Annotated in this window: 56 protein-coding genes and 4 tRNA genes (1 of these 60 running past the window's edge); 43 read left to right on the top strand and 17 right to left on the bottom strand. The window is 65.2% G+C overall.

Annotated features, from left to right (window positions below):
• Both ccmA and DT603_RS07120 read right to left on the bottom strand, forming a co-directional pair.
• Positions 1-501 carry the 5' portion of a heme ABC exporter ATP-binding protein CcmA gene (ccmA, locus tag DT603_RS07125; RefSeq protein WP_162349185.1) on the bottom strand. Its footprint begins 147 nt before the window's first position, so the window shows 501 of its 648 coding nt (coding positions 1-501); it begins with the start codon at positions 499-501; its stop codon lies beyond the left edge, outside the window.
• Between the two features lie 43 nt (positions 502-544).
• Positions 545-1,021 (bottom strand): DUF3293 domain-containing protein, encoded by a 477-nt coding sequence (locus DT603_RS07120; protein WP_162349184.1) that lies wholly within the window; start codon positions 1,019-1,021, stop codon positions 545-547.
• A gap of 66 nt (positions 1,022-1,087) precedes the next feature.
• On the opposite strand from DT603_RS07120, the gene DT603_RS07115 reads away from it, so the two are divergent.
• From DT603_RS07115 to DT603_RS07105, 3 genes are all read left to right on the top strand, one after another.
• Entirely contained in the window at positions 1,088-2,236 is a 1,149-nt protein-coding gene (locus tag DT603_RS07115) for a pyridoxal phosphate-dependent aminotransferase (RefSeq protein ID WP_162349183.1), read from the top strand.
• 94 nt (positions 2,237-2,330) lie between these two features.
• Complete coding sequence (locus DT603_RS07110) at positions 2,331-3,128, top strand: amidohydrolase (RefSeq protein WP_162349182.1); 798 nt, start codon at positions 2,331-2,333, stop codon at positions 3,126-3,128.
• Between the two features lie 24 nt (positions 3,129-3,152).
• Positions 3,153-3,710, top strand: coding sequence for a DUF488 domain-containing protein (locus DT603_RS07105; RefSeq protein WP_162349181.1), 558 nt, complete (start codon positions 3,153-3,155; stop codon positions 3,708-3,710).
• A gap of 11 nt (positions 3,711-3,721) precedes the next feature.
• On the opposite strand, the gene DT603_RS07100 is transcribed toward DT603_RS07105, so the two are convergent.
• Genes DT603_RS07100 through DT603_RS07090 form a run of 3 tightly spaced genes read right to left on the bottom strand, consistent with a single transcriptional unit; the run spans position 3,722 to position 6,883 of the window.
• Positions 3,722-4,099, bottom strand: a complete 378-nt coding sequence (locus tag DT603_RS07100) for a hypothetical protein (RefSeq protein WP_162349180.1) — start codon at positions 4,097-4,099, stop codon at positions 3,722-3,724.
• Positions 4,100-4,147: 48 nt separating this feature from the next.
• Entirely contained in the window at positions 4,148-6,040 is a 1,893-nt protein-coding gene (locus DT603_RS07095) for an ABC transporter ATP-binding protein (RefSeq protein ID WP_162349179.1), read from the bottom strand.
• Between the two features lie 48 nt (positions 6,041-6,088).
• Positions 6,089-6,883: a dimethylarginine dimethylaminohydrolase family protein gene (locus DT603_RS07090; RefSeq protein WP_246191665.1), complete on the bottom strand. Its 795-nt coding sequence runs from the start codon at positions 6,881-6,883 to the stop codon at positions 6,089-6,091.
• A 146-nt stretch (positions 6,884-7,029) separates the two neighbouring features.
• On the opposite strand from DT603_RS07090, the gene DT603_RS07085 reads away from it, so the two are divergent.
• Entirely contained in the window at positions 7,030-8,553 is a 1,524-nt protein-coding gene (locus DT603_RS07085) for a FumA C-terminus/TtdB family hydratase beta subunit (protein ID WP_162349177.1), read from the top strand.
• Positions 8,550-9,188, top strand: a complete 639-nt coding sequence (locus tag DT603_RS07080) for a glutathione S-transferase family protein (protein ID WP_162349176.1) — start codon at positions 8,550-8,552, stop codon at positions 9,186-9,188. The genes DT603_RS07085 and DT603_RS07080 overlap by 4 nt, the downstream gene beginning before the upstream one ends.
• Positions 9,189-9,308: 120 nt before the next feature.
• Here DT603_RS07080 and DT603_RS07075 read toward each other — a convergent pair whose 3' ends face one another.
• The 3 genes from DT603_RS07075 to DT603_RS07065 all read right to left on the bottom strand — a co-directional run bounded on the left by DT603_RS07075 (position 9,309) and on the right by DT603_RS07065 (position 12,323).
• A complete protein-coding gene (locus DT603_RS07075) occupies positions 9,309-10,469 on the bottom strand; it encodes a phospholipase A (RefSeq protein WP_162349175.1) in 1,161 nt (386 codons plus the stop codon).
• A 5-nt stretch (positions 10,470-10,474) separates the two neighbouring features.
• Positions 10,475-11,740: a phospholipase D-like domain-containing protein gene (locus tag DT603_RS07070; protein ID WP_162349404.1), complete on the bottom strand. Its 1,266-nt coding sequence runs from the start codon at positions 11,738-11,740 to the stop codon at positions 10,475-10,477.
• A 97-nt stretch (positions 11,741-11,837) separates the two neighbouring features.
• Positions 11,838-12,323: a DUF456 domain-containing protein gene (locus tag DT603_RS07065; RefSeq protein WP_162349174.1), complete on the bottom strand. Its 486-nt coding sequence runs from the start codon at positions 12,321-12,323 to the stop codon at positions 11,838-11,840.
• A 228-nt stretch (positions 12,324-12,551) separates the two neighbouring features.
• On the opposite strand from DT603_RS07065, the gene DT603_RS07060 reads away from it, so the two are divergent.
• Positions 12,552-12,761: a cold-shock protein gene (locus DT603_RS07060; protein WP_093280354.1), complete on the top strand. Its 210-nt coding sequence runs from the start codon at positions 12,552-12,554 to the stop codon at positions 12,759-12,761.
• 105 nt (positions 12,762-12,866) lie between these two features.
• On the opposite strand, the gene DT603_RS07055 is transcribed toward DT603_RS07060, so the two are convergent.
• Complete coding sequence (locus DT603_RS07055; RefSeq protein WP_162349173.1) at positions 12,867-13,337, bottom strand: glycine zipper 2TM domain-containing protein; 471 nt, start codon at positions 13,335-13,337, stop codon at positions 12,867-12,869.
• A 155-nt stretch (positions 13,338-13,492) separates the two neighbouring features.
• The gene (locus tag DT603_RS07050; RefSeq protein WP_162349172.1) at positions 13,493-13,936 is read right to left on the bottom strand and encodes a cytochrome c; all 444 of its coding nucleotides are present in this window, start codon (positions 13,934-13,936) and stop codon (positions 13,493-13,495) included.
• Positions 13,937-14,013: 77 nt separating this feature from the next.
• On the opposite strand from DT603_RS07050, the gene DT603_RS07045 reads away from it, so the two are divergent.
• Positions 14,014-14,820, top strand: coding sequence for a tRNA threonylcarbamoyladenosine dehydratase (locus DT603_RS07045; RefSeq protein ID WP_162349171.1), 807 nt, complete (start codon positions 14,014-14,016; stop codon positions 14,818-14,820).
• On the opposite strand, the gene DT603_RS07040 is transcribed toward DT603_RS07045, so the two are convergent.
• Positions 14,821-15,609 carry a TatD family hydrolase gene (locus tag DT603_RS07040; RefSeq protein ID WP_343037731.1) on the bottom strand — a complete coding sequence of 263 codons (789 nt, stop codon included), beginning with the start codon at positions 15,607-15,609 and terminating at the stop codon, positions 14,821-14,823.
• A gap of 7 nt (positions 15,610-15,616) precedes the next feature.
• Positions 15,617-15,841, bottom strand: a complete 225-nt coding sequence (locus DT603_RS07035) for a DUF6116 family protein (RefSeq protein WP_162349169.1) — start codon at positions 15,839-15,841, stop codon at positions 15,617-15,619.
• 167 nt (positions 15,842-16,008) lie between these two features.
• Here DT603_RS07035 and DT603_RS07030 point away from each other — a divergent pair, with 167 nt between their 5' ends.
• From DT603_RS07030 to DT603_RS07005, 6 genes are all read left to right on the top strand, one after another.
• A complete protein-coding gene (locus DT603_RS07030; protein ID WP_162349168.1) occupies positions 16,009-16,830 on the top strand; it encodes a glycine zipper 2TM domain-containing protein in 822 nt (273 codons plus the stop codon).
• 131 nt (positions 16,831-16,961) lie between these two features.
• Complete coding sequence (locus tag DT603_RS07025) at positions 16,962-18,125, top strand: acyl-CoA dehydrogenase family protein (RefSeq protein WP_162349167.1); 1,164 nt, start codon at positions 16,962-16,964, stop codon at positions 18,123-18,125.
• A 38-nt stretch (positions 18,126-18,163) separates the two neighbouring features.
• A complete protein-coding gene (locus DT603_RS07020) occupies positions 18,164-18,721 on the top strand; it encodes a GNAT family N-acetyltransferase (RefSeq protein WP_162349166.1) in 558 nt (185 codons plus the stop codon).
• Positions 18,718-19,377, top strand: coding sequence for a glutathione S-transferase family protein (locus DT603_RS07015; RefSeq protein ID WP_162349165.1), 660 nt, complete (start codon positions 18,718-18,720; stop codon positions 19,375-19,377). Before DT603_RS07020 ends, DT603_RS07015 begins: the two co-directional genes overlap by 4 nt.
• Before the next feature lie 13 nt (positions 19,378-19,390).
• Positions 19,391-21,676 (top strand): thiamine pyrophosphate-dependent enzyme, encoded by a 2,286-nt coding sequence (locus DT603_RS07010; RefSeq protein WP_162349164.1) that lies wholly within the window; start codon positions 19,391-19,393, stop codon positions 21,674-21,676.
• An 81-nt stretch (positions 21,677-21,757) separates the two neighbouring features.
• Complete coding sequence (locus DT603_RS07005) at positions 21,758-22,315, top strand: NADPH-dependent FMN reductase (RefSeq protein WP_162349163.1); 558 nt, start codon at positions 21,758-21,760, stop codon at positions 22,313-22,315.
• 98 nt (positions 22,316-22,413) lie between these two features.
• Here the strand turns inward: DT603_RS07005 and ygfZ are convergent, their stop codons facing one another.
• Positions 22,414-23,280 carry a CAF17-like 4Fe-4S cluster assembly/insertion protein YgfZ gene (gene ygfZ, locus DT603_RS16290; protein ID WP_162349162.1) on the bottom strand — a complete coding sequence of 289 codons (867 nt, stop codon included), beginning with the start codon at positions 23,278-23,280 and terminating at the stop codon, positions 22,414-22,416.
• A 289-nt stretch (positions 23,281-23,569) separates the two neighbouring features.
• Here ygfZ and sdhC point away from each other — a divergent pair, with 289 nt between their 5' ends.
• From sdhC to DT603_RS06885, 22 genes are all read left to right on the top strand, one after another.
• Positions 23,570-23,965 carry a succinate dehydrogenase, cytochrome b556 subunit gene (gene sdhC / locus DT603_RS06990; RefSeq protein WP_162349160.1) on the top strand — a complete coding sequence of 132 codons (396 nt, stop codon included), beginning with the start codon at positions 23,570-23,572 and terminating at the stop codon, positions 23,963-23,965.
• Positions 23,962-24,348: a succinate dehydrogenase, hydrophobic membrane anchor protein gene (sdhD, locus tag DT603_RS06985; RefSeq protein ID WP_343037730.1), complete on the top strand. Its 387-nt coding sequence runs from the start codon at positions 23,962-23,964 to the stop codon at positions 24,346-24,348. Before sdhC ends, sdhD begins: the two co-directional genes overlap by 4 nt.
• Before the next feature lie 2 nt (positions 24,349-24,350).
• The gene (gene sdhA / locus DT603_RS06980) at positions 24,351-26,144 is read left to right on the top strand and encodes a succinate dehydrogenase flavoprotein subunit (RefSeq protein WP_162349159.1); all 1,794 of its coding nucleotides are present in this window, start codon (positions 24,351-24,353) and stop codon (positions 26,142-26,144) included.
• A 114-nt stretch (positions 26,145-26,258) separates the two neighbouring features.
• A complete protein-coding gene (locus tag DT603_RS06975; protein ID WP_162349158.1) occupies positions 26,259-27,041 on the top strand; it encodes a succinate dehydrogenase iron-sulfur subunit in 783 nt (260 codons plus the stop codon).
• A gap of 68 nt (positions 27,042-27,109) precedes the next feature.
• A complete protein-coding gene (locus tag DT603_RS06970) occupies positions 27,110-28,096 on the top strand; it encodes an SRPBCC family protein (RefSeq protein WP_211368343.1) in 987 nt (328 codons plus the stop codon).
• Positions 28,093-28,347, top strand: coding sequence for an FAD assembly factor SdhE (locus DT603_RS06965; RefSeq protein ID WP_162349157.1), 255 nt, complete (start codon positions 28,093-28,095; stop codon positions 28,345-28,347). The genes DT603_RS06970 and DT603_RS06965 overlap by 4 nt, the downstream gene beginning before the upstream one ends.
• Before the next feature lie 37 nt (positions 28,348-28,384).
• A complete protein-coding gene (locus DT603_RS06960) occupies positions 28,385-28,750 on the top strand; it encodes a hypothetical protein (protein WP_425500942.1) in 366 nt (121 codons plus the stop codon).
• Positions 28,751-28,756: 6 nt separating this feature from the next.
• Positions 28,757-30,001, top strand: a complete 1,245-nt coding sequence (locus DT603_RS06955; RefSeq protein ID WP_162349155.1) for a lipoprotein-releasing ABC transporter permease subunit — start codon at positions 28,757-28,759, stop codon at positions 29,999-30,001.
• Positions 29,994-30,728 (top strand): lipoprotein-releasing ABC transporter ATP-binding protein LolD, encoded by a 735-nt coding sequence (gene lolD / locus DT603_RS06950; protein ID WP_162349154.1) that lies wholly within the window; start codon positions 29,994-29,996, stop codon positions 30,726-30,728. The genes DT603_RS06955 and lolD overlap by 8 nt, the downstream gene beginning before the upstream one ends.
• Positions 30,729-30,893: 165 nt before the next feature.
• Positions 30,894-33,248, top strand: a complete 2,355-nt coding sequence (locus tag DT603_RS06945; protein ID WP_425500941.1) for a DNA internalization-related competence protein ComEC/Rec2 — start codon at positions 30,894-30,896, stop codon at positions 33,246-33,248.
• A 2-nt stretch (positions 33,249-33,250) separates the two neighbouring features.
• A complete protein-coding gene (locus tag DT603_RS06940) occupies positions 33,251-33,916 on the top strand; it encodes a MotA/TolQ/ExbB proton channel family protein (protein ID WP_162349152.1) in 666 nt (221 codons plus the stop codon).
• Positions 33,917-33,923: 7 nt separating this feature from the next.
• Positions 33,924-34,346 carry an ExbD/TolR family protein gene (locus tag DT603_RS06935; RefSeq protein WP_162349151.1) on the top strand — a complete coding sequence of 141 codons (423 nt, stop codon included), beginning with the start codon at positions 33,924-33,926 and terminating at the stop codon, positions 34,344-34,346.
• Positions 34,343-36,088, top strand: a complete 1,746-nt coding sequence (gene msbA / locus DT603_RS06930) for a lipid A export permease/ATP-binding protein MsbA (RefSeq protein ID WP_162349150.1) — start codon at positions 34,343-34,345, stop codon at positions 36,086-36,088. The genes DT603_RS06935 and msbA overlap by 4 nt, the downstream gene beginning before the upstream one ends.
• Positions 36,085-37,083, top strand: a complete 999-nt coding sequence (gene lpxK / locus DT603_RS06925) for a tetraacyldisaccharide 4'-kinase (RefSeq protein ID WP_162349149.1) — start codon at positions 36,085-36,087, stop codon at positions 37,081-37,083. Before msbA ends, lpxK begins: the two co-directional genes overlap by 4 nt.
• Complete coding sequence (kdsB, locus tag DT603_RS06920; protein ID WP_162349148.1) at positions 37,080-37,859, top strand: 3-deoxy-manno-octulosonate cytidylyltransferase; 780 nt, start codon at positions 37,080-37,082, stop codon at positions 37,857-37,859. Before lpxK ends, kdsB begins: the two co-directional genes overlap by 4 nt.
• On the top strand, positions 37,856-38,320 hold the full coding sequence (locus DT603_RS06915; protein WP_162349147.1) for a low molecular weight protein-tyrosine-phosphatase: 465 nt from the start codon (positions 37,856-37,858) through the stop codon (positions 38,318-38,320). The genes kdsB and DT603_RS06915 overlap by 4 nt, the downstream gene beginning before the upstream one ends.
• Before the next feature lie 24 nt (positions 38,321-38,344).
• Complete coding sequence (locus DT603_RS06910) at positions 38,345-39,769, top strand: hypothetical protein (protein ID WP_162349146.1); 1,425 nt, start codon at positions 38,345-38,347, stop codon at positions 39,767-39,769.
• A gap of 11 nt (positions 39,770-39,780) precedes the next feature.
• A complete protein-coding gene (gene uvrC, locus DT603_RS06905) occupies positions 39,781-41,628 on the top strand; it encodes an excinuclease ABC subunit UvrC (RefSeq protein ID WP_162349401.1) in 1,848 nt (615 codons plus the stop codon).
• Between the two features lie 6 nt (positions 41,629-41,634).
• Positions 41,635-42,288, top strand: coding sequence for a CDP-diacylglycerol--glycerol-3-phosphate 3-phosphatidyltransferase (gene pgsA / locus DT603_RS06900; RefSeq protein ID WP_162349145.1), 654 nt, complete (start codon positions 41,635-41,637; stop codon positions 42,286-42,288).
• Positions 42,279-42,354 (top strand) — tRNA-Gly (locus DT603_RS06895). The genes pgsA and DT603_RS06895 overlap by 10 nt, the downstream gene beginning before the upstream one ends.
• 92 nt (positions 42,355-42,446) lie before the next feature.
• Positions 42,447-42,520, top strand: a tRNA-Cys gene (locus DT603_RS06890).
• Positions 42,521-42,628: 108 nt separating this feature from the next.
• Positions 42,629-42,715, top strand: a tRNA-Leu gene (locus DT603_RS06885).
• A gap of 576 nt (positions 42,716-43,291) precedes the next feature.
• Here the strand turns inward: DT603_RS06885 and DT603_RS06880 are convergent.
• From DT603_RS06880 to DT603_RS06870, 3 genes are read right to left on the bottom strand one after another with little or no spacing between them, the layout of a single operon-like run.
• A complete protein-coding gene (locus DT603_RS06880) occupies positions 43,292-44,956 on the bottom strand; it encodes an ATP-binding protein (RefSeq protein ID WP_162349144.1) in 1,665 nt (554 codons plus the stop codon).
• Positions 44,949-46,466, bottom strand: a complete 1,518-nt coding sequence (locus DT603_RS06875) for an ATPase domain-containing protein (RefSeq protein WP_162349143.1) — start codon at positions 46,464-46,466, stop codon at positions 44,949-44,951. Before DT603_RS06875 ends, DT603_RS06880 begins: the two co-directional genes overlap by 8 nt.
• Positions 46,463-46,855 carry a response regulator gene (locus tag DT603_RS06870; protein WP_162349142.1) on the bottom strand — a complete coding sequence of 131 codons (393 nt, stop codon included), beginning with the start codon at positions 46,853-46,855 and terminating at the stop codon, positions 46,463-46,465. The genes DT603_RS06875 and DT603_RS06870 overlap by 4 nt, the downstream gene beginning before the upstream one ends.
• A gap of 250 nt (positions 46,856-47,105) precedes the next feature.
• Between DT603_RS06870 and DT603_RS06865 the strand changes: the two genes are divergently transcribed.
• Complete coding sequence (locus DT603_RS06865; RefSeq protein ID WP_162349141.1) at positions 47,106-48,731, top strand: FMN-binding glutamate synthase family protein; 1,626 nt, start codon at positions 47,106-47,108, stop codon at positions 48,729-48,731.
• 205 nt (positions 48,732-48,936) lie between these two features.
• A tRNA-Val gene (locus DT603_RS06860) sits at positions 48,937-49,011 on the top strand.
• 646 nt (positions 49,012-49,657) lie between these two features.
• Here the strand turns inward: DT603_RS06860 and DT603_RS06855 are convergent.
• Positions 49,658-49,927 (bottom strand): hypothetical protein, encoded by a 270-nt coding sequence (locus DT603_RS06855; protein ID WP_162349140.1) that lies wholly within the window; start codon positions 49,925-49,927, stop codon positions 49,658-49,660.
• A 719-nt stretch (positions 49,928-50,646) separates the two neighbouring features.
• On the opposite strand from DT603_RS06855, the gene DT603_RS06850 reads away from it, so the two are divergent.
• The 6 genes from DT603_RS06850 to DT603_RS06825 all read left to right on the top strand — a co-directional run bounded on the left by DT603_RS06850 (position 50,647) and on the right by DT603_RS06825 (position 55,060).
• On the top strand, positions 50,647-50,907 hold the full coding sequence (locus DT603_RS06850; RefSeq protein ID WP_162349139.1) for a hypothetical protein: 261 nt from the start codon (positions 50,647-50,649) through the stop codon (positions 50,905-50,907).
• 365 nt (positions 50,908-51,272) lie between these two features.
• Positions 51,273-52,115, top strand: a complete 843-nt coding sequence (locus DT603_RS06845; protein WP_162349138.1) for a universal stress protein — start codon at positions 51,273-51,275, stop codon at positions 52,113-52,115.
• A gap of 189 nt (positions 52,116-52,304) precedes the next feature.
• Positions 52,305-52,727 (top strand): hypothetical protein, encoded by a 423-nt coding sequence (locus tag DT603_RS06840; RefSeq protein WP_162349137.1) that lies wholly within the window; start codon positions 52,305-52,307, stop codon positions 52,725-52,727.
• A gap of 246 nt (positions 52,728-52,973) precedes the next feature.
• Entirely contained in the window at positions 52,974-54,125 is a 1,152-nt protein-coding gene (locus tag DT603_RS06835) for a PAS domain-containing sensor histidine kinase (protein ID WP_162349136.1), read from the top strand.
• A gap of 2 nt (positions 54,126-54,127) precedes the next feature.
• Entirely contained in the window at positions 54,128-54,472 is a 345-nt protein-coding gene (locus DT603_RS06830; protein ID WP_162349135.1) for a response regulator, read from the top strand.
• A 213-nt stretch (positions 54,473-54,685) separates the two neighbouring features.
• Complete coding sequence (locus DT603_RS06825) at positions 54,686-55,060, top strand: iron chaperone (RefSeq protein ID WP_162349134.1); 375 nt, start codon at positions 54,686-54,688, stop codon at positions 55,058-55,060.
• Positions 55,061-55,499: the final 439 nt, after the last annotated feature.

Below are 55,499 nucleotides of genomic sequence, written 5' to 3'. Positions count from 1 at the left end.
GGCGTAGGGCTCGTCCAGCAACCACAACGGCGCAGGGGAAAGCCACAGCCGGGCCAGCGACAGGCGCTTCTTCTGTCCGGCCGAAAGCTGGCGGGCCAGCGTGTCCTCATGGCCGGACAGGCCGACCATGCCCATGGCATCACCCGGCAACTGGCGTGCGCGGCGTCCATGCAGGCCGCACAGGAACTCGAGGTTCTCCAGCGCGCCCAGGTCCGCCTTCAGTGCAGGAAGATGACCCAGGTAGGCGATGGCGCGTGCGCGCAGGTCGGGCCTGGCCTTGCGCCCGTCGATTTCCACCTCGCCCGCATCAGCCCTCAGCAGGCCCGCCAGCACCCGCAGCAGGGTGGTCTTGCCCGCACCGTTGCCACCCTGGACCAGCAAGGCCTCGCCGGCGGCCACCACGAAGTCGAGTGGGCCGAAGACTGGCTCGTCATTGCGCGTGAAAGCCAGGCCGCGCGCGGACAACAGCGGCAGCTGGCTGGATTCGGGGGGAAGACTCATTGGCAGCCATTGTAAACCGGCGGCCCCATCCACCCCAGACCGATCAGCCTGCCCAGTCGATATGCGGATCGTCGCCGATGCCATCTGGCCGGGGCCAAAACATGCGTAAACGCACTGGTTCGCCGTGTTTCCAGCACAGGATGGCGGCCTGGCCGAACTCCGCTGCCCAGGCATCTGCAGTCGGAAGCGGCGCGTCCAGCACCAGCCAGCCGTGTTCCACGGCTCCACCCTGCGCGTTGCTGCCCAGTGCCCTGTGTCGTGCCAGCCCACTGGCACGCAGGCGTTTCTGCAAGGCCTCGTCCGCCGCCATGTTTTCGGCCAGCGTGGCGGTCTGGGGCGCAGGGTTCCAGGCCGTGATGAAGAGATAGAGGTCGGCGCCCAGCTGCCTCTCTATGTCGTCGGCAGGCTGGCCTACCGAGAACAGCCACTCGCGGTGGCCGATGGTCACGAAATAATGGGCGGCGCTGTAAGCGGCGACCAGTTGCGCCGCCGACGGGTGTTGCGTGCCAGGCCGGTCCATTCCGCATCATCGCCGTTCTGCTTCATTGCGTACACTCCGGTTTCCCCATGTTCGACGGAAAGCTTGATGCACCTCGAGACCAAATTGCCCAAGGTGGGCACCACCATCTTCACCGTGATGTCCCAGCTCGCCGCCGAACACGGCGCAGTCAACCTGGGGCAGGGCTTTCCAGACTTCCCGGTGCCTCCACGCCTGGTCGACGAACTCGACGCCGCCATGCGCGCCGGCCACAACCAGTACGCACCGATGACCGGCGTGCCCGCGCTGCGCCAGGCCATCGCCGAAAAGGCCTTGCGTTGCTATGGCGCCCAGGTCAATGCCGACACCGAGATCACCGTAACCAGCGGCGCGACCGAGGCCATCTTCGACGCCATCCATGCGGTGGTGCGCGCGGGTGAGGAAGTGATCGTGCTGGACCCTGCCTACGACTGCTATGAGCCGGCGATCGACCTGGCCGGGGCGACGGCGGTCCACGTTGCACTGGATCCGCAGACCTTCGCGGTGGACTGGCAGAAAGTGCGCGATGCGATCACCCCGCGCACCCGCATGCTGATGATCAACAGCCCGCACAATCCGTCCGGGGCGATGCTGGGCGAAGACGACCTGCGGGAACTGGCCGCGATCCTCCAGGGCACCGATATCTTCCTGCTGTCGGACGAGGTCTACGAACATATAGTCTTCGACGGCCGTCGCCACGAATCGATACTGCGGTACCCCGAGCTGGCGGCGCGCGCCTTCGTCATTTCCAGTTTCGGCAAGACCTACCACTGCACCGGCTGGAAGATAGGCTACGCGATCGCGCCGCCGGCATTGAGCGCGGAATTCCGCAAGGTGCACCAGTACAACACCTTCACCAGCTTCTCCCCGGCGCAATATGCATTCGCGGCGATGATCCGCGACGAGCCGGAACACTACGAGCAGCTTGGCGCCTTCTACCAGGCCAAGCGCGACCGCTTCCGCGAACAGCTGCTGGCGACGAAACTCAAGCCGTTGCCGGTGCCGGGAGGCTATTTCCAGCTGGTCGATTATTCGGCGGTCAGCGACCTGCCCGATACCGAATTCGTGAAGTGGCTGACCATCGAGCATGGCGTGACCGCGATTCCATTGTCTCCTTTCTATGAAACGCCGCCGCCGGGCCAGCGCCTGGCGCGGCTGTGCTTCGCCAAGAACGATGCAACGATGGACGCGGCAGTGGCGCGTCTCCTGAAGCTTTGATTGGTTAACCTCATTCCCGCGAAGGCGGGACCCCGCGACTCGCGCCCTGCTGGACGCCAATGCCAGCGCGATAAGAACCCATGGAGGTGGAACGATGCAGGACCTGAGAATCTCGCTGGTGCAAGGCGCCACCCGCTGGCACGACCCGGCCGGAAACCGCGAATACTACGGCGACCTGATCGGGCCACTGGCGCACGCTACCGACCTGGTGATCCTGCCGGAGACCTTCACCAGTGGTTTCAGCAACGAGGTCATAGACCAGGCCGAGACCATGGAGGGTCCGACCGTGGCCTGGATCCGCGAGCAGGCGGTCCGTCTGGATGCAGCGGTGACCGGCAGCGTGCAATTGCGGACTGACGAAGGGGTGTTCAATCGGCTGCTGTGGGCGACACCAGATGGCGAGCTCCAGTACTACGACAAGCGCCACCTGTTCCGTTACGCGGGCGAGCACAAACGCTATGCCGCCGGCGACCGGCGCCTGACCGTGGAATGGAAAGGCTGGCGCATCAATCCGCTGGTCTGCTACGACCTGCGGTTTCCGGTGTATTCGCGCAACCGATACAACGTGGAACGCGAGAACGCGCTGGACTTCGACCTGCAGCTGTTCGTGGCCAACTGGCCTGCGGCACGCGCCTACCCGTGGAAAACCCTTTTGCGCGCACGTGCCATCGAGAACCTGTGCTACGTCGCCGCGGTCAATCGTGTCGGCGTGGATGGAAACGGCCTGGAATATTCCGGCGACAGCGCGCTGATCGATTTCCTGGGCCAGCCGCTGGTCGAGACCACGGGCGACGAAGGCGTGGTCAGCAGCGTGGCCTCATGGGCGGCCCTGGCCGCCCACCGCGAGCGCTTCCCGGCGATGCTGGATGGCGATTCCTTCTCGCTGGCCTGATCCCGGCTTGCCTACGCTACGGGCATGAGCGAGTCGAAGACCGGCACTTTTTGGACCATCGGTCATTCCATCCGGCCGTGGGATGAGTTCATCGGCATGCTGGCAGCCGCTTCGATACAGTCGCTCGTCGACGTGCGCCGCTTCGCGGGTTCCAGGCGCAATCCGCAATTCAGCGGCGAAACCATGGGCGCCGCGCTGGCCAGGGAGGGGGTCGAATATGTGCCGATGGCCGACCTGGGCGGCCGCCGCCCCACCAGCGTGGACTCCATCAACCTTGCCTGGCGCAACGCCGGTTTCCGGGGCTATGCGGACTACATGGCGACGGCTCCCTGGCACGCCGCCCGGAACCGGCTGGCCGAACAGGCGTCGCACTACCGCACGGCCGTGATGTGCGCCGAAGCCATGTGGTGGCAATGCCATCGCAGCCTGATCTCGGATGATTTCAAGGCCAGCGGCTGGGAAGTGATCCATCTGCTGTCGCCGGGTCGGGAGCAGGAACATCCCTATACCTCCGCAGCGCGTGTCGTCGACGGTTGCCTGGATTACACGCTGCCCGCCGATCCCCAGCCCTCGCTGTTCTGACGCCTCGCAGTTTATTTAGTGAAGGAAACTTCTATCGACGCGTAGAAAGGCGCACGAGGCGGCACCGATAGCCAGCGCGCCGCGGCATGCTTGCGCAGGCAGATCGCCAGCGGGGAATTGCCCTGCAGCCAGGTACGCACCACCTTGCCCTGCGCATCCAGTTCCATGACCACGACCAGGGCCGACAGGTCGGGAACCGGGGTGGAGCAGGCCGCGGTGCCTGAGGCCAGCAGCGCGGCCTGGGAAGCGCGCAGCTCGGATCGTTGCTGTGGCGACAGCGAGGCTTCATCCGCATCCGCCAACGACTTGGCTTCGGCGTACTCCAGCACAGTAGCCGCCGGAGCAGGGCCAGCCAGCAGCGCGAGTGTGACCAGTGCAAGCAGCTTCATCTGCGTTCCTTGGGATGGCCCAGCCAGTGGCTGGGCGATAGTGGTCAATCAACGGTAGCCGGCGGCCTGCAGTTCGAACAGCTCGGCATAACGTCCGCCCTCGGCCAGCAGCTCATCGTGGGTGCCGCTGGCTTCCAGCTGGCCCTGCTCCAGCACCAGGATGCGGTCGGCCATGCGCACGCTGGAGAAGCGGTGCGAGATCAGCACGGCGGTGCGGTCGTCGGACAGTTCCTTGAAACGCTGGAACACCTCGAACTCGGACCGCGCATCCAGTGCCGCGGTGGGCTCGTCCAGGATCATCACCTGCGCATCGCGCATGTAGGCGCGGGCGATGGCGATTTTCTGCCACTGGCCGCCAGACAGGTCCACGCCGGTCTTGAAGCGGCGGCCGATCAGCTGGTCGTAACCGTTGGGCAGGGTGGCGATGACTTCATCGGCCATCGCGCGCCGGGCGGCATCGCGGATGCGTCCGGCGTCGTCCATGTGGTCGATCTGGCCGACGCCGATGTTCTCGCCGGCGGTGAGGTGGTAGCGCACGAAATCCTGGAAGATCACGCCGATGTTGGCGCGCAGCTCATCGATGTCGTACTCGCGCAGGTCGATGCCATCGAGCAGGATGCGGCCTTCGTCCGGGTCGTACAGGCGTGCCAGCAGCTTCACCAGGGTGGTCTTGCCGGCGCCGTTCTCACCCACCAGTGCCAGCACCTCGCCAGCACGCAGCTCGAAGCTCAGGTGGCGTACCGCCCAGCGTTCGGCATCGGGATAGCGGAAGCCCACGTCCTCGAACACGAAGCCGCGCATGATGGGCTTGGGAATGGCGACCGGGTTTTCCGGCGAAGTGATTTCCGGCTCGATCTCGAAGAATGAGAACAGATCGTCCAGGTACAGCGCCTGGCTGGCGACCTGGGAAAAGCCGACCAGCAGGCCCTCCAGCAACTGGCGCAGGCGGCGGAAGCTGCCGGCCAGGAAGGTCAGGTCGCCGATGGTGAAGTCGCCGCGCACCGTGCGCCAGGCGATATAGCCATAGGCGATGTAGTAGCCCAGCGTACCCAGCGCGGCGAACAACGCGCCCCAGATCGCGCGTTTCCTGGCCAGCGAGCGATTGGCCTTGAAGAACTTGTCTGCCAGGGTGCGGTAGCGCGCGATCAGGAAATGGTGGAGGTTGAATATCTTCACCTCCTTGGCGCTTTCCACGCTGGCACCGGTCTGCTTGACGTACTCGAGCTGGCGGCGCTCGGGCGTCCAGGCGAAGTTCAGCGAGTAGCCCATGGCATTGAAGTGGGCTTCGCCGATGAAGGCCGGAATCAGGGCCACGGCCAGCAGCACCATCAGCCAGGGCGCGTAGACCATCAGGCCGGCGGCGAAGCTGACCACGGTGATGGCGTCCTGCACCTGCCCGAACAGCGTGCTCATCAGGTTCATTCGGCCCATGGTCTGGCGGCGCGCGCGATCCAGCTTGTCCTGCAGGTCGGGGTCTTCGAAGTCCTCCAGGTCCAGCGTCGCTGCGTGTTCCATAAGGCGGATGCTGGTGGCGTTGGTGAACAGCTCCGACAGCAGCGAGTCGGCATAGCTCACCATCCGCCCCAGCAGGTCGGACAGGATGGCCAGGGCGAATTCCATGCCCAGCAGCCACAGCAGATGGTCGAGCTGGCCGCTGCGCCAGGCATCGCCCAGCGTGTCGAATCCCAGGCCCAGGCCGACCAGGCGCAGGGCTTCGTCGATGATCAGCTTGCCGATATACAAGGTGATGATGGGCAGCACGGCGCGGATCAGCCGCAAGCCCATGCTGGCCATCGTCAGCCAGGGACTGGTGGCCCAGATCTGCCTGAGGAAAGGCGGCAGGTTGCGCATCGCATCGAAGCGGTCGCGCAGGCTGGGACCGGATTTGGCGCCGCGCCTGGGCGACGCCGGAGTTGGGGATGCGGGGGCGGATTCAGCCATGCCGGCATTGTGACTTGGCTTCGGTGATTGGAGAAATCACGGGGCCGCTCAGGATTCGTCCAGCCTGAGGGTCAGGCACTTGGCCGATCCGCCGGCCTTGAGGAATTCACCGAGTGGTGTTTCGATGACCTCGAACCCGGCCGCGCGCAGGGTTGCCTGCAATGACGCGCTGGCCTGGTTCACGACCAAGCTGCGGCCCACGTTCACCGCGTTGCAGGCGAAGGCGAGCGCGTCCTGCTCCGAAAGCGCGATGCGCCTGGACTCGGGCACCCGCGCGGTGATCGCGCCGATGCCGTCGGTGTCGAAAGCGGGCGGATAGTAGAGCAGCCAGCCCCCTGCAAGCGGGCAGAAGCAGGTGTCCAGGTGATAGAAGCGTGGATCGACCAGGCGCAGGGCGACGGTTTCGATGTCGAACAGGGCCGCCAGCCCGGCCTCCACGCCCGGATCGCTGCGCGGACCATGGCCCAGCCACAGGCGGGGAGAGCCCCGGTCCAGCAGGGCGTCACCCGCACCTTCGAAATGCATGCCGTCTGGGAGTTTGCGGACGGTAAAGCCGTAGTGCGTGGCCCATTCGGTGAAAAGCGGCTCTTCGCCACGGCGTTGCGCATGGCGAAAGCAGCTGGGGACGAACACATCGCCGATCACCAGGCCTGCGTTGGCGGTAAAGGGCATGTCAGGCAAGCCGTCACCCGGCTGGATCAATTCAATCCCGGCCAGCCGGGCCAGTCCGGCATGCAGGGCATTCCATTGAGTCGCCGCCGTCGCCGCATCGGTCGAGGCCAGGTTGCCTTCCATCCAGGGATTGATCACGTATTCCACCCCGAAGTGGGTAGGCGGACACATCAGCAAACGGGGGCCGGGCGGCATGAAGATCGCCTTCGCGAGACGGTGGCCTTGACGTTGCAGGATTCGGCACGGCAGCGCAATGCCGGCCAAAGCCGGCGGCTTGGCCTAAAATGAGCGCTTCGCCCGCTACCCCCATGGCAGCCGTGACCACGATCAAGCAGGAAGACTTCATCCAGAGCGTCGCCGATGCGCTGCAATACATCAGCTACTACCATCCGGTCGACTACATCCGCAGCCTGTCCGCTGCTTATGAGCGCGAGGAGTCGGAGGCCGCCCGCGATGCCATCGCGCAGATCCTGATCAATTCGCGCATGTGCGCCGAGGGCCACCGGCCGATCTGCCAGGACACCGGCATCGTCACCGTCTTCCTGCAGATCGGCATGGACGTGCGCTGGGAAGACGCCACCATGGGCGTGGAAGAGATGGCCAACGAAGGCGTGCGCCGCGCCTACAACCATCCCGACAACAAACTGCGGGCCAGCGTGCTGGCCGATCCGGCCGGCAAGCGCGTCAACACCCGCGACAACACCCCGGCCGTGGTCAACATGAAAGTGGTACCGGGCAATACGGTCGACGTGATCGTGGCGGCCAAGGGCGGCGGGTCCGAAGCCAAGTCCAAGTTCGCCATGCTCAATCCCTCCGATTCCATCGTCGACTGGGTGTTGAAGACGGTGCCGACCATGGGGGCCGGCTGGTGTCCGCCGGGCATGCTCGGCATCGGCATCGGCGGCACCGCCGAGAAAGCGATGCTGCTGGCCAAGGAGGCGTTGATGGAACCCATCGACATCACCGACCTGCAGGCGCGTGGCGCGTCCAATCGCGCCGAGGAACTGCGGCTGGAGCTTTACGAGAAGGTCAACGCACTGGGCATCGGCGCGCAGGGCCTGGGCGGACTGACCACGGTGCTGGACGTCAAGGTCAAGGATTTCCCCACCCACGCCGCCAACCTGCCGGTGGCGCTGATCCCCAATTGCGCGGCCACCCGCCACGCCCATTTCACCCTGGATGGCAGCGGGCCGGTGATGCTGGAACCACCGTCGCTGGAAGACTGGCCCAAGTTGACCTATGACACGTCCAAGGGCCGCCGCGTCGACCTGGATACGATCACGGCCGAAGAGGTGGCCAGCTTCAAGCCCGGTGAAGTGCTGTTGCTCAATGGCAAGCTGCTGACCGGTCGCGACGCCGCGCACAAGCGCATGGTTGAAATGCTCGACCGGGGCGAGCAGTTGCCAGTGGATTTCCGCGGTCGCTTCATCTATTACGTCGGGCCGGTTGACCCGGTGCGCGACGAAGTCGTCGGTCCGGCCGGCCCCACCACGGCCACGCGCATGGACAAGTTCACCGAGCAGGTGCTCAGCCAGACCGGGCTGATGGGCATGGTCGGAAAAGCCGAGCGCGGTGCGGCGGCGATCGAGGCGATCCGCAAGCACAGGTCGGTCTACCTGATGGCGGTGGGCGGCGCGGCTTACCTGGTCTCCAAGGCGATCAAGGCCGCGCGCGTGGTCGGTTTCGCCGACCTTGGCATGGAGGCGATCTACGAATTCGAAGTGAAGGACATGCCGGTCACGGTCGCGGTGGACAGCACCGGCGAGTCGGTGCACAAGACCGGGCCGCGCGAGTGGCAGGCCCGCATCGGCAAGATTCCGGTGCTGCTGGAAGGCGCATGAGCACGGTTCTGTACGGGTCGAGAAGCACCGCCTCGCTGGTGGTGCACTGGCTGCTGCTCGAACTGCAAGTGCCACACACACTGCACCTGCTGGATTTCGACACGCAGGAGCAGAAATCGGCTGCTTACCTGGAACTCAATCCCGCAGGCGTGGTGCCCACGCTGGTGATGGACGGAGAAGTCATCACCGAGGCCGCCGCCATCGCCATGCACCTGGCCGACCTGCACCCGTGGGCAGGGCTCGCGCCAGCCGTGGGCACGCCGCAGCGCGCGCAGTATTACCGGTGGATGTTTTTCATGGCCAACACGCTGCAGCCCGCTTACCGCGCCTGGTTCTATACCGATGAGCCGGCGGGCGAGGGCAACGTGGAAGCGGTGCAGCAGCAGGCGCGGCACAGGATTGAAACCGCCTGGACGCGCGTGGCCGATCATCTGGCCTCGCATAGCGGACCCTACCTGCTTGGGACGCAACTGTCGGCGGCGGACTTCATGCTTACCATGCTGATGCGCTGGTCGCGCAACATGCCGCGATGCACCGACAGCTGGCCGGCACTGGAGGCCCACGCGCAAGTCATGAAGGCCAGGCCCGCGTTCAAGGAGACCTGCGCGCGCGAAGGCCTCACCGACTGGGCCTGAGGGCTGGCGGACGGCGCCCCAGGCTTCAGCCGGGCTTGCCTGGCTGCGTTCTACTCAAAAAAATGCCGGGCAAGCCCGGCATTACGAGATTCGACGGCGAGGTGTCGCTCTCGCGCCTGCTCAGAACCACTCGAGCAACGAAACTCCCAGGCCGACATAAGTCGCCTTGTGGTTGTAGTCGATCAGGCTTTCGCCATAACCGTCGAACAACTGCACGTGCCCGCGCAACTGGCGGTTGATCGGAAAGCCCCAGTCCAGCTGAAGTGCCCCGTGGGATTTGTCGCCGCCACGCAGGGAATGGCGCCCCATCACGCTGAATTCGTGACCGTCCCTGGTGTAGGTCAGGGTAGCGTCGCCACGACCCACGTAATCCTCGATGTCCGCGTTGTTGTCATCGCTGGCATCTTCCTTGATGCGGTACCAGGGGCGCAGGGTCAGCGCCCAGTTCTCACGGTCCAGGCCAACGCTGAGGATGGCGCGGTTCCAGCTGCGGGAGAGCGGATCACCGCGCCCATTGGACTGGTGATTCAGGCTGAGGCCCATCATGCGACCGCGCCAGCCGGCGATTCCGTAGTTATTGCGGACGACCAGCATCACTTCGGGTTCGTAATTGGTTTCCCGGAAGGGCCGCGAGAGTTCCGAGTTGTAGACCTGCCATCGCGAGCTCTGCGTGTAGGCAGCCCAGATGTCGCCGTTGTCGCCGAACAGGTTTTCCGCGATCTTGGTCTTGAAACTGAGCTGGAACTTGGCTTCCAGGCTGTCCAGTTCCTCGGGGGTGGTCACGTTGTTGTCCGGGTTGGGCGAGCTGGGCGCCTTGTTGGTATCGCTGGTCCAGAACGCCGGCAGCACGTAAACCGGCTTGTATGCGCGCAACTGGAACAGGCCCAGCTTGGAATCCTTGGCAAGCTCCCAGCGGCTGTCGAGCAGTGATCCCTTGCCCGCGTTGGCAACGGCGGCGTCATACACGTCGCGGTCATGGAACAGCGAACCCAGACGGTGGCGGGTGCGCTCGGCCAGGGGAGCGTCATCCGCAGGCGCGGCTGCTTCCTGATCCAGCTTCGACAGTTCCTTGGCCTGCTTGGCTACCGAATCGGCAACGCGGGTGTCGGCAGGGGTGCGTTTGAGTGCGGCGTCATAGCAGGCCAGGCGGGTAGCGTCCGTTGCAATGGAGAGGCAGGCCTCCGGCGTGGCGGGAGTGGGCGCAGCATCCTGTGCCAGTGCGGTGGACGAGAAGGCGATGGCCGAAGCCAGCAGGCTGCAGCGGAGGGTACGAGGGGTCATGCAGCTCACAGTTGTGACTTGAGGGGAAGGATGAATTTCTCCATCAGTTTCTCTTTTAACGGACGCGCCTGCCACATTTCATGCGTGTAACGCTTGGCGTGGCGCAGGTCGGCCTCGAATACATCGGTCATTTCCTCCGCGAAAGCACGGTCGTAGAGGTTCAGGCTGGCTTCGTCGTTGAGTCGGAAGGAGCGTATGTCGAAGTTGGTCGATCCAACCGAAACCAGCTCGCGATCCACGATCAGCATCTTGGTATGCAGCATGGTGGGCTGGTATTCGCTGATCTCCATTCCGGCCAGCAACAGGTCCCCCCATCCCGCGCGGGAGGCCAGGCGAACCGCATCCGAATCGATGTTCGGCCCTGGCAGGAGGATGCGCACGCGCACCCCACGCTGCCTGGCCGCCAGCAGGGCCTGCTTGATCAGGTCGTCCGGGACGAAATACGACGCTGCCAGGTCGATGCTTTCACCCGCGGCGGCGATGGCCATCAGGTACATCAGGTGCATGCTCTCGCTGCCGCCCGAGGGCGAGGCAATGAACAGGTGGCCGGCAACGTCGCCCTGCGGCTCGATGTGCGGGAAATAGGCCGGCCCGTTCAATACTTCGCCGGTGGTCTTGATCCAGTTGTCGTTGAAGGCGGCCTGGATCTGCGCCACCGCCGGACCGTCGACACGGAAATGCGAATCGCGCCAGTGCTCGGGATCCTGCGCATGGCCGGTCCACTGGTCGGCGATGCCCACGCCGCCCGTGAACCCGATGCGGCCGTCCACCACCAGCAGCTTGCGGTGGGTGCGGTTGTTGATCCGGCTCAACGTGTACCAGTGCAGCGGGCGGTAGTGTTGGATGCGAACGCCGGCCGTGCGCATCTCGTCCAAGAGGTCATCGTCCATCTTGATGCTGCCAGCCCAGTCCACTATCACGCTGACGGGCACCCCGGCCTTGGCGCGTTCGGCCAGGGCATCGGTGAATTCCTTGCCGATTTCGCCGGACCAGTAGATGTAGGTTTCGAAAGTGATCGAGGTCTTCGCGCCCCGGATCGCCTCCAGCATGGCTGGAAAAATCTCGTCGCCGTCCTGCAGCGACTGGACCCGGTTGCCGGCAACAATGGTCGGCCCAAGCATGACCGACATTTCGCGGCGGAACTCCGGATCGGTAATCGCGTAATGATGCGGAACCGGCTTTTCCATCTTTTTTTCTGGGGTGGCGAAATTCATCGCCAGCACCACGCAAAGTACGGTGACAAGCACCGTGATCACGATCGTCCACGCCATGCGCTTACGGCTCCAGTTCATGCGGATCATTGAGTTTTCTCCCCTAGCGTGGGAAGTATCCACCGGGGCACATCGTTGCCGGGTGAAGCCGGCGGGGTCAGACCAGCCAGGCGAATGCGAACAGACCCAGCATGGCAAAGGCCAGGCCCAGCTTGAGCACGGTGCCAAGCAGGATGCCTAGCCAGGTCCCAAGCCCCACCTTCGCCGCCTGTCCAATTTCCCTGCCATGCCAGAGCTCGCCCAGCAGCGCCCCTACGAACGGCCCGGCGAACAGGCCGATCGGTCCAAAGAACAGTCCGGCGAAGGTACCAATGACGGCGCCGACCAGCGCCTTCCTGCTGGCGCCCACGCGCCTGGCGCCGACCATGGTGGCGAAAAAATCCACGCCTACCGACACTGCGGTCAGCAATCCAAGTATCACCAGAGGCACCCAGCCGACCTGCTGGAAACCACCCGCCCATGCCGCCAGCAGCATGCCGGCAAAGACCAGGGGCAGGCCGGGCAGGGCGGGCAGGATCACCCCGACCACGCCGACCACGATCAGAATACCCGCGAGCAGGTAATACAGTGCCTGTAGTTCCAATGTTTTCCCCTTTTATATCAATATGTTGCGAACAAAAACCGGGTCCGCCAATTTATTGCATTTTGGATTTTTGCGAGTTACTGTTCAGCTGCTGCGCTTGCCAAGGTCACTGTGAATCGTGGCCTGATGCAGCCGAACCCCGTTCGGCTACAACGTTACACGCTTCCTCCTTGCAACCAGCCGCCGGAACACAGGCGTATCCACTATCCGTTCCAAGGAGTTAGCAAAATGGCAGATCGCGAAAACGGTACCGTCAAATGGTTCAACGACGCCAAGGGCTTCGGCTTCATCAGCCGCGAGAATGGGGAGGATGTATTCGTACATTTCCGCGCCATCCAGAGCCAGGGTTTCAAGAGCCTCAAGGAAGGTCAGAAGGTCAGTTTCACCGTCGTGCAAGGCCAGAAAGGCCTGCAGGCTGACGCGGTGGAAGCCCTTTGACATAAGCCAGACCCAGGCGACGATCCCGTCGAACCTGCTGTCGAACAAGAAAAACCCGGCTACGGCCGGGTTTTTCATTCTCGCGCCTGGTGGAGCGGCCTGTCCTCAGCGAATGACGACCCGGCCGTTGACCACGCGGACATAGGTATTTTCGCGAATTCCACCCAGGTCGTGCTGGTTGATGACTACCGTGCGGCCGTCGTCCATGCGCACATGGACGTCATAGCTGTTGCCGGTCGTGCGGTTCTGGATTGCATTGCCCGCAACCGCGCCGCCTACCGCGCCCGCAACGGCGGCGAGGTTCTGGTTGCCCTTGCTGCCGCCGGTCTTGTCGGCGATTTCGTGGCCGGCGACCGCGCCGACGATTCCACCGAGCACCGCGCCGGTCTTGGAGGGCGCGGTCCGGCTGCCGCCGACAGTATCGATACGCGTGACAACGCCGCAGTCATAGCAGCGTGCCGAGGAACTGGATGAGGGATACGAAGCAGACGAACTGCCGTAACCCGGAGACGTGGTGGCGCAACCGGCCAATGTGACTGCGGCTACGGCGCCGATGGCAAGCAAACGGATCTTCATGCGGTTCTCCTTGAGCCTTAGACAGGCAGTGGCTGTATGTCGGACGAAAGCACGCGGTCGTGCTTGTTGGCCGACATCCTGTCCGTCATTGCATGAACGACGCGTCAATCCTGGCAGTAAAGATAAGGCCTGCAGTTTTCGACGCCAGCGGCGATTCAGCCACGGAAATCCTGGTGACAAGCCTTGCACGCTTCTCCTACCTGCTTGAGCGCTGCCTCTGCCCCGGCGCAGCCCAGCGGGGGCGTCGCCAGCACGCCGTCCAGCCTGGCCCTCAATTCGCTGGCGTGCCTGGTGAAACGCTCGTCATCCTTGAGTCCGGGGAAAGCGAGTTCAGGATCATTGGCGAGGTATCTCAGGGTCTGCAGGTGCGGCAGCACATCGGTCGCGCTGCAGCGGTTGGCTGCGACGCTTGCACGCAGCTCCGCGACATGGGCATCCATCACCCGCATGCTGGCTTCCGGGAAATGGTCCTGCCAGGTCTTGCGGCCCTCGATTGCGCGCAGCACCATCACCACCCCGATTATTCCGATGACCAGACCTATGAGGAACAGGAAAAGGTACCGCGATGCATTGGACGATTTCGTGGGCTGGCTGGCCATGCGGGATTGATCCTGGGAGGTGGGCGTTGGAATAGTACGACGCGTGTCAGCGCTTCCGCCACGTCTACAATGCGCCAATGAAGAAAGAATTGCGCGACCGCTTTGCCGGCATCGACCGACTGTACGGGCAGGGCGCGGTTGAAACCTATGCGGCCAGCCGCGTTGCAGTGGTCGGCATGGGTGGCGTGGGTTCCTGGGTGGTCGAGGCGCTGGTGCGTTCGGGCATCGGCCACCTCACCTTGATAGACGCCGATGACATCTGCATCTCCAACACCAACCGGCAATTGCCGGCGCTCGATGGGCAATACGGCCGCAACAAGTGCGAGGCAATGGCAGATCGATGCCGCGCGATCAATCCCCTGGTCGAAGTCGAGGTCGTGCCGGTTTTCCTGACCGCTTCCAACCTTGAGGGCGTCCTGGAGCAGGGGTTCGACCTGGTGCTGGATGCCTGCGACAGTTTCCGCACCAAGGTGGAGCTGATCGCCTGGTGCAGGCGGCGCAAGCTGCCTGTAATAGTCTCGGGCTCGGCGGGTGGGCGCACCGATCCCACGCAGTTGCGCTTGCGGGACCTTTCACGCACCGAGCACGATGCGCTGCTCGCCCTGGTCCGCAAGAAATTGCGTGCCGAGTTCAATTTTCCGAAGAACCCGGATCGCTACTTCGGCGTGCAGGCGGTGTATTCGCTGGAAAACGTCAGGTACCCGCAAGCCGATGGCAGTGTCCGCGGTGTCCGTCCGCAAATGGGCGCGGATGCGGCATTGAAACTGGACTGCGGTGCCGGATTGGGCGCGGCGACCCATGTCACCGGTGCGTTCGCGTTTGCAATGGTGGGCAAGGCGCTTGAAATTCTGCTCAAGGCCAAGGCCAAGACTAACGCCGCCTGATCACGCCAGGGCGTCGGCGCTGGCGGGCGTGGGGAGCTTGAACAGGGCGCGTGCATTGGCCGTAGTTGCCAAGGCTATTTCTTCAGCCGCCTGGCCGCGCAACTCTGCGACTGCATGGCAGATGGCGGACAAACGCGCCGGTTCATTGCGCTGACCGCGAATGCCGGCATCGGGCTGGTCCGGTGCATCCGTTTCGAGCAGCAGGTATTCCAGCGGCATGTCTGCCACCAGTCGGCGCAGGCGGTTGGCGCGATCATAGGTTGCCGGTCCACCGATTCCGATCAGGAATCCAAGCCGCCACAGCTGCCGCGCTTGCTCGGGGCTGCCCGAGAAGCTGTGTACCACCCCCCGCAAATTTCCAATGCGCTTGATCGCGGCGATCACGGCATCCACCGCGTGTCGCGCATGCACGATCACGGGCAGGTCGAAATCACGCGCCAGCGCCAGTTGCCCGTCGAAGTAGAGCTGCTGTACGTCCGGATCAAGCCCATCCACGAAATAGTCCAGGCCGCATTCGCCCACCGCCAAGGGGCGTTCGCCGGCTATCCATTCGCCCAGCAACTCGAGGTGATCCGGTTCATGCTCCGTCAGGAACATGGGGTGCAGGCCGTATGCCGGGAACAGGCCGGAATGCTGCCGGCATAGCTCACGCAGTTTCGGCCAATACGCGGCAGCAATGGCGGGCACTACTTGCTGGAGCACGCCGGCCAGCCGGGCGCGGTTGATGACGGCTTCCCGGTCGACGTCGAACTCCGGCGCATCCAGGTGGCAGTGGCTGTCGACCAGCACGCCGCGCCTATTGATAGGGTCGCTCAGTGGTATCCACCACGGGGGGGTTCTTGCGGTTCTTCCAATTGGCCAGCAGCAGGGCGCCGAGTCCCAGCAGGATTTCATCGACGAGCGGGATCGGGTCGGGTACCACCAGCGTGATGGCGAACAAGGCGGCGGTAATCTTGAACAGCGTGGGATACCGCAGTCGTCGGGCCCAATTCAATATAGGTAGCAGGAAAGGGGTGGCCATGTGTCCGGTCTCAAGGGCGTGCGGGGCACACGCTAGCACGGCGGCGGCAACCCCGCCGGTTCATCCTGCAGGCGGTTTTGAGCCGTACCGACCGGGTTCCATTCAGTGATCCCGTGCTGCAATTGACACAACGATAACGCGGGAGCCGCCCGCCTGGAGACTGCACCATGAAAAGCAATACCACCACGATCCTGATCGCGACTGGCGCCTTGCTCTTCGGCGGCATCGCGACTGCCGCTTACATGAATAATCGCGCACAGCCCACCGAATTCGTCAGCGCTTCCACGGGCCAGCCCGTGGCTGGCATGGACACTGCGCTGGACGATTCGGCGGCGCTGGACAACCAGATCCAGCCCAACACGCTGCAGTATGCCGATGTGGTCAAGGTCGATCCCATCACCAACAAGAACAAGGTATACGCGACCGTCATCGGCAGCGAGGCCGTGCGCGAAACCACCACCACCAATACGCCACATGAAGTCTGCCAGGACGTTGCCGTGCAGGAGCGCCTGCCGGAGCGCGATGGCAATACCGGGGGTACCGTCGCCGGTGCCCTCATTGGTGGCTTGCTCGGCAACCAGGTCGGCAAGGGCAATGGCCGCAAGGCCGCGACTGCCGGTGGCGCCGTGGTCGGCGGGCTGATCGGCAACAAGGTCGACAAGAACCATGTCGGTGGGCGGGTCGTGACCCGCACTGAGCGCCAGTGCCATACCGAGAACAGCGCATCGCAGTCCTCGCGCGTGACCGGTTACAACGTCACCTATCGCAATGCCGATGGCACCACCGGCACCATGCGGATGGACAGCAAGCCCGGGTCGCGCATTGCCATGGGCAATACGGACAAGGTGGTCGGCTATGACGTGACCTACCGCTTTGAAGGCCAGGAGAAGACCGTGCGCATGGATGACAAGCCGGGTGAGCGCCTGCCGATCGTCGATGGCAAGGTCGTGACCCAGACTGCGGCCCTCGAGGGCAACAGCCAGGGTTGAAAGCGGTTGCAAGCCTGGGTTTGGACAGGGCCGGCGGATGCCGGCCTTGTCGTTTCCGGCCGCGGCCGGGGGTTACGGCGCCAAGCCGGCCGCGAATACAATGTAGGACTGTCCTGAATCGGCTTCCGCGCATGGCTCTCAATCCCTATGACCTGTTTGACATCCGTTCCCTGCTGACAGAGGAGGAGCGTGCAGTCCAGGACACCGTGGCCCGCTTCACCGACGAGCGCGTGCGCCCGATCATTGGCGATGCATTCGCCGAAGGCCGCTTCCCGAGGGAGTTGATCGCCGAGATCGCCGACCTGGGCTTGCTGGGCTCCTCGTTGCCTGAGGAATACGGCGGTGGCGGTCTCAATGGAGTCAGTTACGGCCTGATCTGCCAGGAGCTGGAGCGCGGTGATTCGGGCATCCGCAGCTTCGTCAGCGTGCAATCCTCGCTGTGCATGTACCCCATCTACGCGTACGGCAGCGAGGAGCAGCGCATGCGCTGGCTGCCGGACATGGCCGCAGGCAAGGTCATCGGCTGCTTCGGCCTGACCGAACCGCAGGGCGGCTCGGACCCGGGTGCCATGAAGACCAATGCCAAACGCGATGGCGGCGATTGGGTACTCAATGGCTCGAAAATGTGGATCACCAACGGCAACCTGGCCGATATCGCCATCGTCTGGGTGCAGACCGAGGACGGCATCCAGGGTTTCGTGGTCGAAAAGGACTTCCCCGGTTTCACCGCCCAGGAAATCCACAAGAAGATGAGCCTGCGGGCCTCGGTGACCTCGGCGCTGTTCCTGGACAACGTGCGCGTGCCCGAAGCCAACCGCCTGCCCAACGTGAAAGGCCTCAAGGGTCCGCTGGGCTGCCTGACCCAGGCCCGTTATGGCATCACCTGGGGCCCGATCGGCGCGGCCATTGCCTGCCTGGACGAGGTGCTGGCCTATACCAAGGAACGCATCCTGTTCGACCGTCCTGTCGCCGCCACCCAGAGCGCGCAGATCAAGATGGCCGAGATGGCCCGCCGCATCACCCTGGCGCAGTTGCTCTCGCTGCAATTGGGCCGGCTGAAGGATGCCGGCAACATGCAGCCTGCGCAGGTCTCGCTGGCCAAGTGGAACAACTGCCGCATGGCGATCGACATCGCCCGCGAATGTCGCGACCTGCTCGGCGGCGCCGGCATTACTACAGAGCATGCCGCTATCCGTCACGCATTGAACCTGGAATCGGTGATCACCTATGAGGGTACCGAGACCGTGCACCAGTTGGTCATCGGGCGCGAGCTGACCGGCATCAACGCGTTCTGATTCGTGCGTCCTGCCCGAGGCAGGACAGGGCGGGTGTCATGAGCATCTTCGATCTGAAGCTGGAAACCGAACGCCTGCTCCTGCGCCCGCCGCAGGCGCAGGATTTCGAACCGTGGGCGGCGTTCATCGCCGACGAGCAGGCCGCCCGGCATATCGGCGGGGTGCAGCCGCGCCCAGTCGCCTGGCGCAGTTTTGCCGCCATGGTCGGGGTGTGGCACCTGCAGGGGTTTGCGTTCTTCTCGGTGATAGAAAAGGCCAGTGGCCAATGGGTAGGCAGGCTGGGTCCCTGGCAGCCCGAAGGCTGGCCCGGCACCGAAGTGGGCTGGAGCATCGTCCGCGAACACTGGGGCAAGGGCTTCGCGCCGGAAGGCGCGCGCGCTGCCACTGACTGGGCGTTCGACGCGCTTGGCTGGAGCGAGGTGATCCATACCATCGCCGAGGACAACGCGAATTCCAAGGCGGTCGCGGCGAAACTGGGGTCGCGGTTCCTGCGCATGGACTGGTTGCCGGCCCCGCTTGATGCAAAACCGGTCGAGGTGTGGGGACAGACCCGGGAAGAATGGCGCGCCGGGCGCGCGAGCGGAGCACCAACATGATTACCCTGCATGGCATGTCGTGGTCGGGCAATTGCTACAAGCTGCAGCTGCTGATGGCACAGCTGGGCCGAGCCTACGACTGGCAGGAAATCGACATCACCCGGGGCGAGAACCTGTCGCCGGAATTCCTGGCCTTGAACGATCGCGGCAAGGTGCCGGTGCTGCAACTCGAGGACGGCCGGATCATGGCCGAATCCAACGCGATCCTGCACTACCTGGCCCAGGGTTCCGAACTGCTGCCATCCGATCCATGGGCCCAGGCCAAGACCTTGCAGTGGATGTTCTTCGAGCAGTACAGCCACGAACCCTACATCGCGGTATCGCGCTTCGTCATGCGGTTCCTGCCGGCCGACCATCCCCGCCAGCAGCAATTGGCCGTGTTGAAGCCTTTCGGAGAGGAGGCGCTGGCGGCGATGGAGAGGCACCTGGGCCGGTTGTCCTGGTTCGGCGGCCACTGCTACACGATTGCCGACATTGCCTTGTTCGCCTACACCCATGTCGCCGATGAGGGCGGGTTTGAACTGGACCGCTATCCGCGCGTCCTCGACTGGTTGCGGCGGGTGGCCGCGCAACCCGGCTTCGTGCCCATGCGCGGCTCGCCAGCCAGTGCTGTTGCCAAGCAGTTGCATCCCGTCACCGACCCGCACTCCAGCTAACGGAAAAGAACGAATGTCATCTGCTGCAACACCACCCATTCCCGCCCGCATGAAGGGACTCAACCGCGCAGAGATCTGCGACCAGAATTTCATCGAGTTCGTGCGCGAATGGAATGGCAGGACAGTGGCCAGGCCGGCACCGGGCGAGGCAGTGATCGAGGGCAGTGCGCTGGATGCACACTCCTTCGTCGAGCTGCTGGAATCGCAGCTGATCTCGCGCCACCTGGACCTGATGGCGCGCGTGCTGCGCGTGCAGAACAAGGTCTTCTACACCATCGGCAGTTCCGGCCATGAAGGCAACGCCATGGTCGCGCGCCTGACCCGGCATACCGATCCGGCGTTCCTGCATTACCGCAGCGGTGCGTTCATGGCCGAACGCTTCCGCAAGCTGCCTGGCACAGATGGCAAACCGCGTGACCCGATCATGGATTCGGCGCTTTCGTTTGCCGCAAGTTCCGAAGATCCCGCGTCGGGTGGCCGCCACAAGGTCTGGGGTTCCAAACCGTTGTGGGTGCTGCCGCAGACTTCCACCATTGCTTCCCACCTGCCCAAGGCGCTGGGCACGGCGGTGGCGATCGAACAGGCCAGGCGCATCGGCCATGCTTCGCCCATTCCCGAGGACAGCATCGTCATCTGCTCCTTCGGCGATGCCTCCAGCAACCACGCCACCGCGCAGACCGCATTCAACGCCGCGGCCTGGACCAGCTATCAGAAGCTGCCGGCGCCGGTGCTGTTCGTGTGCGAGGACAACGGGATCGGCATCTCGGTGAAGACGCCGGGAGGCTGGATCGAGCGCAATTTCTCCAGGCGCGAAGACCTGGACTACTTTTACGCCGACGGCCTGGATCTGGCGACCGGCTATGGGCAGGTGCAGGCGGCGGTGGAACACTGCCGACGCAGCCGCCGTCCTACTTTCCTGCATCTGCGCACCACGCGCATCATGGGCCACGCGGGTACCGATTTCGAAATCGAATGGCGCCCCATCGAAGAGCTGGTGGCAGTGGAGGCGGGCGATCCCTTGCTGCGTTCGGCGGCCATCGCGCTGGAATCGGGACTGTATTCGAAGGACAGCCTGCTGGCGCTGTACGAACAGATCCGCGTCAAGTGCTTCGCCGCCGCCGATGCCGCCGACAGGACGCCCAAGTTGACCAGTCTGGACGACGTGATCGCCCCGCTGGCGCCGTACTCGCCGGAAAAAGTCATGGCCGAAGCCACGCGCATCGGCAACGAAGACAAGCGCCTGCAGGTTTTCGGCAGCGCTGAGAAACTGCCTGAAGCGCAGCCGCCGCGGCATCTGGCGATCCAGATCAACAACGCGCTGCATGACCTGTTCTGCAAATATCCCGAAGCCCTGCTGTTCGGCGAGGACGTCGCCCAGAAGGGCGGCGTGTACACGGTGACCAAGGGCCTGCACAAGGCGTTCAAGAACAGCCGCGTGTTCAATACCCTGCTTGACGAGACCATAATCCTTGGCCTGGCCCAGGGCTATGCCAACCTCGGCATGCTGCCGGTTCCCGAAATCCAGTACCTGGCCTATTTCCATAACGCCTGCGACCAGCTCCGCGGCGAGGCGGCATCGCTGCAGTTCTTTTCGAACGACCAGTACCGCAATCCCATGGTGGTGCGCATGGCCGGACTGGGCTACCAGCGCGGATTCGGTGGTCATTTCCACAACGACAATTCGATCACCGCGCTTCGCGATATTCCCGGCCTGGTGGTCGGTTGTCCTTCGCGGGGCGACGATGCCGCCACCATGCTGCGCACGCTTGCCGCACTGGCCAAGGTGGATGGACGGGTCAGCATCTTCCTGGAGCCCATTGCCCTGTACATGACCAAGGATCTGTACGAAGCCGGGGATGGAGGCTGGCTGACCACCTATCCGCCACCGGAGCAGGCGATGGTCCTGGGCGAAGGCCGCGTCTACAGCCCGGAAGCCGATGACCTGGTGATCTTCACCTACGGCAACGGCGTGCCGATGAGCCTGCGTGCCGGCCGCGACATCGAAGCCGTGCATGGCTGGAAGGTGCGGGTGGTCGACCTGCGCTGGCTGGTGCCTTTGAATGAGCAGTACATCGCCGAACAGGCCCGCTCGGCCAGGCGCATCCTGATCGTCGATGAAGGCCGTCATTCGGCCGGCGTGGGCGAGGGCGTCATCACCGCCATCGCCGAAGCCGGCTTCGGCGGCCGGCCGTTCCAGCGTGTCGTGGGGGTTGATACCTACACGCCGCTTGCCGGGGCTGCCCTGCTGGTCCTGCCGGGCGAGGCGGATATCGTGCAGGCGGCCGGGCGCCTGGCCTGATCTTCGCTGCCTGCACGGCATCCCTGCACATTCGTGGCTAATATCGACTGCGCGCAAGCGATTGCCCACTAGGAGAAATGCATGAGTCAGATCAGGATCGCGGTGATCGTCGGCAGCCTGCGCAAGGAGTCGATCAACAAGAAGCTGGCGCTGGCGGTCAGCGGCATGTTTGCCGACCGCTTCGCGCTGCAGCGGGTCGAAATTTCCGGACTGCCGCTCTATAACCAGGATTTCGACGGCGACTTCCCGGCGCCAGGCCTCCATTTCAAGCAGCAGGTCGAAGCAGCGGACGCGTTGCTCTTCGTCACTCCCGAATACAATCGTTCCATACCGGGCGTGCTCAAGAACGCGATCGATGTGGGTTCAAGACCTTCAGGCAGCAACTCCTTCGGGGGCAAGCCGGCTGCGGTCATAGGAACTTCGCCAGGTGCGCGTGGCACGGCGCTGGCGCAGCAGCATTTGCGCAACGTGCTGGTCGGGCTGGATGTGCTGGCCATGCCGCAACCCGAGGTCACGGTGCAGTACCAGGAAGGCCTGATCGACGGGGAGGGGCGCATCGACAACGAACGCACGCAGAAATTCCTGCAGCGGTTCGTCGACGGCTATTCGACCTGGCTGATCAGGACGCTGGGAGCGTGAGCCCGCGGTACCGAAAAGGCGTCAGCGGGATAAGTCGCGACTGATTCGTTCCATCGGAACGTGGCACTGGAGTCGCCCGAACGCACGCGCAAGGCGTCTCAGCGCACCAGGCCATCCCGCAAAGGAATTCCGCGAAGGACGGCGGCGCCCGCGTGCAGGGGTGCCGCGGAACGATCCAGTGGCAGGACCGCCAGGGCCAGCGTCGTCTGGTCCTGGACCACGCTGATGATGCTGCCGACCGTGCGTTCACCATCACCCACGTCCATGCCTGCTTCAACCGACGCGTCGGCTTCGAACAGCGCGATACCGCGCTTGGCCTTGCCCAGGAAATGGGTGCGGGCAACGATTTCCTGGCCCGGATAGCAGCCTTTCTTCACACTGAAGGCCTGCAGGCGGTCCAGCGAGAGCTGCTGCGGCGTCCATTGCTCGCGCTGTTGCGCAGGCAGGCGCGGCAGGCCTGCCTGGAGATCGGAGGCAAACCAGCGCCGTTCGAAGCCGGCATCTAAGGCAAGCAGTGGCGACTGCACTATCACAAGGGTACGGGCCACTGCCTCATCGCCATAATCCAGCTCAATGGTGTCGCCACTCATCCCGATTCGCGCATTTCCGGCCCTACCGGACTTCACGAACGCCCCGCCGACCTGCAGGTCCGCGCGCGCGGTGATCTTCAACTTTCGTCGAAACACGTAGCGCTGCAACTCCGTGGCCAGCTCCGCCGCGGCAGTATCCGGCAGCACCAGCAGGATCCTGTCGGCCGCCAGCCTGAGCAACGCAAACACCGCGATAACCCGCCCTTTTGGCGTAAGCCACGTGTTCCATTGCCAGTGGAGATCGGCCAGGCCGCTGACGTCATTGGCGAATTGCGCCTGTGCAAACGCAATTGCGTCGGGCCCATCCAGTGCGACCAGGGCATGGTCGGACAGGGGAAGAAAGGGCGACGAAGTGGCTGGCAGGTTGTCAGGCAAGGGGGGGAGGACTAAAATTTGCGGATTGCGAGAACAGCATGATAGGCCAAACCCCTTCCATTCCCGATCCTGTACCCGGAACACAGCAGCCTGCGAGGGAATCTGTGGAGCCGGAAGCAGTGGCACCGAAAGAGATCGGTGGTCGCGACGGTCCCGAGCCGACGCGTTATGGGGATTGGGAAAAAAACGGACGCTGCATCGATTTCTGACCCACAGGTCATCGAACAACGCCTGCCCAGCCAACGCGGTCCCACGGAAGACCGCCCAGCCGAGATAACGAGCCCAGCGAATGGCGACCAGACAACGTCCGCTTTCACCACACCTGCAGGTGTACCGCTGGCAGATCCAGATGATGACTTCGATCATCCATCGGGCTACCGGAATCATCCTCACCGTCGGCGCGCTGCTCATCGCAGCGGCAATGCTGGCCATGGCCACCGGCCCGGAAGCCTGGGACTGCGTGCGCCGGCTGGCCGGCTCATGGCTGGGCCTGGCAGTGCTGTTCGGGTGGACCTGGGCCTTCGCCTACCACCTGCTCAATGGCATACGCCACCTGGCGCAGGACGCAGGGTTCGGTTTCAGCATTCCCGCTTTCATCCGTAACGGCTGGCTGTCGGTAATCGGCAGCCTGGTGCTGACCGGCGTCATCTGGAGCGCGGTCGCCGCGCGTGGAGGCTGGCTGTGAGCCATCGTTACCGTACCCCGTTGAAAGACGTGCGCGGCCTGGGCTCGGCGAAGGAGGGCACGCACCATTTCATCGTCCAGCGCCTGACCGCCATTGCGCTGGTCGTGCTGGCCTGCTGGTTCCTGTACTTCGTCATCGACCTGATGCAGGCCGATTACCTGACCGCCAGCGACGCCGTGGCCAAGCCCTGGAATGCGACCTTGCTGATCGCCTTCCTGGTCGCGATGTTCTGGCACGCCCAGCTCGGCATGCAGGTGATCATCGAGGACTACGTGCACAGCCACGGCGTGGCGCTGTTTTTCCAGGTAGTGGTCCGTTTCGTCTGCATTCTCGGCGCGCTGGCCAGCGCTTTTGCCGTGGTCCTCATCGCGTTGGGAAATTGAACATGACTTCGGCTTACAAGATCACCGAACACAAGTACGACATGGTCGTGGTCGGCGCCGGCGGCGCCGGCTTGCGCGCCACCTTCGGCCTCGCCGCCAAAGGATTGCAGACGGTGTGCCTGACCAAGGTGTTCCCGACGCGTTCGCATACCGTCGCCGCCCAGGGTGGCATATCGGCTGCCCTCGGCAACATGGGCGAGGACGACTGGCGCTACCACTTCTACGACACCATCAAGGGCTCGGACTGGCTGGGCGACCAGGACGCGATCGAGTACATGTGCCGCGAGGCGATCCCGGCGATTGTCGAACTGGAACATTACGGCGTGCCTTTCAGCCGTACCGAGGAAGGCAAGATCTACCAGCGCCCCTTCGGTGGCATGACCACCAAGTACGGCGAAGGCCCGCCCGCCCAGCGCACCTGCGCCGCGGCCGACCGCACCGGCCACGCCATGCTGCACACGCTGTACCAGCAGTCGCTGAAGCACGACGCGCGTTTCATGATCGAGTACTTCGCCCTGGACCTGATCTTCGACGAGGAAGGCGCGTGCAAGGGCGTACTGGCCCTCGACATGGCCGAGGGATCGTTGCACCTGTTCCGCGCCCAGGGCGTGGTGCTGGCCACCGGCGGCTATGGCCGTGCCTATTTCAGCGCGACTTCCGCCCATACCTGCACCGGCGATGGCGGTGGCCTTGCGCTGCGCGCCGGCCTGCCGATGCAGGACATGGAGTTCGTGCAGTTCCATCCCACCGGCATCTATGGCGCCGGCTGCCTGATCACCGAGGGCGTGCGCGGCGAAGGCGGCATCCTGCGCAACAGCAACGGCGAGCGCTTCATGGAGCGCTATGCGCCGCACTACAAGGATCTGGCGTCGCGCGACGTGGTGTCGCGGTCGATGACCATCGAGATCCGCGAGGGCCGCGGCGTGGGCGAAAAGAAGGACCACATCCTGCTCGACCTGACCCACCTCGGGCCGGAAGTCATCCACGAGAAGCTGCCCGGCATTGCCGAGAGCGCGCGCATCTTCGCCGGGGTTGACGTTGCCACCCAGCCGATTCCGGTCATCCCCACCGTGCACTACAACATGGGCGGCATCCCGACCAACTACCACGGTGAAGTGGTGCGCAAGGTCGGCGACAACCCCGATGCGGTGGTGCCCGGGCTCTACGCCATTGGCGAAGCGGCCTGCGTGTCGGTGCATGGCGCCAACCGCCTGGGTTCGAACTCGCTGCTGGACCTGGTGGTGTTCGGGCGCGCGGTGGCCAACCGTTGTGCCGAGACCATCAAGATCGGCGGCCCGCACAGCAGGCTGGCCGATGATGTCTGCGACAAGGCGCTGTCGCACCTGGACAAGCTGCGCAATGCCAGCGGCGATACGCCGACGGCGGTGATCCGCGACAACATGCAGGCCACCATGCAGAGCGACGCGGCGGTGTTCCGCACCTCCAAGACGCTGAAGGAAGGCTGCGACAAGATGGCCGACATCTTCAACTCGTTCGAAGACGTCAAGGTCTCGGACCGTTCGCTGGTGTGGAACTCCGACCTGCTGGAAACCTACGAGCTGCACAACCTGCTGCTCAACGCGGTGGCCACCATCAATTCCGCGGAACAGCGCCACGAAAGCCGCGGCGCGCATGCGCACGAGGACTTCCCCGACCGCGACGACGTCAACTGGCAGAAGCACACGCTGGTCAACGTAGACGAGAAGGGCCAGTGCAGTTTCGATTTCCGACCGGTGCACATGTACACGTTGAGCAAGGACGTGGACGTGGTGCCGCCGAAGCCACGCGTTTACTAAGCAGTGAATAGTGAATCGAGAATAGGGAACTGCTGGAGCGGCCAGGCCCGCTTCCGTTCGCATTCCGGTTCCCACACTTTCCTATTTGCCGTTCGCTATTCACGGATCTGAGACATGGCTGAATTTTCGCTCCCGAAGAACTCACGCGTCACCAAGGGCAGGCATTTCCCCGCCCAGGGTGCAAAGAACCCGCGCACCTTCAAGGTCTACCGCTGGAGCCCGGACGACGACCAGAACCCGCGCACCGACACCTACGAGGTCGACCTGGATTCATGCGGGCCGATGGTGCTGGACGCGCTGATCAAGATCAAGAACGAGATCGACCCCACGCTGACCTTCCGCCGGTCCTGCCGCGAAGGCATCTGCGGCTCCTGCGCAATGAACATCGACGGCACCAACACGCTGGCCTGCACGCGCGCGATCAGCGACTGCAAGAAAAACGAGGTGCCGATCTACCCGTTGCCGCACATGGAAGTGGTCAAGGACCTGGTCCCGGACCTCACCCATTTCTATGCGCAGTACGCCTCGATCAAGCCGTGGATGCAGACCCAGTCCGCGCCGCCGCCAGACCGCGAGCGCCTGCAGTCGCCGGAAGACCGCAAGCAGCTCGACGGCCTCTACGAATGCATCCTGTGTGCGTGCTGTTCGACCTCATGCCCCAGCTACTGGTGGAACGGCGAACGCTACCTTGGGCCGGCCATCCTGCTGCAGGCCTACCGCTGGATCGTCGATTCCCGCGACGAGAACACCGGCGCGCGCCTGGATGACCTGGAAGACCCGTTCCGCCTGTACCGCTGCCACACCATCATGAACTGCGCGCGTACCTGCCCGAAGGGATTGAATCCGGCGCTGGCGATCGCGGAAATCAAGAAGCTGATGCTGGCCCGCCGCGGCTGATGCAGGCGCCACCAGCTCCCGACCGGGCGAGGGCAGGCGGTCCACCGCCAGCCTCGTTTGGCAGCGGGATGAAGAAGCGTTATGTCTTTGCGGCAGGCGCTGGCTATGGCTTGCTGATGCGGCTCGCCTTCGGCCTGCCGTTTTTCGGCTCGGCTGAAATCAGCAATACCGCCAGCCAGGCGATGCTGTGGTCGTTCCTGTGTCTGGTGCCGCCATTGGTGGGTGCGCTGACGGTGCACTTCTCCGGCGGGCGCCAGCGCAGCGTGGGCTACGCCATCATTGCACCTTGGGTCTCGATCCTCATGTTCGTCGGCGGTGCCGCCGTATTGCTCATCGAGGGCAGCATCTGCATCGCCATGGCACTGCCTCTGTTCCTTGCATTGGCTTCGCTCGGAGGCCTGGTGATGTGGCTGGTGTCCAGGTTCTACCGCCCATCTTCCTCGGTGCTCGGTTCGTTGCTGCTGCTGCCCCTGCTGGCCGGATCGTGGGAGCGCGACCAGCCATTGCCGCAGGCGTTGCAGGCCGCTGATGCCACGATCATGATCGCCGCCTCCCCCGAGGCGGTTTGGAAGCTGATCAACCGTGCCGAAGATATCCGCCCGGCCGAGATGCGCGAAGGTCTCGCGTACCGTATGGGGTTGCCTTATCCAATCTCCGCGCGCACCACTGAAACCGAGCAGGGTAGGGTCAGGAAACTCAGTTGGGAGAAGGGCGTGCGTTTCGACGAACCCATCCTGGACTGGCAGGAAAACCGCTTCATACGCTGGTCCTACTCGTTTCCAGCCGGGGCCATCCCCCCCGACGCGCTGGACGAGCACGTAGTCATCGGAGGCAAGTATTTCGACCTGGTCGACACCTCCTATCGATTGACTCCCGTGGCAACCGGAACGCGCCTCGACATCCACGTCACCTACCGGGTCAGTACCCATTTCAACTGGTATGCCGACGCTTGGGGACGGGTTCTGGTGGCCGACGCGGCGGGAACCATCCTGCGCTTCTACAAGCGACGGGCCGAAGTGGGCGCTACCGGCATCGCGGGGGTCGGGGCGCCATGAACGGTACCGGGGAAGTCGAACTCAAGCGCATCCGCTGGCGCTGCCGCCGCGGGATGCGCGAGCTGGACCAGCTGTTCGGACGCTACGTGGACAGGGAATGGGCGAATGCCTCCGGGGAAGAGCGCGGGGTTTTCCTACGCCTGCTCGATTGCGAGGACGATAAGCTCTGGCGCTGGTTCATGGGCTACGAGGATTGTCCCGATGCCGCACTCGCATCACTCATCCAGCGGATCCGTCAGCTGCCGCCTTGAGTGGCGACCTTCTCGCTGGCTGGTAGGCACCTTGCTGTTGTTGGGCCTGCTCGCCACGTTTTCGATAATGGCCTCGGACCTGCCCCGGGCCCCGGCCTGGATGCTGAGCATCGCGGTAATACTGCACGCCGCACAGCTGGCACGGCATGAGTGGCGTTCACCGGCCCGTTCGCTGATGTTTCCCGGCACCGAACTCCCCGCAATGGTGGATGGCATGCCCGTGGAAGCGGTTGACGTGCAGTGGCGTGGACCCCTTGCCTTCGTCTCGTGGAAGGGCAGGGACGGCAGGCGCGTGCGCCTGTGCTGGTGGCCCGACACGCTGCCGGCCGGCCGTCGACGTGAACTCCGTCTGGCCGCTGGCAGCCTGCAAGCTTCGCGGCACGCGCTGGCAATGGCACCATAGGCGACTATGTTCAAACCCATACCCGTCTCCATCGGCTTGCGCTACCTGCGGGCCAAGCGCCGCAACGGCTTCATATCCTTCATCTCCATGGCCTCGATCCTGGGCATTGCCCTGGGCGTGACCGTGCTGATCACCACGCTGTCGGTGATGGGCGGATTCCAGCGCGAGATCCGCGACCGCATGCTGCAGATGACCGCCCACGCCACGGTCAGCGCCGCTGGCGATGCGATGCAGGATTGGCCGCACGCGGTTGCCGTTGCAATCCAGGACAAACGGGTTGCGGGCGCGGCCCCCTACGTCGACAGCCAGGCGCTGTTGAAGGGGGCGCGCAACCAGCCGGCGATCGTGCGCGGTGTCATCCCGGCCGAAGAAAAGAAGGTCTCGGTGCTGGCTGACAAGATGAAGCGCGGCAGCCTTGATTCGCTCGCGCCGGGTTCCTTCAACGTCGTGCTCGGCCAGGAACTCGCGTTGTGGCTGGGCGTCGGCGTCGGCGACAGCGTCGTTGTCATGCTGGCGGATGAACGCAGCACTCCCATGGGCGCCATGCCCAGCATCAAGCGCTTCAAGGTCAGCGGCATCTTCGAGGCCGGCTACAACGAGATCGACAAGGGCCTGGCCGTGGTCAACATGTCCGACCTGCAGCGTGTCCTGAAGATGGGTGATGGGGTGACCGGCGTGCGCCTGAAACTGCATGACATGGACCAGTCGTGGAACGTAGCGCGTGACCTGGCCGAAAATCTGCACGGCCCGTACCGCATCAGCGACTGGACCAGCGAGAACGCCAACCTCTACAGCTCGCTGAAGATGGAGAAGACGGTGATGGGCATCCTGCTGTCGCTGATCATCGCCATGGGTGCATTCAACCTGGTGTCCTCGCAGGTGATGCTGGTCACCGACAAGCAGGCCGACATCGCCATCCTGCGCACACTGGGCCTGACCCCGCGCGGGGTGATGCAGGTGTTCATGGTCCAGGGTTCGCTGATCGGCATCATCGGCACCTTGCTGGGCGTGGCAGGCGGCGTCTTGCTGACCATCAACCTTGAATCGATCCTCGGCTTCATCGAGTCGGTGTTCAACATCACCCTGCTGCCTCCCGACGTCTACTACATCACCGGCCTGCCGTATGACCTGCAGGGCAGCGACGTGGCAGTGATCGCCCTGATTGCCTTGACCATGAGCTTCCTGGCCACGCTGTACCCGGCCTGGCGCGCGGCGCGTACCGACCCGGCGGAGGCCTTGCGTTATGAGTGACTCACCAATAGCGGCTGCAGTGGGCGCCAATGCCGGCGGCGACGTCATTCGTGCCGAAAAGCTTGCCAAGACCTATGCCGAGGGCAAGATGCGCACCCCGGTGTTCGACGGGCTGGAACTGGTGGTGGCGGCCGGCGAAACCGTGGCGATTGTCGGGGCCTCCGGCGCCGGCAAGAGCACGTTGCTGCACCTGCTGGGTGGCCTGGATACACCGACGGCGGGCGAGGTGTATGTGACGGGCCAGAAAATGTCCTCGCTTTCCAATTCAGCCCGCGGCCAGCTGCGCAATCGCGCCTTGGGCTTCGTCTACCAGTTCCACCACCTGCTGCCCGAGTTCACCGCGCTGGAGAACGTCATGATGCCGGTGATGCTGGGGGGCGTGGACGTCAAGATTGCAGCGCAGCGCGCAAAGGCATTGCTGGAGAAGGTGGGGTTGGGCCACCGCATCGAGCACAAGCCCGGTGAACTGTCCGGCGGCGAACGCCAGCGTGCCGCGGTAGCGCGCGCACTGGTCAACCAGCCTGCCTGCGTCTTGGGCGACGAACCGACCGGCAACCTTGACGAGCGCACCGCGGCTACGGTGTTCGAGTTGATGCTGGAACTCAACCGCGCCCAGCAGACCAGCCTGGTGCTGGTGACCCACGACCGCCGCCTGGCCCGCAAGCTGGACCGGGTGCTGGAACTGCATGAGGGGCGCCTGCGCGAACTGGCTATCGCCGACGTTTGAGTCGACAGAGCATAGAAGGACGGGCGGCGCGTTTTCCTACCCGCCAGGGCGGGGTTGACTGATGGTGGTGGTGAGGCACGACGCGCACCCTGAACGCTGACTCCATCACGACTGCCGCCACCCATGTATCCAGGCAACGGAACTGCCCGAACTGCCGATGGCGCATTGAGCGCCCGCTGTGCACTGTCGCTGCTGGCCGGCGCGATCACCTGTCTGCTGCTGCCCGGCCTGCCGTGGTGGCCGCCGTTGGCAGTCCTGGTCTTGGTCGGTGCGGGGTGTTGGTGGCGGGGCGGGCGACTTCGCTGGCTGGGCCCGTTGTTGGCAGGCTTTGGCTGGGCCGGGCTGCAGGCGACATACATACTGTCTTCGCAGTTGCCGCCGCATTGGGAAAAGCGCGACGTGGCCATCGAAGGTCGCATCGTCGACCTGCCCCAGGCCGAGCTTCGGCGCACACGGTTCCGGTTCAAGGTCGATGACCGCGAGGCGATGCCCGGGCCACTCCGCGGCAGGACCCTCCAGCTTTCCTGGTACGACGATTTCGATGCGCTGGCACCCGGCCCGCGCACAGGCCTGAAGGCGGGCGCGCGCTGGAAGCTGGTGGTGCAGGTGCGCGCCCCACGTGGATTGAGCAACCCCGGCGGCTTCGACAGCGAGCGCCATGCGCTTTCGCAACGCATCGCCGCCACCGGTTACATACGTGAGCCGGGCAGGGCGCGCGCGCTGTCGACACCGGCTGGCATCAATGCCTGGCGTGAAGCCCTGTCCGCGCGGATCCAGGCTGCCATTGCGTCCCCCTCCTCGCGTTACGTGCGTGCGTTGGCGCTGGGCGACACCCGTGGGCTCGACGACCAGGACTGGGAAATCCTGCGCGCTGCAGGCGTTACCCACCTCATCGCCATTTCCGGATTCCATGTCGGCATGGTCGCCGGGTTCTTCGCACTGTGTGCCGCCGGCCTGTGGCGATGGGCTCCTGGCTGGATGCAGCGCGTTCCGCGCCCGCAGGTCGCCGGCATGGCAGGTCTGGCGGGGGCCTGCGGCTATGCAGCGCTGGCAGGCTTCGCGCTGCCCACCGTGCGGACCGTCCTGATGATCGCGGTCGTGGTGGTCGCACGCCTGTCCCGACGACCCGTGCGCGTGGTTGATTCGCTTGGCCTGGCCATCATCGCGCTGGTGCTTTTCGATCCGCTGTCGCTGCTTGCCGCCGGGTTCTGGCTGAGCTTCGCTGGCGTTGCCGTGCTGGCCTGGTGCCTGCCGCAATCCCAGCATTGGGCGAAGGGCTTCCTTTCCGCACAGGGAGCCGCCACCCTGGGCCTGTTGCCGCTGACCGTGGCCCTGTTCGGGCAGGCCTCGGCGGTGGGGCCGCTGATCAACCTGGTGGCCATTCCGTGGTGGAGCCTGGTGGTGGTTCCCCTTTCCCTCATCGGCACGGCGATGGAGGTCATGCATGCCGGCGCGGGCGGCTGGGCATGGCGTGCCGCCGCGTGGTGTTTCGATCTCACTTGGCCGATGTTCGTCGCAATGGCGCAAAGCCGGTTCGCATTGTGGTGGTTGCCCGAGCCGGCCTGGTATGCCCTGCCGTTGGCCATGCTGGGCGCCTTCTGGTTGCTGTTGCCGCGCGGGGTGCCGGGCAAGTCGCTGGCCGCGCTGCTCTCGCTGCCACTGCTCTGGCCTGATCTGGAGTCCCCGAAACAGGGGGAAGTCGAACTCCTGGTGGTGGATGTGGGCCAGGGGCTTTCGGTACTGGTGCGGACTGAACATCACAACCTGTTGTACGACACCGGCCCCGCCGTGCCCGATGGCTTCGATGCCGGCGAGCGCGCGGTCGTGCCGACATTGCGCGCACTGGGCGTGGCGGCGCTGGACCGGGTGGTGATCAGCCATGGCGACAATGACCACGCCGGTGGGTTCGCCTCGGTGATCGCGGCGATCCCCTCGCGCGGCTCGCTGGCTCCGCAAGGCTCGCCAGTTCTAGCCGACGCCGCTTGCGTAGCCGGCCAGAGCTGGACCTGGGATGGCGTGCGCTTCCGCTTCCTGCATCCCACCGCGCATTTCCCCTACCTCGGCAACGAAGCCAGCTGCGTGCTGCGCATAGAAAGCGCGCATGGCGTGGCGCTGCTGACCGGTGACATTGGTGAAGTCATCGAACGCGAGCTGGTGCGGCGTGCTTCCCCCGACCTGCGTGCCCAGGTCGTGCTGGCCGCCCACCATGGCAGTGGCGGTTCTTCCGATCCGGCCTTCGTCACCGCAACGGGCGCGCGGCTGGTGCTGGTTTCGGCCGGGTTTGGCAACCGCTTCGGCCATCCCAGGCCCGATGTGGTGGCCCGTTGGCAAGGGCACGGTGCGGAAGTCCTCAATACGGCTGAAAGCGGCGCCATCCGCCTGTGGCTGGGCCAGGACGGGCTGCAGGTGCGTGAACGGCGTCGCGCCCGGGCCCGGCTGTGGGACGCGGTGGGGCGGCGCCAGGTGGCTGCGCTATCCTATCGGCCTGCGAACAGACGGCCACAGGTGCCGGAGGACTGAAAGTGCTGGAATTGGTCAAGGCCGGTGGTTGGCCCATGATTCCCCTGCTGCTGCTGGCGGTAGTTGCCCTGGCCATCGTGGTCGAACGGTTCTGGACCCTGCGCCGCAAGGAAGTGCTTCCCCCCAACCTGGGCGAGGAAGTCCGCAGCTGGGCCGCGCGCGGCCAGCTGGACCCGGCCCACATCGAATCGCTGCGCCGCAATTCGCCGCTGGGCGCGCTGCTGGCTGCCGCGCTGGACACGCGCAACCGCCCCCGCGACCAGGTCCGCGAGCGTATCGAGGACACCGGCCGCCACCTGGTGCACAGGATGGAGAAATTCCTGAACAGCCTGGGCACCATCGCCGCCGCAGGTCCCTTGCTGGGACTGCTGGGCACGGTGGTGGGCATGATCCAGATGTTCCTCGGCATCCTCGACCACGGCGTGGGCGATGTGAACCAGCTGGCTGGCGGCATCGGCAAGGCGCTGGTATGCACGGCGACCGGCATGATCGTGGCCATCCCGGCACTCATGTTCCACCGCTATTTCCGCGGGCGGGTGACCGGCTATGTGATCGAGATGGAGCAGCAGGCCACCGCGCTGCTCGATTCGCTGGAAGCGAAGGCCGTGGTGGCGGCGCGAGCGCGCACTGCCCAGGACAACGCGACCGCGACCGCCGTGCAGGGCTGACCGCCGCATGCGCATCCGCGACGACCGTGCCCATGACGAGCCCGAGATCAACCTGGTTCCGTTGATCGACGTGATCCTGGTGCTGATCATCTTCTTCGTGATCACCACCACCTTCGATGCGCGTTCCACCCTGCAGCTGCAGTTGCCCAGCGCCACGGGCGAGCCGGCGGGCGACCAGACCAAATCGTTGAGCGTGCTGATCAATGCCGAAGGGCACTACTTCGTCGGCGACCAGGAACTGCTGCGCACCGATATCGACGCGCTGAAACAGGCCTTGAACGTGGCCGGCGGCAGCGACCGGGCGCGTCCGGTGATGTTGCGCGCCGATGCGCGTACCCCGCACCAGGCCGTGGTCACGGCACTGGATGCGCTGGGGCAGCTGGGGTTCCGCCGCATATCCATCGCCACCGCGCCCGAGCCGGCAAAATGAAGCAGGCACAGCCGCCGGTGTGGCCGATCTACAAGCGCCTGCTGGCCTATACCGCCCGGTATCGCTGGTTCCTGGCCGCGGCGGTGACCGGCATGGTGGTGGAAGCGATCGCCGGCTATGGCTTCATCCGCCTGATGGATCCGCTGGTCAATCGCGGCTTCGTGAATCCCGAGCCGCGGATGGCCGTGCTGCTGCCGCTGGCGATCGTCGGCCTGTTCATCACCCGCAGCCTGGCCACCTTCGTCTCCGATTACGGCATGGCCCGGACCGGACGCAGCGTGGTGCGCGACCTGCGCGAACAGGTGCTTGCCAAGTACCTGCGCCTGCCGTCCAGCCATTTCGATGCCGAGTCGACCCCGGTGATGGTCAGCCGGCTCAACTTCGATACCGAACAGGTCACCCAGGCCAGCGCCGATGCGCTGAAGACACTGGTGGCCGATGGCCTGACCATCATCGCCATGGTCGTGCTGATGCTGCAGATGAGCGTCAAGGTGACCCTGGCGCTGGTGATCATCGCGCCCTTCATCGGCGTCATCGTTTCCTATGTGGGCAAGCGCTACCGGCGCATCAGCGGCGGCATCCAGGACGGCATGGGCAAGATGGCCCAGAGTGCCGAGCAGTCGCTTGGCGCCCAGCAGGACGTCAAAGTGCATGGCGCGCAGGCGCTGGAAACCGCGCGCTATGCGGCCCTGGCCAACCGCATCCTCGGCCTCAACATGAAGGTCGAGACCACCCGCGCCATGGCCTCGGGCGTGATCCAGTTCCTGGCGGCCTTCGCCCTGGCCGCGATCGTGTGGGTAGCGACCCGTGAGGCGCTGCAGGGGCGACTCAACGCCGGTCAGTTCATGACCCTGATGACCTCGATGATGGCGATCATCCCTTCGCTGCGCCGCATCACCAGCGTGCAGACGCAGATCTCGCGCGGCGTCGCGGCCGCCGAGCGCCTGTTCGGCATCCTCGACGCGCCGGAAGAGCGGGATACTGGCCAGGTCTCCATCGGCCGGGCGCGCGGCGAACTGGTGTTCGACCGGGTCAGCCTGCGCTATCCCGGCCATGAACGCATGGTGCTGAGCGACATCAGCTTCACCGCGCGTCCCGGCACCGTCACCGCCATCGTTGGCCGCTCCGGCAGCGGCAAGACCAGCCTGGTGCGCCTGGTGCCGCGCTTCTACCAGCCCACTTCGGGGCTGATCACCCTGGATGGCGTGCCGCTGGACGATTACCGGCTGGCCGACCTGCGCCGCCAGATCGCACTGGTCGGGCAGAAAGTGATGCTTTTCGACGACAGTATCGGCACCAACATCGCCTATGGCGCGGAAGCTGATCCGGCACGCCTACGCGCTGCGGCCGAGGCGGCCAATGCGTGGGAATTCATCGAGCGCTTCCCCGCGCAGATGGACAGTTCCATCGGCGAGAACGGCGCGCTGCTGTCCGGCGGCCAGCGCCAGCGCCTGGCCATCGCGCGCGCGATCCTGCGCGATGCGCCGCTGCTGATCCTGGACGAGGCCACCGCCGCGCTGGACAACGAATCCGAGCGCCTGGTGCAGAACGCGCTGCAGAAGCTGATGCCTGACCGCACTACCCTGGTCATTGCCCATCGCCTGTCCACGATCGAACATGCCGACCAGGTGCTGGTGCTGGACCACGGCAAGCTGGTGGAGCAGGGCACCCACGACGAACTGCTGGCGCGCCAGGGCGTGTATGCACACCTGCATGGCATGCAGTTCCGCGAGGCCGAGTGAGCAAGTCGCAGGACACCACGCCCGCGTATTGGTACGGCGACGTTGCGCCTCCGTGGCATGCACGCGCTCTGGCCGCGCTGTATGGCGGGGTAACCGGGCTGCGTCGCCGGTTGTTCCGCGCGGGCGTGCTGCGCAGCCGCAAAGTCGGCGTACCGGTCATCGTGGTTGGCAACGTTTCGGTCGGCGGTACCGGCAAGACGCCGCTCACCATTGCGCTGGTACAGCGCCTGCAACAACTGGGCTGGCGTCCCGGCGTGGCCAGCCGCGGCCATGGACGTCGCGACGAAGGTACGCCCGCCTGGGTGGAGGCCGATACCGCGCCGCTGGAGGGCGGCGACGAACCCGTCTTGATCGCGCGCCGTACCCGTGCACGCGTTCGCGTTGACCGCGACCGCGCCGCCGCTGCTCGCGAACTCATCGCCGCTGGCTGCGACGTGGTGGTTTGCGATGACGGCCTGCAGCATTACCGGCTGCGTCGCGACATCGAAATCGAGGTCATCGACGGCCGCCGGCGCTATGGCAACGGCATGCTGCTGCCGGCCGGGCCGCTGCGCGAGCCGGCCGAGCGCGGCGCGGCCTGTGATTTCCGTGTCGTCAACGGTGGCGAGGCCAGTTTCGGCGAATGGCCGATGCTGCTGCGTGCCGACAGCGCCATGCCCCTGCGTGGCGGGCGCAGCCGCCTGCTGGCCTCGTTCGGCGGCCATCGCGTGCAGGCGGTGGCCGGTATCGGCAACCCGCAGCGCTTTTTCGAGATGCTGCGCGGGTTCGGCATGGGCGTGGTGCCGCATGCTTTCCCCGATCACCATCGTTACGTGGCGCGCGACCTGGAATTCGGCAGCGAGCTGCCGGTGCTGATGACGGAAAAGGATGCGGTCAAGTGCCGCGCCTTCGCCAATGAATGGCATTACAGCGTGCCGGTGGTCGCGGAGCTGCCCGAGGCTTTCTGGGTGGCGCTGCTGGAAAAGCTGCCCCGGCGGGAGGAGAAAAGTCCATGAGCCTTGATTTCTTCGTCGCCATCCCCGCCCGTTACGCGGCCTCGCGTCTGCCTGGCAAGCCGCTTCGGCTGCTGGGTGGCGAGCCATTGGTCGTGCACGTCGCCCGGCGGGCGCTGGCCGCTGGCGCGCGCGAGGTATGGGTGGCCGCGGACGATGCGCGCATCGCCGACGCCCTGCGCGGAACCGCCGTGCGCGTGGCGATGACCTCGGCGGACCACGCTTCCGGCAGCGATCGCCTGGCCGAATGCGCGGATATCGCAGGCTGGGACGACGACACGCTGGTGGTGAACCTGCAGGGTGACGAGCCGTTCGCGCCCGCCGCCGGCATCCGCGCCGTGGCCCAGGCTTTGGCCGACAGCGGCGCGCACATGGCGACCCTGGCCACCGAGGTTACCGATGCGGCAACCCTGTTCGACCCCAACGCGGTCAAGCTGGTCCGCACCGCGCCGCAACCGGGCTGGGGTGATGCGCTGTATTTCAGCCGTGCGCCGATCCCCTGGCATCGTGATGGTTTTGCACGCGACCGTGACACGCTGCCGCCAGGCCAGTGGCTGCGGCACATAGGCATCTACGCCTACCGTGCCGGATTCCTGCGCCAGTTCGCCAGCCTGCCGCCCGGGGTGCTGGAGCAGGTCGAATCGCTGGAACAATTGCGCGTGCTGGAAGCAGGTTTCCGCATTGCGGTGGCGCTGACGCCCGAACCCTTTCCGCCGGGCGTCGATACCCCCGAAGACCTCGAGCGCGCCGAGCGCCACCTCGCCCTGGGTCGCACTTGAAGCTGCTGATGGTCTGCCTGGGCAACATCTGCCGTTCGCCGCTGGCCGAAGGCGCATTGACGGCACGCGTCGCGGCCTCGCATCTGGCAGGCCGCGTGCAGGTGGATTCGGCCGGCACCGGGCACTGGCATGCAGGCCAGCCACCCGATCCGCGCGCCATTGCCTGCGCGCGCGGGCACGGCGTCGACATCTCCGGCCAGCGCGCACGCCAGCTACGGGACAGTGACTATGTGGAATTCGACTGGCTGCTGTGCGCGGACCCGCAGAACCTGCGCGATGTGCTTGCACGCGCTCCCGCCGGTGCCCGCCACAAGGTCGCGCTGCTGATGGACTGGTCGGGCGTGGAAGCCGGCGGCGCCGTTCCCGATCCCTACACGGGGGGCAAGCAGGAGTTCGAGCATGCTTGGCGACTGGTCGATTCAGCCGCACGGGCGGTTGTCGCGCGCCTGTGTGCCGGTTGAGACTCCGGCATAATCGATGCACTGATGGAAAAAACAACGACCGCTCCCGAATTCCCCAGAAGCGTGCAGTGGCTCAACGCACCCGCCAGCTCGCTGCATGAGCAGCGCGGGCGCGTTGTGGCGCTGGTCTTCGTCAATGCCGGCTCGGCCTGGTCCTGGCAGCGTCTTCGCGACGTCGCCCAGTTGCAGAAGCGCTACCCGGGGCGCCTGCAGCCGCTGGCCGTGCACGTGCCGCGCTTCGACTGCGAGCGCGATCCCCAGCACGTACTCAGCCAGCTGCGCCGCCAGGGCGTGGCTGTCCCCATCGCCCATGATCCCGACTGGCACGCCTGGCAGCGCTTCGGCATCGATTCCTGGCCGACCGTGCTGCTGATCGATGCCGACGGCCAGGTCCGCGAGCGCGTGGTGGGCCTGGACTCCATGGCCGAGCTCGAGCGCCCGCTGGCCGCGTTGTGCGAAGACCTGCCGCTGGCGACCGACGACGATGCCCGGGTCATGGTGGAAACCAGCCCCGAGCCGCGCCTGCCGCTGCGCTTTCCGAGTGGTATCGCCGCCACCGCCGACCGCCTGTTTGTCGCCGACAGCGGCCACCACCGCATCCTTGAGTGCAACCACGGCGGCCGCGTGCTTCGCCAGTTCGGCATGGGCACCGCCGATTTCATCGATGGTGACCTGGAGCAGGCCGCCTTCCGGCGCCCGCACGGGCTCTCCCTGGTGCGCGACATGCTGTACGTGGCCGACACCGGCAACCACGCCCTGCGGCGGATCATGTTGCGCAGCGGCCGCGTCGATACCATCTGTGGCAACGGCCGTGCCGGCGAACCCGTCGAAGGCGTGGTGGGCAACGCCCGCGACATCGCCCTGAACCAGCCGCAGGCGGTGTTCGCCACCGACAGCGAAGTGCATCTGGCGCTGGCGGGAGACAACCGCATCTGGACCTACGGGCTGGGCCGCGGGGAACTGACCTGCCGCGCCGGTTCCGGTCAGCTGGATGTCCGTGACGGCAGCGGCGCCATGGCCGCCTTCGCCCAGCCGGTCGCGCTGGCCGCCGTGCAACAGATGCTCTACGTATGCGATGCCGTGGGTTCGGCGGTGCGCTCGCTGCAGCTGCGCAACAACGTGGTCCAGACCCTGGTCGGGCAGGGCCCGTGGGACTTCGGCACCGCCGACGGCCCGCGCGAAAGGGCGCTGCTGCAGAACCCGCAGGCCATCGCCCTCAGTCCGGATTCGCCGCTGTTGTGGATTGCCGATACCGGCAACGGCACCCTGCGCACCCTGCGCCTGGGCGGGGGCGAGGTGGCGACCGTGCCGCTGCCGCGGCGACTGCAGGGGGTGTCCGGGTTGTCCATCGCCGCCGGTGCGGTGTGGATCGCCGAGACCGACGCCCATGCGGTGTTGCGCTACGACCTTGCCAGTGGCGAACTGGCGCGGGTCGCGATCGACGAGTGACAGGTTCCCGCGTGGCTGGTGGATTCGATGGCAAGGCGTATGCGGCGGCACTCAGCACTGCACCCGGCGTCTACCGCATGTATGCCGCTGATGAAAGCCTGTTGTATGTAGGCAAGGCGGGGGCCCTGCGCAAGCGCGTGGCCAGCTACTTCAGCAATACCCCCAAGAGCCCGCGCACCCACGCCATGCTGGCCCAGGTGGCGCGGATGGACGTGACCGTGACCCGCACCGAGGGCGAGGCGCTGCTGCTGGAGAACCAGCTGATCAAGTCGCTGTCGCCGCGCTTCAACGTGTCCCTGCGCGACGACAAGAGCTATCCCTACGTGCTGCTCACCACCGAGCAGTGGCCGCGCATCGCCATGCACCGTGGCCCGCGTGCGGTGCCCGGCCGCTATTTCGGCCCTTATCCCGGCGTGGGGGCGGTGCGCGACACCCTCAACCTGATGCAGAAGCTGTTCAAGATCCGCAACTGCGAGGACAGCGTGTTCCGCAACCGCACGCGGCCCTGCCTGCAGCACCAGATCGGCCGCTGCAGCGCGCCCTGCGTGGGCCTGGTGGACGCACTGGACTATTCGGAATCGGTGCGCCGCGCCTCGTTGTTCCTGGACGGCCGCAGCGACGAGCTCACCAGTGAACTGGGCAACGCGATGGAAGCAGCCAGCGCGCGCCTGGAGTTCGAACAGGCCGCGCGCCTGCGCGACCTGGTGGGCTCGCTGCGAAGCATGCACTCGCGCCAGTACGTGGACGGCCGCGCCGCCGACCTGGACGTGCTGGCCTGCGCCATGCAGGGCACGGGCGCCTGCGTGCTGCTGCTGGCCTTCCGCGACGGCCGCAACCTGGGCACGCGTTCGTTCTTCCCGCGCACCAATGGCGAAGACAGCCCGGCCGAAGTGCTGGGCGCCTTCGTTTCCCAGTACTACGCCGAGCAGGTCCCGCCCCAGGAAATCGTGCTGGACCGCGAGATTCCCGATGCCGCGCTGATCGAATCGGCGCTCTCCGCCGCGGCCGAGCGCAAGGTGCAGCTGAAATGGAACGTGCGCGGCGAACGCGCCGGCTACCTGCAGCTGGCGACCCGCAATGCCGAGATCACCCTGGCCAGCGAGCTGTCCAGCCGTAACGCCCAGCAGTTGCGCAGCGAATCCTTGCGCGACCTGCTGGGCATGGCCGAACCGGCCAGGCGCATCGAGTGCTTCGACATCAGCCACACCATGGGTGAGGCGACCGTGGCCTCGTGCGTGGTGTTCGACGCCGCCGGGCCGGTGCGCTCGCAATACCGCCGCTACAACATCAGCGGCATCGAGCCCGGCGACGATTACGCGGCCATGCGCCAGGCCATCGAGCGACGCTTCCGCCGGGCGGTGGAGGAAGGCGGGGTGCTGCCCGAGGTCCTGCTGATCGATGGAGGTGCCGGACAGCTCACGCAGGCGCGTGCAGCGCTGGCCGAGCTCGGCATCGACAGCGTGGTCATCGTGGGCGTGGCCAAGGGCGTGGAGCGCCGTGCTGGCCACGAGACGCTGATCCTGGCCGATGGCAGGGAAGTGAACCCCGGCGCGGCGTCGCCGGCGCTGCAACTGGTCCAGCAGGTCCGTGACGAGGCGCACCGTTTCGCCATCACCGGCCATCGCGGCAAGCGCCAGAAGGCGCGCATGACCAGCAAGCTCGAGGACATCGCCGGCATCGGCCCGCGCCGCCGCGCCAGCCTGCTCAAGCATTTCGGCGGAATCGTGGGCCTGAAGGCCGCGGGCATTGACGAGATCGCGCGAGTGGAGGGTATCAATGCGGCGCTGGCCGAACGAATCTACGCTAACCTGCATGGGCTGGCGCCTACGGCGGCGCCTCCTGCCGCAGGAAAAGAGTGACACGCGATGAAGTTGACCATCCCCACCTGGTTGACCCTGCTCCGGATCCTTCTGATCCCGGTGCTGGTCGCGGTGTATTACCTGCCGTATGCCTGGACCAACTTCGCCGCGGTGTTCGTATTCGTGGCTGCGGCGCTGACCGACTGGCTGGATGGCTGGATCGCGCGTCGCTACAACCAGTACTCGGCCTTCGGCGCGTTCCTTGACCCGGTAGCCGACAAGCTGATGGTCGCGGTGTCGCTGTTCCTCATCGTGCAGGGCCACCACACCATCTGGATGGCGATCTGGGCCGCGATCATCGTCGGCCGCGAGATCGCGGTGTCGGCGTTGCGCGAATGGATGGCGGAAATGGGCCAGCGCGCCAAGGTGAAAGTGGCGGCGCTCGGCAAGTTCAAGACCATCGTGCAGATGGTGGCGTTGGGCTGCCTGCTGTATTCGGTCGCGCCCAACAGCACCCAGCCGGTGGGCACCGGCATCTGGATGGGCAAGCAGGTTTTCATCATCGGCGACTGGCTGCTGGCCATCGCGGCGATCCTGACGCTGTGGTCCGGCGCGCAGTATCTGCACGCTGCGTGGCCCAGTTTGCGCGAGGATGAACAAGCAGCTGTTGACAGTTCGCGTAAGGACGGTAGAATTCCGCCCCTCACAACGCGGGAATAGCTCAGTTGGTAGAGCACGACCTTGCCAAGGTCGGGGTCGAGGGTTCGAGTCCCTTTTCCCGCTCCAGTTTCAAGACGAAACCCCGTTATCGGGGTTTTGTTTTGTAGGGCGCTTGAAAACGCCCTGTGATTGCGCCAGTCTCGGCGCAACAAGTCACCGGCCTGGTGGCAGAGTGGTCATGTAGCGGCCTGCAAAGCCGCGTACGCCGGTTCGATTCCGACCCAGGCCTCCATCCAGCCGCAACGCTGGGTGTCTCGCCAGAAAACGCCCGCTTACGCGGGCGTTTTTTGTTGTTGGCCCGTATCATCGGCCGTGCCCGCAAATGCAGGCCGCACTCCTTGCCCGGGTGGCGAAATTGGTAGACGCATCAGACTTAAAATCTGCCGGGGGCAACCCCATGCCGGTTCGATTCCGGCTCCGGGCACCAAAAGCCGCTTGCCGCAGTTCGCCTCAAAGGCGCGTTGCGACGCGTTCTGCGGAAGGGTCGCTGATACGCAGTGGTGGCGCGGTTCGATTCCGGCTCCGGGCACCAAAAACCGCTTGCCGCAGTTCGCCCCACAGGCGCGTTGCGACGCGTTCGGCGGAAAGGTCCGCGACAGGCGATGGTGGCGCGGTTGGATTCCCGCGCCAGGGCACCAACAGCAATCATCAAAAGCTCGCTGGTCGCACCAGGCGCATTGCTACGCGCCGTCAGCGACGGCAGGGCGGTTGTGGGCAAGCGGGAGTCGCTGGCCAATGCGTGGACGCTGGGGCTGCCTGAGAGCACAACAGGCAATCGGCGGTCCCGCGGTTCCATGGCAGCACGCGTGACGTCGCTGGTTTCCATGTCGAGCGCCGCGGCAGGCAGCCGCGGACGCGACATAGGGCTGCTGCCGGTGTTGCCTCAGGCTTCTCCCATCGCAGGAGCGCGTGGCACCAGTCCAGTGGATATCGCTGTCGCGTAGCAGGTACGAGCCGCGTAGGCCGGGACTTCAGAAAGTCCAATGCCAACGGCGTCGGACCCTCAGCCAACCCTGATCGGCAACTGCGCGATCGCGTGCCTCAGCTCTTCCAGGCCGTAAGGCTTGGCCAGCACCGGGATGTTCAACGCCAGCGCATCGTTGCGGCTGCGTTCGGCGAAGCCGCTGGTCAACAGGATGGGCAGGCCGGGGCGGCGCACGCGTACTTCGCGCGCCAGTTCGATGCCGCTGGTGCCGCCGGGCATCATGATGTCGGAGAACACCAGGTCGATCCGCCTTTCGTTGGCGAGGGCTCCGAGCGCAGCGGCTGCGCTGCTGGCGCTGATCACCTGGTAGCCCAGGTCGCGCAGCATGTCCTCGACCAGTGCGGCCACTTCGCTGTCGTCCTCGACCAGCAGCACGCATCCGCTGGAGTGCATGGGTACCACTTCGCCGCTGGGCAGGCCCGGCGCCTGGGCCCCCGGCAGGGCGTTGTGCGAGCGTGGCAGCAGCAGGGTGATGGTGGTGCCGCGGCCCAGCGCGGAATCCACTTCCACGGTGCCGCCGGACTGCTGGGCAAAGCCATACACCTGGGCCAGGCCCAGGCCCGATCCCTTGCCCACGTCCTTGGTGGTGAAGAACGGTTCGAACACGTGTTCCTTGACCTCATCGGACATGCCCGACCCGGTGTCGGATACCGCCAGGCTGACGAAATCCTTGCCATTGTGGCTGGCCACGTTTTCACCGCGGACCGTGATCACGCCGCCGCCATCCATCGCGTCGCGCGCATTCACCGCCAGGTTCAGCAGCACCAGCTCCAGTTCGCCCGGATCAACCTGCACCGGCCACAGGTCCGGGGCCATGTGCACGTGCACCTGCATGTTGCCGCTGAGGCTGCGACCCAGCAGTTCCTTCATGTCATGCAGGTGCTGCGAGAGGTCGACCGTTTCAGGGCGCAGCGCATGGCTGCGCGAGAAGGCGAGCAACTGCCGGGTCAGGCCGGCGCCGCGCTGGGCGGCATGGCGCATGCCCTGCAGGGTGCGTTCGCGGCGAGCGGGCTCCTGCGGGCGCTCCATCATGTCCAGCCCGGCGGTGATCACCATCAGCAGGTTGTTGAAGTCGTGGGCAACCCCACCGGTGAGCTGGCCCAGGGCTTCCAGCTTCTGGGCGTGGCGCAGGTTTTCCTCGATGCGCGCCCGCTCGGTCATTTCAGTGCGCAGTTGCGCATTGACCTGCTGCAATTGTGCGGTGCGCTGGACCACCAGGTACTCGAGCTGCGCGGCGGCCTGGTCGCGAGCGCCCAGCAGCGAGCGCACCTGCATCTGCCGGTCGCGCGCGCGCAGGGCAGCCCGCACCACGCTGACCAGGGTCAGGGGCTGCACGGGTCGCTCCAGCAGGGCGACGTTGCCCAGCGTGCGTACCAGTTGCTGCCGCCACGCCGTGACGCGCGGTTCGTCATGGCGACTGGTGAGGATGACAAAGGGCAGGTCGGACCACGCTTCCTGGTGATCGATCCAGTCCGCCAGCGGATCCAGCGGCTTGCCGAACAGTGCTTCCTCGGCCACGAACGCGACATCGGCCCCGGCCCGCAACTCGGCCATCAGGTCTTCATAGCCGTTACATACGTCTGCGCCGATGCCGGACCGCCTCAACAGATCTGCCGTGGCGGGGGCATCACGCCCGGTGGGTGCGAAGACCAGGACCCGCTGGGCCTCCGACAGCTCAGTCATCCTGCAGCACGCTGTCCTGCAGCAGCGGGTTGCTGTCGCCGGTGTAGGTGGGGGTACCGGACAGGATTCCGCTGAACTCGCGCAGCGGCGGGCCCAGCGCGATGCCACGCCTGGTCAGGCGGAATTCGCGGATCGTGTGTTCATGGTCGCCACTGCGCTTCTTGACCACCGACAGTGCCCTGCGCACGACGCCTTCATGCTCGAAATACCGCAGCATCAGCACCGCATCGCTCAGGTAGCTGATGTCCAGCGGGGTTTCCATCGGGCCGACCAGGCCGTGCTGCGCCAGCACCAGGATCGTCAGCACGCCCTGTTGGGCAAGGAAACTCAACAGCTCGTGCATCTGCAGGATCAGGAAGCGGCCATCGGGCATGGCGTTGAGGTAGCCGTTGAGGCTGTCGATGATGACCAGCCGTGCGCCGTCCTGCTGCACGCTGTTGCGAACAATGGAAGCGAACTCGCCGGGTGACATCTCGGCAGGGTCGATCTGCTGGAAGCGGATCATCCCGGACTCCAGCGCTGGCGTCAGGTTCAATCCCAGGGCCTTGGCGCGCGCCTCCACGGTGCCGCGACCCTCATCGAAGGCGAAGAACACGCTTTTCTCGCCACGCTCTGCCGCGGCTATGGCATAGGTAAGCGCCATCGAGGACTTGCCCACGCCCGCTGCGCCGATCAGCAGCGCATTGGTGCCGCGTTCCAGGCCGCCACCCAGCAGCTTGTCCAGTTCGGCATTGCCACTGGGGGTCGGGTCGCCAATGAAAGGCCGATGGTGTTCGGATGCGACGAGGCGGGGATAGATCTCCAGCCCGCCCTTGCGGATGGTGAGGTCGTGGAAGCCTCCGCGGAAGCTGATGCCCCGCATCTTGACCACGCGCACCCGCCGGCGCTCGGCGCCGTAATCGATGGCCAGTTGTTCCAGCAGGACCACGCCGTGGGAGATCGAGTGCAGTTGCAGGTCGTTCTGCTGCGAGGTCATGTCGTCGAGCAGCACCACCGTGCAGCGGCGCTTGGCGAAGAAGTGCTTCAGCGCCAGCACCTGGCGGCGGTAGCGCAACGAACTCTGGGCCAGCAGGCGCAGCTCGGACAGGCTGTCGATGATGACCCGGCTTGGATTGAGCTCGCCGACCCGGTCCAGGATCAGCTTGGTGGTCTCGCCCAGCTCCAGTTCCACCGGGTGCAGGACGGTGATCTCGCGGCCCGGGTCCAGCGTGGTCTCAGGGGGCACCAGCTCGAAGATGTTGATACCGTCCAGGCTCCAGCCATGGCGGCGCGCAACCAGTTTCAGTTCGCGCTCGGTTTCCGACAGGGTGATGTAAAGGACGGTTTCGCCCTGGCGCACGCCCTCGAGCAGGAATTCAAGCGCCAGCGTGGTCTTGCCGGAGCCAGGACGTCCCTCGTACAGGTACATGCGGTTTGCATCCAGCCCACCGCCCAGGATGTCGTCCAGTCCCTCGTTGCCGGTTGAGATGCGCAGGTCGGACTCGTTCTCGACGGCGTCTTCGGTATTCATGCCTGCCTCGCTTGGTCGGGTTGGATCGCCTGGGGTTCGAACAATGTCGACAGGGCAGTGAGCAGCTGGTTCATTGAATAGGGCTTGGACAGCAGGGTGCCGGCCAGGTCGTGCTGCACCATCTCGCCATAACCGGTGGCGGTGAGGTAGGGCACGCCCTGGCTTCGCAACTCGGTGGCAACCGGCCAGGACGCTTCGCCCCGCAGGTTGACGTCGACGATGGCGGCATCGAACTGCTGGGAGGCCAGCGCCTCCAGGGCCTTGGCCACGGTCTCGGCCACGGTCACGGTGCCTGCTTCGGCATACAGCAGCATGTCCTCCACGGTGAAAGCGACCAGCTGGTCGTCCTCCACCAGCAGGATGTGCTTTCCCTTTATCGATTCGGCCATAGTCCTGTCCGTGTTTTGTTGGTGCGAACTATGTCCGAAGGTCCGTTAAATCGGATTGACGGAGGCTCGGCCTACGGCCTGCGTACACGCGAGCTCCGCCGTCGCCGGGCCGGGCCACGGCGTGCAGCCGCGGCTGTTTCCGGCTATCCCTGCCTGTGGACACCCGCTAACCTGTCGAACCGCGCCGCTGGCGGCTGCCTGGTCCTGCCGGCAGGCCCGCACTTCGCTTTCCAACACCCCGAGGAACGCAATGCTCCGCTACCTGGCCTATGCAACGAGCATCGTGCTCACGGTCCTCTCGCTTGCGCTGGTGCTGGCCCGGCAGCCTGCATGGTGGTGGGGCGTGGGCGTGTTCGGTGCGCTGGCCGCGCTGGGAACCTGGGACCTGCTGCAGAGGCGCAGCACGCTGCGCCGCAACTATCCGATCCTGGCCCATTTCCGCTACGGACTGGAATCGGTCGGTCCGGAGATGCGCCAGTACTTCATCGAAGGCGACACTGCCGAGGTGCCGTTCTCGCGGCAGCAGCGCGCCCTGGTCTACCAGCGCGCCAAGGGCGTCAACGACGTGGTGCCGTTCGGCAGCCAGCAGGGCGTCTACAGCCTGGACTACGAATGGTTGAACCATTCGCTGGCCCCCACCGAGATCCCGTCCCACGATTTCCGCATCATCATCGGCGCCGAAACCGCCCAGCCCTACAGCGCCAGCGTGTTCAACATCTCGGCGATGAGCTTCGGCTCGCTGTCGGCCAACGCCATCCGCGCGCTGAACGCCGGCGCCCGCCTCGGGAATTTCTACCATGACACCGGCGAAGGCTCGATCTCGCCCTATCACCGCGAGCCCGGCGGCGACCTGGTCTGGGAGATCGGGTCCGGGTACTTCGGTTGCCGCGCCGACGATGGCGGCTTCAGCGAGGAGCGCTTCGTCGCCAACGCCAACACGCCGCAGGTGAAGATGATCGAGGTCAAGCTGTCGCAGGGCGCCAAGCCCGGCCACGGCGGGGTGCTGCCGGCGGCGAAGGTCAGCCGCGAGATCTCGATCACCCGTGGCGTGCCGATGGGCGTGGACTGCGTGTCGCCGGCAAAGCATTCGGCGTTCTCAACGCCCAAGGGCCTGCTGGAATTCGTGGCCCGGCTGCGCACGTTGTCCGGCGGCAAGCCGACCGGCTTCAAGCTGGCCATCGGCCATCCCTGGGAATGGTTCGGCATCGCCAAGGCCATGCAGGAAACGGGGGTATTGCCGGACTACATCGTGGTCGACGGCGCCGAAGGCGGCACCGGCGCCGCACCGGCCGAATTCATCGACCACGTGGGCGTGCCCATGCACGAGGCGCTGATGCTGGTCCACAACACGCTGGTCGGCCTGGGCCTGCGCGACCGCATCCGCATCGGCGCGGCGGGGCGCATCACCAGCGCCTTCGATATCGCGCGGACCATGGCGATGGGTGCGGACTGGTGCAACGCGGGCCGCGGTTACATGTTCGCGCTGGGCTGCATCCAGTCGCAGAGCTGCCACAACGACAAGTGCCCGACCGGGGTGGCCACGCAGAACCCCAGCCGCTGGCAGAAGCTCGACGTGGCCGACAAGGCTGTGCGCGTGCAGCGCTACCACGACAACACGCTGAAGGCGCTGCGCGACCTGCTGGGCGCGGCGGGGCTGGCTCATCCGGAGCAGCTGGGCCCGGAGCACATCCTGCGGCGCATTTCGCCGGTGGAAATCCGTTCGCTGGGGGCACTGTTCAATTTCCTGGAACCGGGCGAGCTGCTGGACGGGATTCCCGAACACGCGGTGTTTCGCGATTTCTGGGCCGACGCGCGCAGCGATTCGTTCGCGCCGCCGGCCCGGGTGCGGGCGCTGCGGGATTCCAAGTCGCGCTAGGTCTGCCTGAGGACGATGGTGGTGATGGCTCTTGTGGGAGGGGCTTCAGCCCCGACGCTCCACTGGCCCAGCCGTCGGGGCTGAAGCCCCTCCCACAAGGGCAGATGCCCGCAGGTCGGGCTCGCCTGCTGCCTGGTGGAGCAGGGCGCGCATTGACCGCAACGGCCCCGACCTTTACCATCTGCGGCCCGAAACACCCGTATTCGGGCGGTTAGCTCAGTGGTAGAGCATTGCCTTCACACGGCAAGGGTCGCAGGTTCGAACCCTGCACCGCCCACCAGTTGCAACGGAAAAGGCCGCCTTTACAGGTGGCCTTTTTTGTTGTGCCCAAGGCATCCGTAGCCTGGGTAGAGCGCAGCGAAACCCGGAGCTTCTGGCGGGTCAATGAAAAGTCCCGGGTGTGGCTGCGCGCTACCCGGGCTACGCCACTCGGTCGGGGACGTCAACATAGTACCCGTCACAGGTGCAGGGCTTTCTCCGGAACAGTTATGGGTGCGTGGGCTGCACGGAGTTGGAAGTGATGTCGGCGTAGAAACCCACAGGTCAGAGTCGCGAGGTGGCGGCTCAACAATCGGTGGTGAAGTCGGTGGAAGCGTGTTTGGCGATCCTTCTGCTATGCATCGTGATCGTAATGGCCCACAGACCGTAGCCGCGTAGTCCCTGCATCGCGTGTGCCTGCGAGGATGCCCGCGCAAACAGAAAAAGTGGCGGCACCGCCGCCACTCGATTCACGCCATTACATGCACCTCAAACCGCTTTAAACCAGTTGGTCCGGCACCATCAGGCAGTTTGAGCGTGCTATCACCATTCGGATCTGTAGCGTGGGCCCGACCCGCCGCGTTCCGGCTGCATCGAACCATACGGTTGCCATTTGCATATCTTGGGAAAGGTGAGCGCTCGGCGGGCGGATCAACTCGCAGCCTGAATCAATGGCACTCGCGATTCATTTGTGCCCGTGCTGCATTCAAGCGCAACCAGGCCTCGTAGATGTTGGGGTGGTTTTCGAGCCTGCATGCGGAGCCAGGATTTCTTTCGGCGCACCTGGCGACGCGCTCGTTGTACTCGGCCACTGCCTGTTGATACTCGTTTATTGCACGTTGGCAGGGATCGTACGCAAGGGCAGGTGTGGGCGTGACAGCAATGGCAATGCCGGCAGACATCAGATAGGCCGCGATCCAAAGTACTTTGACTCTCATAAAACGACTCCATGTTTATCGGCGAAATAACGCTAAGCAACCATCCGTGAAAAAACTGTTATACACCTTCACGCATTGGCTTCAGGGGGGCTTAGGCCGCCGCAGAAAGGTGAGGGCGGTTGGATTTATTTCGTTCACCCCAACCTATGGCGACGTCGTCCCAGCTTGATGCAGGTTTCATTCGCCGCAGCCTGTGCAGGCCCGCCTTGCGTTAGGATTCTTCAGCCGTTTTGGAAGCACGGCGGGGAGCCTTCGATTCATGGGCAAGGTAAAACAGATTTTCCAGATCATCAGTTACCTGCAGCCAGCGTAGCCCGGGTAAGCGAAGCGCACCCGGGGCGCTTTGCACGGAGATTGCGCGTGCCCCGGGTGCAGCCTGCAGCCTAACCCGGGCTACGGATGCTCCCGCATGATTCAGATCAACGCCAGGACCGGCTGCAACATTTCGTGTTTTTGCAGTGTCTCTGACATAGCGTGCGCTGCGCGACTATCAGTCTTTTAACGTGTGGTAGCTTCCTTCTGGTGCCAAGCGCATACCGATACGAGAAGCTTGGTTCCATAGGCAGAGCATCATCGAAGGGGAACATGACGACAGCAATCCATGTCCGCTGAGATTCCGCGCAGCGCAGTTTCCTTGGCCTGCCGCGCCGATGGGTTTACCTCGCTTCGTTCTCTCCCATGCCCGACGTCGAGCCGGCGCAATCAACACGACAAAGCACATGACCGAACTGGAAACCTGCACCGGCTGTTCGGCGAAGTTCGACGCGCGGGCTGCGCTGGTTTCGTGGGGCGTGCCGGCGTTCTTCAACATGTACACCGCTTCGGGTGTCTCGATGCTGGTGCAGTGTCCCAACTGCAGGCGCCAGTTCCGTTCGCGCAAGATCAGGTTCTTCGGGTTCCTGAGTCCCAATGGGCTGGGCCTGGTGGTCGTGGCGATTCTTCTTCTATGCGTCGTGATCGTGGCGGTCCAACCGGGATAGCCCCCGCGTGATGCGCTGCCGTTCCGCGTTACACGCAATTGCATTGCCGGATGCGCCCCATGTCCTGCGGAACAAAGGCAAAGTCGCTGGGTTCCCGCCTTCGCGGGAATGACGGGCAGAGCGCATGGACCGCGATCCGGTTCAAAGCATTGCCGCGGGCTTGCGGGAGGGGCGCGAGTAGCCCGGGCACCTTGCACCGGCACAGCACGGTCCCCCGGATGCAGCCCCGCATCAAGTACCGGGCAGGCGCCGCGGCCTTACCCGGACTGTGGATGCTCGGCGCTTTTTGATCCAGATCAAGGCCATAGGCCGGCAACAAGGGGGATAGTGAAGGCCCGCCCACCGCGTGCTGCCTGGAGCCGGTCATGTACAAGGACATCGTCGTTCCCATCATGGGCAACCAGGGCGACAAGTTCGCCGTCAACGTGGCCCTGGACATCGCCCTGGCGCACCAGGCCCGGTTGAGCGTGCTGGAATTGCTGAGCCTGCCCATGCCGCCCACCACTCCGTATGGGCTGATGCCGGACCTGGGCATGACCGACGTCTACCGCGAGCTGCACCAGCAGGGCCTGCGCAACGTCAAGGCCTGGCAGGACACGCTGGCCGGCGAGGAGGTGCCCCATGACGTGCGCCTGGTCGAAGCCCTGTTCTCCGACCCTGCGCAGCTGGCTGCCCATCACGCACACCGTGCGGACCTGGTGGTGCTGGCGGGCGTGACCGGCGATTCCAGCGCAAGCGACCTGGCCCATGGCTTCTTCGCCGGCATGCTCATGCACTCCGGGCGCCCGGTGCTGGTGATCCCGCCGCACTGCAAGGCCGAGGTGCCGCCGCGCCGCATCGTGGTCGCCTGGCATCCGAGCCGCGGCTGTGCACGCGCCGTGCACGACGCGCTGCCCTTGCTGAAACAGGCCGAGCAGGTTGACGTGCTGGTGGTCGATCCGGTCGGCGGTGAACGCGGCGATGGTGACAACCCGGGCGCCGAGGTGGCCGCGCACCTGGTCCGGCATGGCGTGCGGGCCGAAGTGCAGGTCCGTGGCTCCAGCGGCGGGCGGGTTGCGGCGGTGCTGCTGCAGCATGCCCGCGACATGCGCGCCACCATGCTGGTGGTCGGCGGCTACGGCCATTCGCGGCTGCGCGAATGGGCGCTGGGCGGGGTGACCCGCGAGCTGTTGTTCAACGCCACGTTGCCGGTGTTCTACTCGCACTGAGCCCCGCGGTTTCGCAGCGCCCGTTGGAACCGCTCCCGTGGCGCGCGACGTCCGCGCTGTTGAATGCGGCGTTGATTTCCCTGCGAAACGCACGTACGCGCAGGCGTCGTCCATGGCACCTGATGCCGACGCCAGTCCTGGGCTAGCATGTTGCGATCAGCAACGTCGCACGGCGGGGAGCCACAGCGCATGGGCAAGGCCAGGCAACTGTTCCAGATCATCAGCTACCTGCAATACCCGCTGCTGCTGGTTGCGCTGGGCTACATGGTCTATCCGTACTTCGCCGGTTTCGGGACGTTCTGGGCGGCGGCCAACAACGCCCTGATCTTCAGCGGGCTGGGTATCGGATTCTCGACGCTGCAGGACACCACCAGAACCCAGAACGATTTTTCCAGACGCATCTGGCAGGACCCGCGCAAGGGCAAGCTCGCGCTGGTGATGATCGCGGCCACCACGCTGGTGTTCCTGCTCATCGGCATGTACGGCCTTTATGTGGCCCGCAGCGGCATCATCAAGGAAGTGAGCTTCGGCACGCTGATGCTGGGGCTGGGATATATGGGGCTGTTGAAGTCCGCCATCGAGATGCACGAGCACCACCGCATCGTGGCCTAGCACGCGTTGCATTGCGCGAGGAACGAGCACGGTCCCGGCACGGTCGCCGTGCGCGCGGGGTCGCGGGATCGCGGCATGGTGGGCTCGCGTATATATTGTGGCCCGCGTTTGCGCCGGCCTGGGCTTGCCCGTGAGGACGACGCCAACCCCGTCTGGAGTAGGGTGTCCGGGGCCTGGCGCACGCACAGCCCGATGCCGTTCCTCGCCGGTAACGCCTGGGCCCGTATTTCGCCACCGAGAACACTGATGACCGAAGCGTTCAGGATTCCAGCCGAAGTCGATCTCGTATTCGAGGGTCGGCAACTGTCGTTGCTGATACAAAGCGTCACCGACTACGCCATCTACATGCTCGACCCCGAGGGCCACGTGCGCAGCTGGAATGCGGGCGGCCATCGCATCAAGGGTTACCAGCACGACGAAATCGTCGGCCAGCATTTTTCCCGGTTCTATGTACCCGAAGACGTCGAGCGCGGCCTGCCGATGAAAGGACTGGAGACGGCGCGCCGGGAAGGCAAGTACGAAGCCGAAGGCTGGCGCCTGCGCAAGGATGGCAGCCGCTTCCGGGCCAGCGTGGTCATCGACCCGATCTGGCAGCACGGCGAGCTGGTGGGCTACGCCAAGGTCACCCGCGACATCACCGAGCGCTACGAGGCCGGCCTGCGCCTGCAGGATGCGCAGAAGGCGCTGGTGCAATCGCAGAAGATCGAGGCGATCGGCAAGCTGACCTTCGGCCTGGCGCACGACTTCAACAACCTGCTGACCGTGGTGATCAACAGCCTGGACCTGATCTCCATGCGCCCGGGCGCCGATGCCCGGACCCTGCAGCTGGTGGACACGGCCATGCGCGCGGCCGACCGCGGTGCGTTGCTCACGCGCCAGCTGCTGAGCTTCGCGCGCGGCCAGAACCTGGTGGCCGAGCGCCACAACCTCAACAACCTGCTGTCGCATTCCATCGAGCTGTACCGCCGCACCTGCGGGCCCACCGTCGAGTTCGTGCTGGACCTGGGTGCGGACATGCCCGAGGTGCTGGTGGATGCCGCGCAGTTCGAGGCGAGCATGATGAACCTGGTGGCGAACAGCCGTGACGCCATGCCGCGCGGCGGCAGGATTTCGATCTCCACGCACCTGGCGAACCGGGCAGCGCCCGACGACCCCAATGGAATCAGCCGCGACTATGTCTGCGTAGGCGTTGCGGACAACGGCGTCGGCATGCCGGCCGATGTGGTGGAGCGCGCCATCGAGCCGTTCTACACCACCAAGGAAGTAGGCAAGGGCAGTGGCCTGGGCCTGAGCCAGGTGTTCGGGTTTGCCTCGCAGTCCGGCGGCTTCGCGACACTCGAGAGCCGGGAAAACGAAGGCACGGTGATCCACGTGTGCCTGCCACGGATACAGGACTGAGCATGGCCTGCATATTGTTTGTCGAGGACGAGGCGCAACTGCGCACGCTGATCGGCGACACCCTGGTCGAGCTGGGCCATGAGGTGCAGGTGGCGGCCGACGCACCCGAAGCGGTGGCACTGCTGCAACAGTCGGCTTACGACGTGGTGATCAGCGACGTCACCATGCCCGGTGGCGTGTCGGGCATCGAGCTGGCCGAGCTGGTGCTCGCGAACCATCCCGCCACCAGGGTGATCCTGGTTTCCGGACACGCCCGCATGCAGCTGCCGCCCATACCGGCGACGGTTGAATTCCTGCCCAAGCCATACCGCATCTCGCAGCTGCTGGCGTTCCTGCCGGAACAGTAGCAAGGGTAGGGGAGCAGTCGAGCAGGCTCGGCCAGGCAAGATGAAACGGGACGCGGGCACATCGCCGTACGCGGCCGGCCTTCGTGGAGGTCGATCCGGATGGCCGGGATCCGGATCGGTTTTGTTCCTCTGCTTGCCTGTGCCTGTGCCTGCGGAAGGACGCCTGATGCAAGTCGTGGGAAACTGGCGCCAATCCCATGCCTGGAGTGAATGATGGCAAGCCAGCGTGCAGCCACGATAGCCGAATACATCCGGAGCGCGCCGCCAGCCGCCCAGCCTCACCTGCGGCAGTTGCACGCGTTGCTCAGGCAGGCCGCGCCTGATGCGCAGGAGGCGATCAAATGGGGCAATCCGTTCTTCGTGGAACCGCGATTCCTGTTCGCGTTCTCGGCGCACAAGGCCCACGCAAGTTTCGCGCCGATGGCGGCGGCAATGGAGGCGTTCAAGGAAGAACTCGAGTCCTGCCAGACCACAAAAAACATGCTCAAGATCCGATACGACGAGCCCCTGCCCGAAGACCTGATCCGCAGGATGGCGGAGTACTGCGTGCAGGCGGTGAGGGAGCGCGAGGATGACGGGTTCTGGTGAGGGGGTGTGGGCAACGACTGCTTTCTCGGCTCCCCTTGCCGAAGAGGATCCCCGACCGGCAGTAAAAGGCGCGCGAGCGTAGCGATGCGTGCTGTTGTCGTTGCCCAAGGCTGGCTGTTGGCAGTGGATCGCGAAGAGCGCCCTCTCCCGGCCCCCGGATAAAGCGCCCGGGGCCACCCTCTCCCATAAGGGGAGAGGAGACAATCCCGTGGCCAGTTTTTACTTTTACGCAGCTACGGGGAAAGGACGGTGCACGCAATGCCTGCTTTCTCCTCTCCCCTTGCGGGAGAGGATGCCCAACGGGCAGGAGAGGGCGCGCGAGCGTAGCGATGCGTGCTGTTGTCGTTGCCCAAGGCTGGCTGTTGGCAGTGGATCGCGAAGAGCGCCCTCTCCCGGCCCCCGGATAAAGCGCCCGGGGCCACCCTCTCCCATAAGGGGA

The sequence above is a fragment of the Pseudoxanthomonas gei genome (assembly GCF_010119615.1).
In the GTDB taxonomy this organism is placed as follows: domain Bacteria; phylum Pseudomonadota; class Gammaproteobacteria; order Xanthomonadales; family Xanthomonadaceae; genus Pseudoxanthomonas_A; species Pseudoxanthomonas_A gei.
This window is presented reverse-complemented; position numbering and strand designations above follow the sequence as displayed.

Coding starts and splice junctions, on each gene's coding strand:
- DT603_RS06880 (WP_162349144.1), bottom strand. CDS start 44,956: ATGACTGAGCTGTCGGAGGCCCAGCGGGTCCTGGTCTTCGCACCCACC.
- DT603_RS06975 (WP_162349158.1), top strand. CDS start 26,259: ATGGCTGAATTTTCGCTCCCGAAGAACTCACGCGTCACCAAGGGCAGG.
- DT603_RS07015 (WP_162349165.1), top strand. CDS start 18,718: ATGATTACCCTGCATGGCATGTCGTGGTCGGGCAATTGCTACAAGCTG.
- DT603_RS07105 (WP_162349181.1), top strand. CDS start 3,153: ATGAGCGAGTCGAAGACCGGCACTTTTTGGACCATCGGTCATTCCATC.
- DT603_RS07010 (WP_162349164.1), top strand. CDS start 19,391: ATGTCATCTGCTGCAACACCACCCATTCCCGCCCGCATGAAGGGACTC.
- DT603_RS06865 (WP_162349141.1), top strand. CDS start 47,106: ATGCTCCGCTACCTGGCCTATGCAACGAGCATCGTGCTCACGGTCCTC.
- DT603_RS06845 (WP_162349138.1), top strand. CDS start 51,273: ATGTACAAGGACATCGTCGTTCCCATCATGGGCAACCAGGGCGACAAG.
- DT603_RS06955 (WP_162349155.1), top strand. CDS start 28,757: ATGTTCAAACCCATACCCGTCTCCATCGGCTTGCGCTACCTGCGGGCC.
- DT603_RS07045 (WP_162349171.1), top strand. CDS start 14,014: ATGAAGAAAGAATTGCGCGACCGCTTTGCCGGCATCGACCGACTGTAC.
- DT603_RS06855 (WP_162349140.1), bottom strand. CDS start 49,927: ATGAGAGTCAAAGTACTTTGGATCGCGGCCTATCTGATGTCTGCCGGC.
- DT603_RS06935 (WP_162349151.1), top strand. CDS start 33,924: ATGCGCATCCGCGACGACCGTGCCCATGACGAGCCCGAGATCAACCTG.
- sdhA (WP_162349159.1), top strand. CDS start 24,351: ATGACTTCGGCTTACAAGATCACCGAACACAAGTACGACATGGTCGTG.
- DT603_RS06875 (WP_162349143.1), bottom strand. CDS start 46,466: ATGAATACCGAAGACGCCGTCGAGAACGAGTCCGACCTGCGCATCTCA.
- DT603_RS07080 (WP_162349176.1), top strand. CDS start 8,550: ATGAGCACGGTTCTGTACGGGTCGAGAAGCACCGCCTCGCTGGTGGTG.
- DT603_RS07115 (WP_162349183.1), top strand. CDS start 1,088: ATGCACCTCGAGACCAAATTGCCCAAGGTGGGCACCACCATCTTCACC.
- DT603_RS07030 (WP_162349168.1), top strand. CDS start 16,009: ATGAAAAGCAATACCACCACGATCCTGATCGCGACTGGCGCCTTGCTC.
- DT603_RS07020 (WP_162349166.1), top strand. CDS start 18,164: ATGAGCATCTTCGATCTGAAGCTGGAAACCGAACGCCTGCTCCTGCGC.
- DT603_RS07050 (WP_162349172.1), bottom strand. CDS start 13,936: ATGGCCAGCCAGCCCACGAAATCGTCCAATGCATCGCGGTACCTTTTC.
- DT603_RS07035 (WP_162349169.1), bottom strand. CDS start 15,841: ATGGCCACCCCTTTCCTGCTACCTATATTGAATTGGGCCCGACGACTG.
- DT603_RS07070 (WP_162349404.1), bottom strand. CDS start 11,740: ATGGCGTGGACGATCGTGATCACGGTGCTTGTCACCGTACTTTGCGTG.
- DT603_RS06825 (WP_162349134.1), top strand. CDS start 54,686: ATGGCAAGCCAGCGTGCAGCCACGATAGCCGAATACATCCGGAGCGCG.
- lolD (WP_162349154.1), top strand. CDS start 29,994: ATGAGTGACTCACCAATAGCGGCTGCAGTGGGCGCCAATGCCGGCGGC.
- DT603_RS07055 (WP_162349173.1), bottom strand. CDS start 13,337: ATGAAGATCCGTTTGCTTGCCATCGGCGCCGTAGCCGCAGTCACATTG.
- DT603_RS07095 (WP_162349179.1), bottom strand. CDS start 6,040: ATGGCTGAATCCGCCCCCGCATCCCCAACTCCGGCGTCGCCCAGGCGC.
- DT603_RS06870 (WP_162349142.1), bottom strand. CDS start 46,855: ATGGCCGAATCGATAAAGGGAAAGCACATCCTGCTGGTGGAGGACGAC.
- DT603_RS06835 (WP_162349136.1), top strand. CDS start 52,974: ATGACCGAAGCGTTCAGGATTCCAGCCGAAGTCGATCTCGTATTCGAG.
- DT603_RS07060 (WP_093280354.1), top strand. CDS start 12,552: ATGGCAGATCGCGAAAACGGTACCGTCAAATGGTTCAACGACGCCAAG.
- DT603_RS06840 (WP_162349137.1), top strand. CDS start 52,305: ATGGGCAAGGCCAGGCAACTGTTCCAGATCATCAGCTACCTGCAATAC.
- pgsA (WP_162349145.1), top strand. CDS start 41,635: ATGAAGTTGACCATCCCCACCTGGTTGACCCTGCTCCGGATCCTTCTG.
- DT603_RS07090 (WP_246191665.1), bottom strand. CDS start 6,883: ATGTGTCCGCCTACCCACTTCGGGGTGGAATACGTGATCAATCCCTGG.
- DT603_RS07025 (WP_162349167.1), top strand. CDS start 16,962: ATGGCTCTCAATCCCTATGACCTGTTTGACATCCGTTCCCTGCTGACA.
- kdsB (WP_162349148.1), top strand. CDS start 37,080: ATGAGCCTTGATTTCTTCGTCGCCATCCCCGCCCGTTACGCGGCCTCG.
- DT603_RS07100 (WP_162349180.1), bottom strand. CDS start 4,099: ATGAAGCTGCTTGCACTGGTCACACTCGCGCTGCTGGCTGGCCCTGCT.
- DT603_RS06830 (WP_162349135.1), top strand. CDS start 54,128: ATGGCCTGCATATTGTTTGTCGAGGACGAGGCGCAACTGCGCACGCTG.
- DT603_RS07005 (WP_162349163.1), top strand. CDS start 21,758: ATGAGTCAGATCAGGATCGCGGTGATCGTCGGCAGCCTGCGCAAGGAG.
- DT603_RS07120 (WP_162349184.1), bottom strand. CDS start 1,021: ATGGACCGGCCTGGCACGCAACACCCGTCGGCGGCGCAACTGGTCGCC.
- DT603_RS06970 (WP_211368343.1), top strand. CDS start 27,110: ATGAAGAAGCGTTATGTCTTTGCGGCAGGCGCTGGCTATGGCTTGCTG.
- DT603_RS06910 (WP_162349146.1), top strand. CDS start 38,345: ATGGAAAAAACAACGACCGCTCCCGAATTCCCCAGAAGCGTGCAGTGG.
- sdhC (WP_162349160.1), top strand. CDS start 23,570: ATGGCGACCAGACAACGTCCGCTTTCACCACACCTGCAGGTGTACCGC.
- DT603_RS07110 (WP_162349182.1), top strand. CDS start 2,331: ATGCAGGACCTGAGAATCTCGCTGGTGCAAGGCGCCACCCGCTGGCAC.
- DT603_RS07075 (WP_162349175.1), bottom strand. CDS start 10,469: ATGACCCCTCGTACCCTCCGCTGCAGCCTGCTGGCTTCGGCCATCGCC.
- DT603_RS06965 (WP_162349157.1), top strand. CDS start 28,093: ATGAACGGTACCGGGGAAGTCGAACTCAAGCGCATCCGCTGGCGCTGC.
- DT603_RS06850 (WP_162349139.1), top strand. CDS start 50,647: ATGACCGAACTGGAAACCTGCACCGGCTGTTCGGCGAAGTTCGACGCG.
- msbA (WP_162349150.1), top strand. CDS start 34,343: ATGAAGCAGGCACAGCCGCCGGTGTGGCCGATCTACAAGCGCCTGCTG.